The 55,191-nt window shown below is 72.6% G+C and carries 54 protein-coding genes and 2 pseudogenes (2 of these 56 running past the window's edge); 26 read left to right on the plus strand and 30 right to left on the minus strand.

Annotated elements, in window-relative coordinates:
- Together ACPU2J_RS35600 and ACPU2J_RS35605 are read right to left on the minus strand one after the other, a co-directional pair.
- A protein-coding gene (locus tag ACPU2J_RS35600) for a tetratricopeptide repeat protein (RefSeq protein ID WP_420077991.1) crosses the window boundary here: on the minus strand, positions 1-19 show its beginning. It extends 1,901 nt beyond the left edge of the window; the window shows 19 of its 1,920 coding nt (coding positions 1-19); the start codon lies at positions 17-19; its stop codon lies off the left edge, out of view.
- Positions 16-1,737 carry an NB-ARC domain-containing protein gene (locus ACPU2J_RS35605; protein WP_423835090.1) on the minus strand — a complete coding sequence of 574 codons (1,722 nt, stop codon included), beginning with the start codon at positions 1,735-1,737 and terminating at the stop codon, positions 16-18. The genes ACPU2J_RS35600 and ACPU2J_RS35605 overlap by 4 nt, the downstream gene beginning before the upstream one ends.
- A 65-nt stretch (positions 1,738-1,802) precedes the next feature.
- Between ACPU2J_RS35605 and ACPU2J_RS35610 the strand changes: the two genes are divergently transcribed.
- Positions 1,803-2,387 (plus strand): hypothetical protein, encoded by a 585-nt coding sequence (locus tag ACPU2J_RS35610; RefSeq protein ID WP_423835091.1) that lies wholly within the window; start codon positions 1,803-1,805, stop codon positions 2,385-2,387.
- A gap of 134 nt (positions 2,388-2,521) precedes the next feature.
- Here ACPU2J_RS35610 and ACPU2J_RS35615 read toward each other — a convergent pair whose 3' ends face one another.
- Entirely contained in the window at positions 2,522-2,764 is a 243-nt protein-coding gene (locus ACPU2J_RS35615) for a hypothetical protein (RefSeq protein WP_423835092.1), read from the minus strand.
- 323 nt (positions 2,765-3,087) lie between these two features.
- Positions 3,088-3,930, minus strand: coding sequence for an oxidoreductase (locus ACPU2J_RS35620; RefSeq protein WP_420077995.1), 843 nt, complete (start codon positions 3,928-3,930; stop codon positions 3,088-3,090).
- 98 nt (positions 3,931-4,028) lie between these two features.
- On the opposite strand from ACPU2J_RS35620, the gene ACPU2J_RS35625 reads away from it, so the two are divergent.
- Complete coding sequence (locus ACPU2J_RS35625) at positions 4,029-4,454, plus strand: MerR family transcriptional regulator (protein ID WP_420077996.1); 426 nt, start codon at positions 4,029-4,031, stop codon at positions 4,452-4,454.
- Positions 4,455-4,535: 81 nt separating this feature from the next.
- Here ACPU2J_RS35625 and ACPU2J_RS35630 read toward each other — a convergent pair whose 3' ends face one another.
- Positions 4,536-4,841 (minus strand): antibiotic biosynthesis monooxygenase family protein, encoded by a 306-nt coding sequence (locus tag ACPU2J_RS35630; protein WP_420077997.1) that lies wholly within the window; start codon positions 4,839-4,841, stop codon positions 4,536-4,538.
- A gap of 100 nt (positions 4,842-4,941) precedes the next feature.
- On the minus strand, positions 4,942-5,430 hold the full coding sequence (locus ACPU2J_RS35635; RefSeq protein ID WP_361607508.1) for a DedA family protein: 489 nt from the start codon (positions 5,428-5,430) through the stop codon (positions 4,942-4,944).
- Between the two features lie 441 nt (positions 5,431-5,871).
- Between ACPU2J_RS35635 and ACPU2J_RS35640 the strand changes: the two genes are divergently transcribed.
- From ACPU2J_RS35640 to ACPU2J_RS35650, 3 genes are all read left to right on the plus strand, one after another.
- Positions 5,872-6,117, plus strand: a complete 246-nt coding sequence (locus ACPU2J_RS35640) for a hypothetical protein (protein WP_361607505.1) — start codon at positions 5,872-5,874, stop codon at positions 6,115-6,117.
- Between the two features lie 95 nt (positions 6,118-6,212).
- On the plus strand, positions 6,213-7,367 hold the full coding sequence (locus ACPU2J_RS35645; protein WP_423835093.1) for a zeta toxin family protein: 1,155 nt from the start codon (positions 6,213-6,215) through the stop codon (positions 7,365-7,367).
- A 113-nt stretch (positions 7,368-7,480) separates the two neighbouring features.
- Positions 7,481-7,915, plus strand: a complete 435-nt coding sequence (locus ACPU2J_RS35650) for a pyridoxamine 5'-phosphate oxidase family protein (RefSeq protein ID WP_361607499.1) — start codon at positions 7,481-7,483, stop codon at positions 7,913-7,915.
- A 208-nt stretch (positions 7,916-8,123) separates the two neighbouring features.
- Here ACPU2J_RS35650 and ACPU2J_RS35655 read toward each other — a convergent pair whose 3' ends face one another.
- Positions 8,124-9,098 carry a LuxR C-terminal-related transcriptional regulator gene (locus ACPU2J_RS35655; RefSeq protein WP_391348021.1) on the minus strand — a complete coding sequence of 325 codons (975 nt, stop codon included), beginning with the start codon at positions 9,096-9,098 and terminating at the stop codon, positions 8,124-8,126.
- A 259-nt stretch (positions 9,099-9,357) separates the two neighbouring features.
- Between ACPU2J_RS35655 and ACPU2J_RS35660 the strand changes: the two genes are divergently transcribed.
- The 7 genes from ACPU2J_RS35660 (at position 9,358) to ACPU2J_RS35690 (ending at position 16,169) form a co-directional block, all read left to right on the plus strand.
- Positions 9,358-9,621 carry a hypothetical protein gene (locus tag ACPU2J_RS35660; RefSeq protein WP_423835094.1) on the plus strand — a complete coding sequence of 88 codons (264 nt, stop codon included), beginning with the start codon at positions 9,358-9,360 and terminating at the stop codon, positions 9,619-9,621.
- Positions 9,622-9,669: 48 nt separating this feature from the next.
- A complete protein-coding gene (locus ACPU2J_RS35665; RefSeq protein ID WP_420078000.1) occupies positions 9,670-9,963 on the plus strand; it encodes a hypothetical protein in 294 nt (97 codons plus the stop codon).
- Positions 9,964-10,173: 210 nt separating this feature from the next.
- Positions 10,174-11,436, plus strand: a complete 1,263-nt coding sequence (locus tag ACPU2J_RS35670; protein WP_423835095.1) for a hypothetical protein — start codon at positions 10,174-10,176, stop codon at positions 11,434-11,436.
- Positions 11,437-11,471: 35 nt separating this feature from the next.
- Positions 11,472-11,750: a hypothetical protein gene (locus ACPU2J_RS35675; RefSeq protein ID WP_361607256.1), complete on the plus strand. Its 279-nt coding sequence runs from the start codon at positions 11,472-11,474 to the stop codon at positions 11,748-11,750.
- A 101-nt stretch (positions 11,751-11,851) separates the two neighbouring features.
- Positions 11,852-12,997 (plus strand): hypothetical protein, encoded by a 1,146-nt coding sequence (locus tag ACPU2J_RS35680; protein ID WP_420078001.1) that lies wholly within the window; start codon positions 11,852-11,854, stop codon positions 12,995-12,997.
- Positions 12,994-14,349, plus strand: a complete 1,356-nt coding sequence (locus tag ACPU2J_RS35685; RefSeq protein WP_420078002.1) for an MFS transporter — start codon at positions 12,994-12,996, stop codon at positions 14,347-14,349. The genes ACPU2J_RS35680 and ACPU2J_RS35685 overlap by 4 nt, the downstream gene beginning before the upstream one ends.
- A gap of 125 nt (positions 14,350-14,474) precedes the next feature.
- Positions 14,475-16,169: an AMP-binding protein gene (locus ACPU2J_RS35690; protein WP_423835096.1), complete on the plus strand. Its 1,695-nt coding sequence runs from the start codon at positions 14,475-14,477 to the stop codon at positions 16,167-16,169.
- 92 nt (positions 16,170-16,261) lie between these two features.
- Here the strand turns inward: ACPU2J_RS35690 and ACPU2J_RS35695 are convergent, their stop codons facing one another.
- Positions 16,262-16,456 carry a hypothetical protein gene (locus ACPU2J_RS35695; protein ID WP_365498274.1) on the minus strand — a complete coding sequence of 65 codons (195 nt, stop codon included), beginning with the start codon at positions 16,454-16,456 and terminating at the stop codon, positions 16,262-16,264.
- A gap of 170 nt (positions 16,457-16,626) precedes the next feature.
- Here ACPU2J_RS35695 and ACPU2J_RS35700 point away from each other — a divergent pair, with 170 nt between their 5' ends.
- On the plus strand, positions 16,627-17,841 hold the full coding sequence (locus ACPU2J_RS35700; RefSeq protein WP_423835097.1) for an RNA-guided endonuclease InsQ/TnpB family protein: 1,215 nt from the start codon (positions 16,627-16,629) through the stop codon (positions 17,839-17,841).
- A gap of 199 nt (positions 17,842-18,040) precedes the next feature.
- Entirely contained in the window at positions 18,041-19,132 is a 1,092-nt protein-coding gene (locus tag ACPU2J_RS35705; protein WP_420078005.1) for a PP2C family protein-serine/threonine phosphatase, read from the plus strand.
- Positions 19,133-19,253: 121 nt separating this feature from the next.
- Here the strand turns inward: ACPU2J_RS35705 and ACPU2J_RS35710 are convergent, their stop codons facing one another.
- Positions 19,254-20,063, minus strand: coding sequence for a hypothetical protein (locus ACPU2J_RS35710; protein ID WP_420078006.1), 810 nt, complete (start codon positions 20,061-20,063; stop codon positions 19,254-19,256).
- A 398-nt stretch (positions 20,064-20,461) separates the two neighbouring features.
- Positions 20,462-20,650 (minus strand): annotated as a pseudogene (locus ACPU2J_RS35715) (hypothetical protein); the annotation flags it as partial.
- 164 nt (positions 20,651-20,814) lie between these two features.
- On the opposite strand from ACPU2J_RS35715, the gene ACPU2J_RS35720 reads away from it, so the two are divergent.
- The gene (locus ACPU2J_RS35720) at positions 20,815-22,002 is read left to right on the plus strand and encodes a glycoside hydrolase family 64 protein (RefSeq protein ID WP_420078007.1); all 1,188 of its coding nucleotides are present in this window, start codon (positions 20,815-20,817) and stop codon (positions 22,000-22,002) included.
- Between the two features lie 117 nt (positions 22,003-22,119).
- Here the strand turns inward: ACPU2J_RS35720 and ACPU2J_RS35725 are convergent, their stop codons facing one another.
- The 4 genes from ACPU2J_RS35725 to ACPU2J_RS35740 all read right to left on the minus strand — a co-directional run bounded on the left by ACPU2J_RS35725 (position 22,120) and on the right by ACPU2J_RS35740 (position 25,552).
- The gene (locus ACPU2J_RS35725) at positions 22,120-22,602 is read right to left on the minus strand and encodes a hypothetical protein (RefSeq protein ID WP_423835098.1); all 483 of its coding nucleotides are present in this window, start codon (positions 22,600-22,602) and stop codon (positions 22,120-22,122) included.
- Between the two features lie 157 nt (positions 22,603-22,759).
- The gene (locus ACPU2J_RS35730) at positions 22,760-23,905 is read right to left on the minus strand and encodes an RNA polymerase sigma factor (protein WP_420078008.1); all 1,146 of its coding nucleotides are present in this window, start codon (positions 23,903-23,905) and stop codon (positions 22,760-22,762) included.
- 9 nt (positions 23,906-23,914) lie between these two features.
- Positions 23,915-24,322, minus strand: a complete 408-nt coding sequence (locus tag ACPU2J_RS35735; RefSeq protein ID WP_420078009.1) for a YciI family protein — start codon at positions 24,320-24,322, stop codon at positions 23,915-23,917.
- Positions 24,323-24,715: 393 nt separating this feature from the next.
- Complete coding sequence (locus ACPU2J_RS35740) at positions 24,716-25,552, minus strand: polysaccharide deacetylase family protein (RefSeq protein WP_423835099.1); 837 nt, start codon at positions 25,550-25,552, stop codon at positions 24,716-24,718.
- Between the two features lie 356 nt (positions 25,553-25,908).
- Here ACPU2J_RS35740 and ACPU2J_RS35745 point away from each other — a divergent pair, with 356 nt between their 5' ends.
- From ACPU2J_RS35745 to ACPU2J_RS35755, 3 genes are all read left to right on the plus strand, one after another.
- Positions 25,909-26,538, plus strand: a complete 630-nt coding sequence (locus ACPU2J_RS35745; RefSeq protein ID WP_399315247.1) for an RNA polymerase sigma factor — start codon at positions 25,909-25,911, stop codon at positions 26,536-26,538.
- Positions 26,535-27,665 (plus strand): CU044_5270 family protein, encoded by a 1,131-nt coding sequence (locus ACPU2J_RS35750; protein WP_423835100.1) that lies wholly within the window; start codon positions 26,535-26,537, stop codon positions 27,663-27,665. Before ACPU2J_RS35745 ends, ACPU2J_RS35750 begins: the two co-directional genes overlap by 4 nt.
- Before the next feature lie 64 nt (positions 27,666-27,729).
- A complete protein-coding gene (locus ACPU2J_RS35755) occupies positions 27,730-28,551 on the plus strand; it encodes a DUF1963 domain-containing protein (protein ID WP_420078012.1) in 822 nt (273 codons plus the stop codon).
- A 109-nt stretch (positions 28,552-28,660) separates the two neighbouring features.
- On the opposite strand, the gene ACPU2J_RS35760 is transcribed toward ACPU2J_RS35755, so the two are convergent.
- Positions 28,661-29,104: a transglycosylase SLT domain-containing protein gene (locus ACPU2J_RS35760; protein ID WP_361602901.1), complete on the minus strand. Its 444-nt coding sequence runs from the start codon at positions 29,102-29,104 to the stop codon at positions 28,661-28,663.
- A 431-nt stretch (positions 29,105-29,535) separates the two neighbouring features.
- Here ACPU2J_RS35760 and ACPU2J_RS35765 point away from each other — a divergent pair, with 431 nt between their 5' ends.
- On the plus strand, positions 29,536-30,102 hold the full coding sequence (locus ACPU2J_RS35765; RefSeq protein WP_361602898.1) for a DUF4291 domain-containing protein: 567 nt from the start codon (positions 29,536-29,538) through the stop codon (positions 30,100-30,102).
- 33 nt (positions 30,103-30,135) lie between these two features.
- Here the strand turns inward: ACPU2J_RS35765 and ACPU2J_RS35770 are convergent, their stop codons facing one another.
- Complete coding sequence (locus ACPU2J_RS35770) at positions 30,136-30,357, minus strand: hypothetical protein (RefSeq protein ID WP_423835101.1); 222 nt, start codon at positions 30,355-30,357, stop codon at positions 30,136-30,138.
- A 17-nt stretch (positions 30,358-30,374) separates the two neighbouring features.
- A complete protein-coding gene (locus ACPU2J_RS35775) occupies positions 30,375-30,698 on the minus strand; it encodes a hypothetical protein (protein WP_423835102.1) in 324 nt (107 codons plus the stop codon).
- A gap of 250 nt (positions 30,699-30,948) precedes the next feature.
- Here ACPU2J_RS35775 and ACPU2J_RS35780 point away from each other — a divergent pair, with 250 nt between their 5' ends.
- Positions 30,949-31,614: a hypothetical protein gene (locus tag ACPU2J_RS35780; RefSeq protein ID WP_423835104.1), complete on the plus strand. Its 666-nt coding sequence runs from the start codon at positions 30,949-30,951 to the stop codon at positions 31,612-31,614.
- Positions 31,615-31,761: 147 nt separating this feature from the next.
- Positions 31,762-32,723 (plus strand): annotated as a pseudogene (locus ACPU2J_RS35785) (MsnO8 family LLM class oxidoreductase); the annotation flags it as partial.
- 57 nt (positions 32,724-32,780) lie between these two features.
- Here ACPU2J_RS35785 and ACPU2J_RS35790 read toward each other — a convergent pair.
- A complete protein-coding gene (locus ACPU2J_RS35790; protein WP_420078016.1) occupies positions 32,781-34,010 on the minus strand; it encodes an erythromycin esterase family protein in 1,230 nt (409 codons plus the stop codon).
- Positions 34,011-34,068: 58 nt separating this feature from the next.
- On the opposite strand from ACPU2J_RS35790, the gene ACPU2J_RS35795 reads away from it, so the two are divergent.
- Complete coding sequence (locus ACPU2J_RS35795) at positions 34,069-34,821, plus strand: TioE family transcriptional regulator (RefSeq protein ID WP_420078017.1); 753 nt, start codon at positions 34,069-34,071, stop codon at positions 34,819-34,821.
- Between the two features lie 298 nt (positions 34,822-35,119).
- Entirely contained in the window at positions 35,120-35,617 is a 498-nt protein-coding gene (locus tag ACPU2J_RS35800; RefSeq protein ID WP_361602880.1) for a DUF1772 domain-containing protein, read from the plus strand.
- A gap of 64 nt (positions 35,618-35,681) precedes the next feature.
- On the opposite strand, the gene ACPU2J_RS35805 is transcribed toward ACPU2J_RS35800, so the two are convergent.
- The 8 genes from ACPU2J_RS35805 to ACPU2J_RS35840 form a co-directional block, all read right to left on the minus strand.
- Positions 35,682-36,323: a DUF1772 domain-containing protein gene (locus ACPU2J_RS35805; RefSeq protein ID WP_423835105.1), complete on the minus strand. Its 642-nt coding sequence runs from the start codon at positions 36,321-36,323 to the stop codon at positions 35,682-35,684.
- A 152-nt stretch (positions 36,324-36,475) separates the two neighbouring features.
- Positions 36,476-37,867, minus strand: coding sequence for an adenosylhomocysteinase (ahcY, locus tag ACPU2J_RS35810; RefSeq protein ID WP_399315236.1), 1,392 nt, complete (start codon positions 37,865-37,867; stop codon positions 36,476-36,478).
- A gap of 5 nt (positions 37,868-37,872) precedes the next feature.
- The gene (metF, locus tag ACPU2J_RS35815; protein WP_423835106.1) at positions 37,873-38,841 is read right to left on the minus strand and encodes a methylenetetrahydrofolate reductase [NAD(P)H]; all 969 of its coding nucleotides are present in this window, start codon (positions 38,839-38,841) and stop codon (positions 37,873-37,875) included.
- A gap of 55 nt (positions 38,842-38,896) precedes the next feature.
- Complete coding sequence (gene metH / locus ACPU2J_RS35820; RefSeq protein ID WP_423835107.1) at positions 38,897-42,379, minus strand: methionine synthase; 3,483 nt, start codon at positions 42,377-42,379, stop codon at positions 38,897-38,899.
- On the minus strand, positions 42,376-43,356 hold the full coding sequence (locus tag ACPU2J_RS35825; RefSeq protein ID WP_361607983.1) for a carbohydrate kinase family protein: 981 nt from the start codon (positions 43,354-43,356) through the stop codon (positions 42,376-42,378). The genes metH and ACPU2J_RS35825 overlap by 4 nt, the downstream gene beginning before the upstream one ends.
- Positions 43,357-43,617: 261 nt before the next feature.
- Complete coding sequence (metK, locus tag ACPU2J_RS35830) at positions 43,618-44,844, minus strand: methionine adenosyltransferase (RefSeq protein WP_420078021.1); 1,227 nt, start codon at positions 44,842-44,844, stop codon at positions 43,618-43,620.
- 72 nt (positions 44,845-44,916) lie between these two features.
- Positions 44,917-47,697, minus strand: a complete 2,781-nt coding sequence (locus tag ACPU2J_RS35835; RefSeq protein ID WP_423835108.1) for a condensation domain-containing protein — start codon at positions 47,695-47,697, stop codon at positions 44,917-44,919.
- 205 nt (positions 47,698-47,902) lie between these two features.
- Positions 47,903-49,375, minus strand: coding sequence for a multicopper oxidase family protein (locus tag ACPU2J_RS35840; protein WP_423835109.1), 1,473 nt, complete (start codon positions 49,373-49,375; stop codon positions 47,903-47,905).
- Between the two features lie 299 nt (positions 49,376-49,674).
- Between ACPU2J_RS35840 and ACPU2J_RS35845 the strand changes: the two genes are divergently transcribed.
- From ACPU2J_RS35845 to ACPU2J_RS35855, 3 genes are all read left to right on the plus strand, one after another.
- Entirely contained in the window at positions 49,675-51,069 is a 1,395-nt protein-coding gene (locus ACPU2J_RS35845) for a pyridoxal phosphate-dependent decarboxylase family protein (RefSeq protein ID WP_420078024.1), read from the plus strand.
- A gap of 89 nt (positions 51,070-51,158) precedes the next feature.
- Positions 51,159-51,752: a hypothetical protein gene (locus ACPU2J_RS35850; protein ID WP_399315372.1), complete on the plus strand. Its 594-nt coding sequence runs from the start codon at positions 51,159-51,161 to the stop codon at positions 51,750-51,752.
- Entirely contained in the window at positions 51,749-52,384 is a 636-nt protein-coding gene (locus ACPU2J_RS35855) for a DUF6875 domain-containing protein (protein WP_423835110.1), read from the plus strand. Before ACPU2J_RS35850 ends, ACPU2J_RS35855 begins: the two co-directional genes overlap by 4 nt.
- A gap of 69 nt (positions 52,385-52,453) precedes the next feature.
- Here the strand turns inward: ACPU2J_RS35855 and ACPU2J_RS35860 are convergent, their stop codons facing one another.
- The 4 genes in view from ACPU2J_RS35860 to ACPU2J_RS35875 are tightly spaced (each overlapping or abutting the next) and all read right to left on the minus strand, a layout consistent with a single transcriptional unit that may run on beyond the window.
- A complete protein-coding gene (locus tag ACPU2J_RS35860) occupies positions 52,454-53,290 on the minus strand; it encodes an alpha/beta hydrolase (protein ID WP_420078026.1) in 837 nt (278 codons plus the stop codon).
- Positions 53,287-54,009: an indole-3-glycerol-phosphate synthase gene (locus tag ACPU2J_RS35865; RefSeq protein ID WP_361601070.1), complete on the minus strand. Its 723-nt coding sequence runs from the start codon at positions 54,007-54,009 to the stop codon at positions 53,287-53,289. The genes ACPU2J_RS35860 and ACPU2J_RS35865 overlap by 4 nt, the downstream gene beginning before the upstream one ends.
- A complete protein-coding gene (locus ACPU2J_RS35870; protein ID WP_420078027.1) occupies positions 54,006-54,743 on the minus strand; it encodes an N-(5'-phosphoribosyl)anthranilate isomerase in 738 nt (245 codons plus the stop codon). Before ACPU2J_RS35870 ends, ACPU2J_RS35865 begins: the two co-directional genes overlap by 4 nt.
- Positions 54,740-55,191: the end of an acyl-CoA dehydrogenase family protein gene (locus ACPU2J_RS35875; RefSeq protein WP_361601064.1), read on the minus strand. 694 nt of this gene lie beyond the right edge of the window; 452 of the gene's 1,146 nt are visible here — the last part of the coding sequence; its start codon lies off the right edge, out of view; it ends in the stop codon at positions 54,740-54,742. The genes ACPU2J_RS35870 and ACPU2J_RS35875 overlap by 4 nt, the downstream gene beginning before the upstream one ends.

Here is a 55,191-nt window from a genome sequence, read left to right on the forward strand (position 1 = left end):
GCAGTGGGGGTTCGGTCACTTCACGGCCCACAGGGTGCGCGCGTGGGCAGCGAGCAGAGCGTGCATCTGGAACCTGCCTGCTGCGACCGGCTCGAGCAAGCCGCGGGCGACCAGCAGACGGATGCCCGGCCGGGGGTCGTCGACTTGCCAGACCGCGGCCATCGCCTCGTGGGCGAAGGTGGCGGGACGGTGGGCGAACACTCCGAGCGCCGCGAACTGACGTCGGTTCTCGGCGGCCAGGCGGTCGGTGCTCTTGGCGAACAGGGCCGCGATCGTGGGTGTTGTCCCGCTCGCCGTGTCCGCACGGTCTGCCGGGGCCTGGGCCTCCAGGAGTCGTACGCCTTCGTGGAGTTCCTCGAGGAGGTCCGACACGCCCCAGCCGAGGTGGTGCTCGGCCGCGAGCAGCCGTGCGGCGACCTTCAGGGCGAGCGGCAGGCCTTCCAGCTCGGCCACGAGCTCGCGGATCCCGCCCGAGTCATCGGCAACGACCGACGGTGCGAGTCGTTCGATCAGTTCCATGCCGACGGTGTCGGGGAGTTCAGGCAGTACGTAGTTCTCGGCGTCCAGCTGTTGGGCGACTTCGGTCATCCGCGTCGTGACCAGTGCCGCACACCGGGGGCCACCGACGAGGAAGGGGACGGCGTCCTCTGTGGTCCAGGCGTCATCGACGATCAGCAGGGCTCGGGCGTCGCGCAGTCGTCCGGAGAGCAGGCGGCCGGCGTCATCGATGGTGTCGGTGACCTCCAAGGGGCCGAGGCCGAGCCGGCGGAACCAGGAGCCGAGCTGTCCGCGGACGTCGCCGGCTTCGGATAGTCCCGCCCACAGCACCCCGTCGGGGTACCAGCCGTTCACGGTGGCGTCGCGGGCGACAGCGGCGGCAATGGTGGATTTGCCGATACCGGGCCAACCGCGGACTGCGACGACCGGCATGCCGCCCGAGCGTGGCCGGTCGGGGTTGACCCGTGCCCGGAGGTGGGCGATGTCTCCCTCGCGTCCGACGAAGACCTCGGGCAGCGGCGGCACGCCGAAGAGTGTCCCGTCGGCGCCGACGGCCGGTGCGGGTTGTTGCCGGGCACCCAGACTGTCGATCTTCGCGAGGACCAGTCGGTGGAACAGCGGGGATGTCGCCCTCTCCGCCTCGCTCCGGATCTCTTCGCGCAGCAGATTGCCCAGGTGCACGGCGGCGGCCACCACGTCCGTCTCGGCGGTGTTCTCGTCGTAGCCGAGCTCGTTGAGTTCGCGTAACAGTGCTGCGCGGTCGGGTTCTGCTTCCGAGAAGGCGGCGTCGGCCAGGATGACGGCGATCTCGGCCTCCGTGAGCCAGTCGAGCACGCGGTCTTCGGCAATGTCCTGCGGCAGGAAGTCCTTGAGCCGCTGAGCTGCCTTGCGGATGGCTCTGTCCAGCGCCCGTGTTTCGGGTGCGCCCAGCAGGCCGGCGGTGATTTTGGGGGTGAGCGGTTCGAACAGGGATGCCGCTATGCGGCCTGCGAATGCGCTGGCGACAGGTTCGATGGGGATAGGGAGCTCCCAGGATCGGTCCGGTGAATCGGATGGCGTCGCGGGTGGTGCGCAGGGCCAACGTCTCGACCCGTGCCGGTGGTTCCTGCCCGGCGCGGGCTCGGTTGACGCTCGTGTCCCGGGGGACGGCGCTGTCCCCCGGAGCGACAGGCCACCGTTGACGGGGAAGCTCGCCGCCGAGTCGTCCGCGTGCCCGCATGACGGGTCCTGCGGCGACATCAAACGATCATGAAACTGCACTATGTGTTGACTTATCGTGAGATGTCTATTCCGTGGAGTTCTTCGTGAGACGCGCATTCCGCTCACTGCTTGTGTTCGCCACCGTCGCCGCATCCGTCCTGGCCACCGCCGGCACCGGCCAGGCCGCCCCCTCCCCCGGCAGGTCGGACTTCTCCGACACCGCCCCCACCGACCTCCCGTCCGCATCCGGGATGCAGGCCTCCGTAGCCCTGGGGGCGTGCGTCCGCGCCCATGTGGCCGGCTACGGATGGCAGAAGGAATGGGCTTGCAACAACCTTCACCACACCGGGACCGTGGGCCAGAACCGGGCCATCGAGGCCCTGCAGATCTGGATCTCGGGGGCCGGACGCTTCTGCGCGAAAGCGCACACCCGCAACCATGGCTGGGACAAGAACGAAACGTGTGCCAACGGCGAGCAGGTCGCCACCGTGGGCACCACCGGGATGGCCCGCCCCATGCAAGCCGTACGGGTCACGATGCAGAGCAACACCGGTACCGAACGGGCGGACGGCTGGTCGCACATCCAGGAGACCGGCCGGCTCTACCACCCGACGGTGGGTCAGGAAGCCATCCTCGACACGATCGGCCGGGCCCGCAACCTCGAAGCCGTCAGCATCGGCATCTCCTGACCGACGCCTCCCGGCCGGGCGGGCCGCCTCCTCCCGCGCGTCCGGTCGGGGCGGGAGCGTTCGCGACGACGACAGGCCGCACGGGGGGAGGATCTCGTCCCGTACGGCCTGTCGTGACCATGAGCCCTCAGCAGTCAGCAGTCGCCGTGACCTCCGCCCCAGTCGTCATCGTCGTCGTACCAGCCGCCGTGGCCGCCGTGGCCGCCGTGGCCGCCGTAGCCGCCGTCGTCGTGGTCCCAGCCGCCGCCGCTGACGGTCGTCACGGGGTACGTGGGGGCCGCGGAAGCCGTACCGGCGGCTCCCAGTGCCGCGCCTCCTGCCATCAGGACACCGATGGCGGAGACAGCGAACAGTCGCTTCACTCGAAGTGCTCGCATGATCGGATGTACCTTTCTCAGCATTCACGTGACCGCGGCCCTGGTGCAGCGCCCCGATGCCCGCGGCTGGATGTCCGCGGAGGAGCCTGCGGCCGCCTGTGATGTTGAATCCGCGCCTCTGGCCCACACGGCCGATCGGGCCGGGACGTGCGAGGCGCTTTCTCCTCCGGCCTGCGCAGAAACGACCGGAGGGCGCGGTGGAGGCCACCGTTCGACCCCCACGCACTTGTGCTCTAAATCATACCTCTTGCCCTTTTCGTAGCCCAATCAGGCTTTTACGAGTGATGTCGGGCTGTGGTGGCTCCGGGCCGGGCGGGGCGGTGTCAGAGGGCCGTGGAGAGGGACACGTGGCGCCAGGCGTCGAGTTCGCGTCGGACCAGGTCCAGCTTCGCCTCGACGCGCTCGACGGAGTCGGCGCCCAGTTGCAGGCGCAGCGGGGGTGCGGGGACCTCGGTGATGTCGACGACGGCCCGTGCTGCCTTCGCCGGATCGCCCGGCTGGCGGCCGTCGTTGTGGGCCAGGGCCTGGCGTACGGGTCCGGCGCCGGCGGTGTAGTCCGCGATGGAGGCCGGTTCGGTCCGCATGCTGGAGGTGTGGAGGAAGTCGGTGCGGAAGCCGCCCGGCTCGACGATCGTCACCCGGACGCCCAGCGGGGCCAGTTCGCCGTGCAGGGCCTCGGTGATGCCTTCGAGGGCGAACTTCGAGGCGCCGTACAGGCCCACGGCCGGGGCGGTGGCGAAGCCGCCGACGGAGCCGATGTTCAGGACGTGCCCGGAGCGCTGGGCGCGCAGGGTCGGCAGGGTCGCGCGCAGGGTGTTGAGGGCGCCGAAGACGTTGACGTCGAACAGCTCCCGGGCCGCCCGGTCGGAGACCTCCTCGACGGCTCCCACGAGGCCGTGTCCGGCGTTGTTGACGACGACGTCGATGCGGCCGAACGCGGCCAGTCCCTCCCGGACCGCGGCGGCCAGCTGCTGCGGCTCGGTGACGTCCGCGGCGGCCGCCAGCAGCCGGTCGCCGGGCCGGTCGCCAGTCCTGTCCTCCTGGGCGCGCAGCACCGCCGCGGCGTCCCTCGCGGTGGCGATCACCGCGTGGCCGCGGTGCAAGGCCTCGCGGGTGATCGCCGCGCCGAGTCCTCGCGACGCACCCGTGACGAACCAAACGCTCATGATCTCCCCTGGTCCTGCTGCCGGATCGGAACAACGGTCCGACGCTAGAACCTAGAGTCGGGTCTAGATCAAGGGCTGTTCGACGGGGGAATGTGCTGATGGACCTGAGCATCGGCGAGGTGGCCGAGCGCAGCGGGCTGAGTGTGCACGCGCTGCGGTTCTACGAGCGTGAGGGGCTGTTCGCCAATCCGGTGCGGCGGCTGTCCAACGGCCGGCGGGTCTACCACGAGGAGGACCTGGAGTGGCTGGCGGTCTGTACGAAGCTGCGCTCCTCGGGCATGTCGCTGGCGACGATCCGGGAGTACATCGGGCTCGCGCGCCGCGGGCCGGGCAACGAGCACGAGCGGCTGGCGCTGTTGCGGCGGCACGAGGAGGAGGTCGAGGCGCGGATCGGTGAGCTGCGCGAGGCCCTGGACGTGGTGCGGTACAAGGTGCGGGTCTACGCCGAGCATCTCGCGCGGGGTGAGGCCGACGGGCTGTGGAATCCGTCCCGCGACGCCGGGGCCGGTTCCGGGGTGGAGTGACGGTCCCGACCGGCGGGGCTGCCGGGGTACGGGCCGTCCCGGTGCGGGCCGGCCGGCAGCCGTACGGGGGCGGCGGCCGTGCTACGGCTGCGGGCGCAGGGGTGCGGAGGTGAAGTGCCGTACGCGCAGCGGGGCGAGGAGGTAGTCCTCCTCCCCCGGCAGGACCACGGGCCGGGTGCGCCAGTCCTGGCCGGCGTAGGCGGCGAGGTCCGCTTCGCTGCGCCAGCGGCTGACGTACACCAGCGAGTCGGGCGGGGCGATGAGGACCTCGTGGTCGACCAGCCCGGGATGGAGGCCGGGGAACTCGCGCACGGCGGAGACGATCATGTCGTGGAACGCCTCGAAGCGGTCGGGGCGTACGTGTGCCTCACTCACCCTGATGATCACGGTGCCCAGGGTGTCACGCGGGGCGGATGCGGCGCCATGGCCCCGCCGGCGCAGGCCTCCGCCCCGCCGAGACGGCCCGTGCTTTCGCGGCCTGGCCGGCTCAGGCCTCCTCGGGCGCGGCGTCGGCGGAGGGCGGGGCGGCGGCGGTCCTGCGCCTGCGGTAGAGCACCAGCGCGGATGCGGCGAGGAGGAGGGCGGCCACGCCGGCGATGCCGAGGGCGGTGTGCTCGGCGAAGAGCCGTCCCAGCACCTTGAGGACGCCGAGGCCGGCGGTGGCGTAGATCAGCGCCCAGAGCGCTCCGCCGACGAACAGGGCGGGGAGGTAGCGCGGCAGCGGCATGCGCATGCTGCCCGCGAGGAAGTTGGCGGCGGTCTGGAAGCCGACGGTCAGGAAGGAGACGGCCACCACGGGCGCGCCCCACCGCTGGATGGCCCGTTCGGCGCGCTGGAACTTCGCCGAGGAGATCCGCCCGGCGAACCTGCTGCGCCGGGCGCCGGCGCCGGCGAGCCAGCCGACGGCGAAGGTCCCTCCGGCGCGGAGCAGGACGATGACGTACAGGGCGCCGGCCGTGAGCGCGATCTCATCCACGGCGCGCCGTCCCGCTCCAGCGGGCGCGAGCCCGGTCACCGTCGTTCACCGGCGCCCTTTCTCTGCCTGTTCCGTCCCACCATGGGGGGTGCCACCTGCGGCAGTGGAACCCGGACTGCACGCCAGGAAGGCCAGCCTAACCGAACGCATATCCGGTGACGCCGGGCGCCCGACGCATCCGGCCCGCGCCCTGCCGCGCGGGCCCGGCACGGCCCCCGGGCGGGGCCGTGCCCGCCCGGCGAAGCGTACGTGCCGTCACCGTGGTGAACGAAGGGGTCACGCACGGTGTTCCCGGGGCCGGGCGGGCTCCCGCAGGACCGGACCGTACGGGCGAGAGGCCGGGTGGCGGCCGTATCCGGGGCGGTCTGCGGGGTGCGCCGGCGGGCTTGGCATGATCATCCGGGTGACGACGGAGAAGACGGAGAAGAGAGGGCGGCAGTCATGACCGGCAAGCCATCGCTGCGCGAGTACATCGACCGCTACGCGGCCGGTGAGATCCCCCGGGAGGAGGCCCTGGCGGCCATCGCGGGCTGGGACTTCGAGGAGGAGTGGTTCGACCCCTCCCACACGGCCCCCACGCACCAGGACAACACCCTGGCGGTCGTGGACCAGGCCCGCGGGCTCGGGAAGCTCAGCCCCGAGGACGTCGAGGCGATCCGCGAGCACCTCGGGCGCCGCGGGATCTGAGGCCCGCGGGTCGTGGAGGCCCGCGGGTCGTGAAGGGCGGTTTCGGGGCGTGGGCCCGGGACCGGGGAGAGGACGGCCGAGGAGAGGATGCGCGTGTGGCCGTGACGGGCGAGTACGAGCCGCTCTACCGCGAGCTCCAACAGCGGATGGGCCCCGGCGGGGACCTGGCGCTGGGCGGGGAGTTCGACACCAAGAACCGCCATCAGGCCGGCGGTCTGTGGACACCCGGGCGGGCGCTGCTGCACGACGCGCTGATCGACCGGTTCAAGGGCCGCTGCCGGGGCAAGCCGCGCGACGGCCATGCCGTGCTCCTCACCGGCGGGGCGCCGGGGTCCGGCAAGGGCCGGGCGCAGCGCAGCCTGGCGCAGTGGGAGGCGCAGGACTCCGTGCTCGGTGAGGAGCTGCGCGGCGTGCACGGGGTGGACCTGGACGACTACGTCGTGCTGGATCCGGACGAGTTCAAGGTCGCGCTGTTCGAGGAGGGGGGCGGGCCGGTGCTTCCCGCGGCCCTGGAGCGGCTCTCCGACGGCCGGCCGTTGTCGCCGTCGGAGAAGGCCTCGCTGGTGCACCGGGAGTCGGGGCACATCCAGGACGTGGTGGAGCGGTGGGCCCGCGCGGAGGGCTACAACCTGCTGTACGACCAGTCGTTGCGGGCCCTGGGGTGGACGTCGAACCTCCTGGAGGACCTGCGGCGCGAGGGGTACGACAAGCGGGTGCTGCTGTCGGTGGAGGTTCCCGAGGAGCAGTGCCTGGAGCAGAACGCGGACCGCTGGCTGGCGGGGCGGCGGGAGTTCGACGCCGGGCGGGACTGGTACGGCGGGCGGATGGCGCCGGAGGGCTTCATCCGGGGCCTGTACGCGGACAGCGCCACGGGGCGCGGATATTCGGTGGGCCGGGAGAACGCGGAGAAGCTCGCGGAGCGGGGGCTGGCGACCGGGCTGATCACGACGGACCGGGGCGACTTCGGCCCGCGGGGGCGGCCGGAGGCGGACGCGGGGCGGGACGGCGCTCGGCAGCCGGGCGCGGCCGCGGCGCAGGCTCGGGCTGCGGCGGATCCGGCTGCGGCTGCGGCTGCGGGGCTCGGTTTCCGGCAGGGTGACGCCGTGGTGCGGGTCGGCAGGGGTGCCGAGTTCATGCCGGGGGTGGACCTGAGCCGTTCGGCGGTGCCGCTCCCCCGCGGTGCGGGCACGTCGAGGGGTCTGCCGCCCGCCGGTCCCGGCCCGGAGCGGGGTCCCGGTGTCGGCCTGTGAGTGCGGGCCGGTCGGGTGAGTTCGGGCCGGGTGGGGAATGGCCGGGCGGCGGGGCGGGGTTCTCGGGGTGAAGGGGTCCCTTCGAGGGGATCCCCCTGCCGAAGGAGTGTGCCGTGGCCCTGTCCCGTACCGAGCGTGAGCAGTTCCTCGCCGAGCCCCATGTCGCCGCGCTGGCGGTGGACGCGGGGGCGGAGGGCGGAGGGCGTGCGCCGCTGTCGGTTCCGATCTGGTACCAGTACGCGCCCGGCGGCGATCTCTGGATCATGACCGGGCGGGACTCGCGCAAGGCCGAACTGATCCGGGCGGCGGGCCGGTTCACCCTGATGGTGGACCGGCTGGAGCCCACGATCCGGTACGTGTCGGTGGAGGGGCAGGTCGTCTCCACGGTTCCCGCGAAGCGCGAGCAGCTGGTGGAGCTCGCCGGCCGGTACCTGCCGGCGGAGAAGGTGGAGGGCTACGTCGACTTCGCGTGGAAGGAGCACGGGGAGCAGCTGGTGATCCACATGCGTCCGCAGCGGTGGGTGAGTTCGGACCTCGGCAGCGTGTGAGCGGGTCTTCCGGTACGGGGGGGCGGGGGTGGCGGCCGGGCCGTGGCCCGGTGGGCACGGCGCCGAGCGCGGTGCGGACGGCACCGGGCCGTCGTGACCGCGACGATGCCCGGCCCGGCGCCGAACCTGTGTCGGCGTCGCCCGGTCGTCACCACCTGCGCCGTCCGCACAGGGGCCCGCGGGCTGGGCCCTGACCGCCGGCCGCTTCTCAGAGCCAGCCGCGTTTGGTGGCGTTGACGCCGGCCTGGAATCTGCTGGCGGCGTCCAGTCTCTCCATCAGGCTCGACATCATGCGGCTGACGGTGCGGGCCGAGATGCCGAGGTTGCGGGCCGCGGCCTCGTCGGTGTCGCCCGCGGCGACCATGTCCAGCAGGGCCCGTTCGATGGGGGTGCAGCCGTTGTCGTTGGCGGGGGGCTGTTCGCCGAAGGAGGTGCCTGCCGACCAGCACAGCTCGAACAGGGCGCACAGGGCGGTGATGACGCCGGCGCTGCGTACCTCGATGGCGCCCTTGCGGGGGTCCTGCGGGTCCAGGGGCAGGATCGCCGCCCGCCGGTCGACGATGATCATCTGGATGGGCACGGTGGGGACGGTGCGCATCTGGCCGCCGTGTTCGATGAGCCAGCGGGCGTAGGCGAGGGTGTCGGGGTCGTTGCGGAAGCTGTCGCGGCAGACGGCCCGGATGCTCACGCCGCGTTCCAGGGCCGCCTCGTTGAGGGGGGTGGCGGCGTTGCGGGCGTCGGGGCGGTGGGCTCCGCCGGGGTTGAGGGAGAGGCATTCGGTCTCGGTGGTCCGCTGGAGTTCCTCCAGCCGGATGCGGACGGCGTCGAGGCCTTCGAGCCGGGTGGCGCTGTCGGACATGCGGGTGCCGAGGTGTTCGGCGGCGATCGCCGCGATCTCGGCGCGGGTGGTCTCCACCTGGGCCAGGCGGGCGGCGAGGTCGGCTTCGGCGGAGGCCAGCAAGGTGGTGAGGCCGACTTCCGGGCTGACGGGGCGCAGTCTTCCGCCGCGCTGGTCGGAGGGCTTGAGGAGGGCGAGGGCGGCCAGTTCGTCGAAGGCGGCGCGGATCACCTTCTCCTGGAGTCCGGTGTCCTCCATCAGGTCGGTGATGCCGTGGTCGGGGTGGAGCAGGGTGGCCCTGTAGACGGTCTCGGCGTGGGGTGAGAGTCCGAGTAACTGCAGCATGCGTTCTGCCTTCGGTCAGGTCCTGGTCAGGGTGCGGTCAGGATCGCTCATGGATGCAACCTCCCCCATGGCCGGGCGGGGTTCAAGGCCGCAGGGGGTCGAGGTGGCGTCTACCCGCCTGGCGTCTTGACGCCCGCCTGCGGCTAGTGACACCGCCTCGGCTGTGGGACAGGCTTATGCCATCGAACGCAACACCCCACAGAACGGGGTGAACGCGACAAGCAAGGCAGAGAAGCTGATTCTGAAGGGTGGAGCCTCCATGTCCCGGGTCGCCGCAGTCCTGCTCGCATCCGCCGCTCTCGTCGTGGCCGTCGGAACCCCCGCGGCCGTCTCCCAGGAGGCCCCGGCCGCCGGGCGGACGACCGCCGGTGACGGGTTCGGCTGGGGCAAGGGGCAGGTCGTGGCCGACGACGGCTTCGGCTGGGGCAGCGGCTACCACGTCGTGGCCGACGACGGCTTCGGCTGGGGCGGACCGCGCGGCGGCGCCGGTCAGGGCGGCGGCGCCGGCCTGACCGTCGTCTGACGCGGAACCCTTCCGGAGGCCGACGGTGCCGGTTCACACGAGGGCTCCATGTACATGATCACCATGCGGCTGGTCGGTTCCCACGGGACGTCCGCGGCGCCCGCCGACCTCAGGGAACTCCTCACCGCCCACTTCGACCCCGCGGACCGGATCGAGCACCTGTGGACACGGGCCGACGGGGACCGGATCGACCTGGTCCTGTTCCTCCTGGCCGGCTGCGAGGCCGAGGCCCTGCTCACCGCCCGGGCCGCGTGCCTGCGGGCCGTCGCCCACACCCCGCGGCTGGTGGCCTGGCGGCTGTCGGACACCGCGGACGCCGGTGACGGCCGCGAGTACCACTGACGGCCCCCGCCGGCACCGTACGCCCGCCGGCACCGTACGTCCGCCCGTCCGCCCGTCCGCCCGTCCGCCCGTCCGTCCGTCCGTCCGCACCGTACGCCTGTCCGCCTGCCCGGCGGACTTTCCGTGAGCGGCTCCCGCGCCCGCTCTCCCCGCACACCCCCCGGCCCGCGCGTCGGCGACCACCACGAAGGCAAGAGAGAGGAATCCACCATGCTCGAAACCGCTGACGCAGGGCCGCGTACGGCGCTCGACCGCACCACCGCACGCCGCCACATCGGTACCGTCCAGGTGCCCGACGACGTCACCTCGATGGAGTTCCGCCTGCCGGGAGCGCGGCTGGAGACCACGAACGTGACCGAGAGCGACGGCACGAACGGGGTCGTGCGGGTGACCCGTATCTCCGAGGGGCCTGGCATCACCGACTACGTCACCCACGAGAAGGACTTCGCCTACTCCGCCTTCGGCATCCACGTCGGCCAGGACGACCGGCTCACCTTCTTCGGCGAGGGCCAGCGCATCGCCGTGCACCTGATCGACTGCCGTGAGGACTCGCCCCAGCTCGGCGACGAGATCACCATCGAGATGGCCGTCTCGCCCCACCGGGTGCTGATCATCCCCAAGGGCGTCGCCCACACCCTCGACGGGCTGGGCGGGGTGGTGACCCGCGACGAGCCGGTCTGGTACGCCGACCAGAACCCCGACTGGGAACCGGACAACGACCTGGTGTCCTTCCTGCGCTCCTCCCGGCAGGCCCCGGTGGTGCGCACCAACCGTCACGAACTGCCGGTCGCCGCGCACCTGTTGCTCTCGCGGATGTCGCAGCAGACCAACGCCCAGGACCAGGGTGCCTACGCCGCCCGGTACCGCGTCTCCATCGGCGGCAGCACCACCTACGCGACGCTCAGGCCGGCGTGGCGGGCCGCGGAGACGGGTGCGGACGCCCACCCGTGGTCCTCCCGCAACAACTTCGTGCTGACGGGCCCGGAGTCCTTCACCGTCGTGCCCTCCACCGACAGCTGCACCTCCGACGTCCTCGAAGTGGACCTCGACGGCAGCCGCGCGGAAGAGACGGACGGGGCCGACGGCGGCACCGGCCGGTTCGTCCGCCACGAATACTCCCGCCGCCGCCTGACGTGGCTGGCGGGCAGCACGGACGCGCAGATCGAGGTGGTGGCCGCCGACGGCGAGCACTCCGTGATCCGCCTCGGGGACCCCACGATCGGGGTCCGCGTCCCCCCCGGTACCTGGTACCGGTTCACCGGAAGCGGCCGTGTCTGGCTCCGCTCCGAGATGGAGCTCCTGGACCTTCAGCCCTGGGCCCTGGACCACCCTCTCGGCCGCGACGTCACCACCTCGACCCTCTCCGGGGCCGTCACCAGCAGGCCCGAGCAGGACGGCGACCGCTACCTGCCCGGACCGGCTCTCCACGCGCTGGCGCGCATGGAGGCCAAGGCAATATCGCTCACCCGCTGAAATCCGACCGCAGAACCCACCGAAGGGAACTCATCATGTCGATCACCAGTGTCGAGACCGCCGCCTGGAAGACCGAGCTCGCCGCCATGTCCGGTGACGTCACCGACCCCGCCGCCCGCGCCGCGCTGGAGAGCCTGAGCTCCGCGCTGGAGCCGTACTTCGAGACCCCGGAGTACTTCCGCAGCATCCTCGGCAAGATCGCCTCGCGGATGATCGACGCCGACACCGAGGAGCAGATCACCTCGCGTTCCTACGGTGACCTGGCGGAGTTCAAGGCGGCCCTGCCCGAGGGTGTCGTCGTCACCACCGTCTGATCGGCCGGCAGTCGTTGGGGGCGGGTGCACCACTCCGGTGCACCCGCCCCAGGCACTTGCGGCCGCTTCGCAACCCCGCACTGCAGAGAGGAACGCCGTCCATGTCCGCCCTCCCCAAGCCGCACCTGATCATGACCAAGACCCGTACGACGGGTGAGGAATCCGGCCTCCCGGGAGCGCGGCACATCCGGTCCTCCCGCAACGACCGGCCGTACCACTACATGGTGCACAGCCCGCACTTCGCGTACGAGGAGTACGCGGTGCACCTCGGGCAGTACGACCGGCTGTCCTTCTACGGGCCGGCGGGCACCGGGCCCGTCACCGTCCACATGTACGACTGCCGGGTGGGCTCCCCGGAGTACGACCGCAAGCTGGTCATCGACGTCCCGGCGGACGGGTCGTGCGTGCTGGCGGTGCCGCCCGGCTACGCGCACTGGTTCGAACGGCTGGAGAACGTCACCACCCGCAACGACTACTCCCTGCACGCCCCGCAGGACCCCGCCTCGCAGTGGTCCCCGCTCGACGACAACGCCACCTACTCCGTCGCCGAGATGGAGCGGGCGCGCCCGCGGGCCGTCGCCAACACCGTCGAGCTGCCGACGGCCGCCCAGTTCCTGATCTCCAAGGTGGTCTCCCGCAGCTGGCTCGGCGGCGCGACCGAGCAGGGCGTCGTGGCCTCCGCCGAGATCGGCGGGGAGCTGCACCGCTACTTCATCGACCGGGACCTGGCCGGGCAGCAGCCCGCCCTGCCCGGGTCCGAACTGGCCACCGTCAGCGCCGGGGTGGGCTCCTACCAGTCCATCCGCGACGACTCGTACGGCATCGGCTCCAACGTGGAGAACGGGCTCGCCGACACCATGGTCCTGGACCTCCCGGACTCCTGGCCGGCGTATTTCAGCGCCCACCCGCACATGACGCTCAAGCTGTCCCCGCTGCTGTACGACAATCCCGGGATGGAACTGCAACTCATCGACCGCCGCACCGACTCGCCGACCTTCGGGGCCTGCCAGGTCCTGCCCTTCCCGCGGGACCCGCGGGTCGTCCTGACCGTCGAGCCGGGTGTGCTCATGCGGGCCCGCGGCAGCGGGACGCTCCACTACCGGGTGGAGTACGAGGTCCACGACTCGCGCGGCGCCGACCTGCCCGAGCTGTTCGTGCCCGTGCCCGCCGACGGGTTACTTCCGGCCTTCGACGCGCCCGGTTCGGCTCTGGCGGGCAACGTCGTGCGAGAGCTGGCGTACCGGTGAGCGCGACCGAGGAGAAGCCGAGGACCGGCCGCGCCGCGCTGGAGTCCGCGCCGCGGTGGCTGACGCTGCTGCTGGTGGTCTTCGCGGCGCTGGTGCTCTCGCGCTCGATGAGCGAGGGCATCTACGACATCGCGTTCGCCAACCTGGCCCTGGACCTGTCCGGGCTGGTCAGCACGGTGGGCCTGGTGTACTGCGTGGGGTACGGCGTGGAGGTCGTCGCCTCGGTCGCGGCCGGACCGCTGCTGGACCGGGGCAATCCCCGGGCCGTCCTGGTCGTGGCGTACCTCGTCAAGATCGGGGTGTTCGTCCTCATCGGGATCGGCTCCTCGTTCCTGTCGTCGCACCTGTGGGCGATCGTCGTCGCGGCGGCCACGGTGGACCTCGTCCACCACATCGGGGAGATGGCGCTGTTCGTGCTGCTGCCGCGGATCCTCGACGCCAAGACCCTCGTACGGGTCCAGGGCATCGGCGGGACCATCCGCTCGGCCTCCGAGCTGCTCTCCCCCGTCGTCGCGGGCCTGGTCATCGCGCTGATGCCCGGGTCCCGGGCGCTGCTGGTCGCCGCGGGGCTGCAGGTCCTCGCCCTCGCCGTGTTCGCCGCGTTCGTCGCCGTCGTGGCCCGCGGGCCGCGGTCCGCGCAGCCGGCGTCCGGCCCGGACCGGGGCCCGGGCGAGGAGGCTGCCGGGGAGCCGGCGGCGCAGGAGCCGGCCGTGCTGCCGGGGCGCCGGGTGGTGGCCAGGACCCTGGTCACCAGCCCGGCCTGGCGCCGCTTCCTGACCTTCCACGCCCTGACCGTGCTCGCCCTGTCCACCGTCATCCTCTCCCTGCTGTCCCTGATGCGGGAGACGTTCGAGATGTCGCCGGCCCGGGCCGGCTCCTTCCTGGCGTTCTCCACCATCGGGGCCGTCATCGGCGGCCTGGTCGTCGCCAAGGCCGGCCCGGAGGGCATCTACTCCAGCCTGCGGTGGGCCACCGCCCTCGCGGGCGCCGGCACGCTGACGGCGGCGCTGCTCGGCGGGACGCAGTGGATCCTGGCGGCCGCACTGATCCTCTTCGGCCTGGGCTTCACCGTGTACCTCAGGTCCGCGGGCCTGCTGGTCCAGCTCCGGGCGCCCGCCGCGCTGCTGGGCACCTGGCACGGGCTGCTCGACGCCGTGATCCGCATCGTCAGCGCCGGGGCGATCCTGGCCACCGGTTTCCTCTTCGACCGTTTCGGGGGCAGGCCGGTCTACCTCTTCTTCGGTGCGCTCCTGCTGCTGACGGCGGCCCTGTGGTCCACCTTCGGCGCCCGGGACCGCGAGAACCTCGGCACCACCGCCCTGCACCCGGTGCCGGCCCCCGCGGCCTCCTGAGAACCACCCGCCCGGTCCCCCGGTCGCCCGGACCGCCGGGCCCGCGCCCCCGTTCGGTGGCCGGGCCCGGCGGTCCTCACGCGTCCGGGGGTGCCTCTGGTGCGGCGGGCGGCGGGCAGGGGATCATGGGCGGCGCGGGTTGGCCGTCTTCGCCGCAGCGAGTGCAGGAGGTACGTGTGTCCTCAGCTCCGAGTCGTGCGTCGGGGAGTTCCGAGGTCCCCCTGCTCCGCGAGACGATCGGGGACAACCTCGACCGGACCGTGCGGCGTTTCGGCGGCCGGGACGCCCTGGTGGACGTGGCCGCCGGCCGCCGGTGGACGTACGCGCAGCTGGCGGCGGAGGTGGACGCGCTCGCCCTCGGGCTGCTGGGCCTGGGGATCGTGCGGGGCGACCGGGTGGGGATCTGGGCGCCCAACCGCGCCGAGTGGACGCTGGTGCAGTACGCCACCGCGAAGATCGGGGCGATCCTGGTCACCGTCAATCCGGCGTACCGCTCCCACGAGTTGGAGTACGTGCTCGGGCAGTCCGGGATCCGGCTGCTGGTCGCGGCGCCGCGTTTCAGGACCTCCGACTACGCGGCGATGATCGAGGAGGTCCGGCCGCGCTGTCCGGGGCTGGAGTTCACCGTCCTCTTCGACGGCCCGCGGTGGGAGGCGCTGCTGGAACGCGGGCGGTCCGGGGACCGGGCCGTGCTGGCGCGGGCGCAGGCGGCCCTGGACCCGGACGACCCGATCAACATCCAGTACACCTCGGGGACGACGGGTTTCCCCAAGGGGGCCACGCTCTCGCACCACAACATCCTCAACAACGGCTACTTCGTGGGCGAGTCCTGCGGATACGACGAGCGGGACCGGGTGTGCATCCCGGTCCCGTTCTATCACTGCTTCGGGATGGTGATGGGCAATCTGGCCTGCACCAGCCACGGAGCGGCGATGGTGATCCCCGCTCCCGCCTTCGACCCGGTGGCGACGCTGGAGGCGGTGCAGGCGGAGGGCTGTACGTCCCTGTACGGGGTGCCCACGATGTTCATCGCCGAGCTGGCGGCCGCGGGGTTCGAGGGGTACGACCTGTCGAGTCTGCGCACCGGGATCATGGCGGGGTCACCGTGCCCGGTGGAGGTGATGAACGAGGTCATCGAGCGGATGGGGATGGCGGAGGTCTCCATCTGCTACGGCATGACGGAGACCTCGCCGGTGTCCACGCAGACGCGGGCGGACGACCCGGTGGAGCGGCGGGTGTCCACGGTGGGCCGGGTGGGCCCGCACCTGGAGGTCAAGGTGGTGGATCCGCGGTCCGGGCGGACGGTGCCGCGCGGCAGCGCGGGGGAACTGTGCACCCGGGGCTACTCGGTGATGCTGGGTTACTGGGGCGAGCCGGAGAAGACCGCCGAGGCGGTCGACGCGGAGGGCTGGATGCACACCGGCGACCTGGCGGTCATGGACGACGAGGGCTATCTGAGCATCACCGGGCGGATCAAGGACATGGTGATCCGGGGAGGCGAGAACCTCTACCCGCGCGAGATCGAGGAGTTCCTGCACGGCCACCCCGACGTCCTGGACGTCCAGGTCATCGGGGTGCCCGACCCGAAGTACGGGGAGGAGCTGATGGCGTGGGTGCGGATGCGGGAGGGGGCACGGCCACTGACCGCGCAGGCGGTGCGCGCGTACTGCACGGGGCGGCTGGCGCACTTCAAGATCCCGCGCTACGTGCACGTGGTGGAGGAGTTCCCGATGACCGTGACGGGGAAGATCCGCAAGATCGAGATGCGGGCGATGGCGGTGCGCCTGCTGGAGGAGGCCGCCGCGGCCGAGGGCGCCTGAGCCCGGCCGGGTGCGCGGCGGGGCTCCGCGCCGTGCGTGCCGTACCGGGCCGGGCCGTGCCGTGCGTCGCGACGCGGTGGACCGGAGACGGCTCAGAGGGGCAGGGCGAGGCGGGAGCTGATGCGGAAGCGCAGCTCGGCGGCGGCGCGGCGGATGTCCTCGGGCTGTGCGGGGGCGTCGAGCAGGCCGAGGAGCATCACCAGGGCCCTGGCCTCGTCGTGGCTGATCACTTTGAGGCGGGGCTCGGTCACCCCGTCGACGAGTACGTCCAGCAGGTCGTTGTCCATCCTGTCTCCTTCGTGGGTACCCCCACCTTTAGGTGGGGGGTGAAACGAAGCTCCCGCGTAGGGGGGCAAGGGGCGGCGATTCGCCGCCAGGCGAACCGCCCTTGTCAGTGGCCGCCAGTAGGGTGATCACATCAGCCGTGACCTGGGAAAACCGAAGGGGGTGGGCCGCGTTGATCCGTGCGTACAAGTTCCTTATGCGGCCCACCGTGGGCCAGGCTGCCGCGCTCGGCGAGATGCTGCGCGATCACTGCGGCCTCTACAACGGCGCTCTCCAGGAACGCCGTGACGCCTACCGGCACATCTCGAAGACGAGCATCAAGTACGGGCAGCAGTCCGCGCAGCTCAAGGAGATCCGGGCATTCGACCCGGAGCGGCAGGGCCGATGGTCGTTCTCCTCGCAGCAGGCGACGCTTCGCCGGCTGGACAAGGCGTTCGCCGCGTTCTTCCGCCGGATCAAGTCCGGCGACACACCGGGGTACCCGCGTTTCCGTGGCGTCAACTGGTTCGACACGGTCGACTCCCCCAAGGACGGCGACGGCTGCCGCTGGGACTCCACCCCGCACGACCAGCAGACCCGCGTCCGCTTCCAGGGCGTCGGGCACGTCAAGGTCAACCAGCACCGGACCGTGGTCGGCAAGGTCAAGACCGTGTCCGTCAAGCGCCAGGGCCGCAAGTGGTTCGTGGTCCTGACCGCCGAGCAGACTCAGCCCGAGCCGCTCCCGGCGACCGGCTCCGTGGTCGGCATCGACATGGGCATCGTCTCGTTCCTCACCACCTCCAACGGCGAACACGTCGCCAACCCGCGCCACGCCCGCAAGGCCGCCGCGAAGCTCGAAGCCGCACAGCACAAGCTCAGCCGCTTCGGACGCCTCCGCCGGGACAAGCGGACCGCCAACCACCAGCGGGCCGTCCAGCGCGTTGCCGACCTGCACCGCAAGGTCCGCCGTCAGCGGCTCGACCACGCGCGCAAGACCACGCTCGGCCTGGTCCGCGACCACGACCTGATAGCCCACGAAGACCTCAAGATCCGCAACATGCTGCGGTCCCCCGCGCCGAAGCCGAACCCTGAACAGCCGGGCAGCTTCCTGCCCAACGGGGCCGCCGCCAAGGCCGGACTCAACCGTTCTGTCTCGGATGCCGGATGGGGGGTGTTCCCGACGATCCTGCACGCCAAGGCTGAAAGCGCCGGACGAGACGTGATCGCCGTGGACCCCCGCAACACCTCCCGGACCTGCCCCGAATGCGGGCACGTCGCGGCGGAGAACCGGCCCACACAGGAGAAGTTCCACCGCGTTGGCTGCGGCCACCAGGCGCACGCCGACATCGTGGGGGCTTCCAACGTTTTGCGGGCCGGGCTGGCCCGTCGTCAAGCCCAACCAGCTTGACGAGAAGCCCCCTCGTTTACGAGGGGGAGTAGTCACGACCGGAACAACGACCCGGGCGCTCCGGGTGTCACGCCGCCACAATCGTGTACCTGTTCGATTTCATGGGTGGTGGCGGGTGGGCCGGGCGGCGCGGCCGGGGTGGCCTGCGGGGGCGGCCGTCGGGGCGCTATGCCCCGATTGCCCGGATATTCTGAGAGGTGTGATCGACTCTGGACGGCTGCGGCTCCGTCGGCGCTACGGCCCGGGGAGGCTCGTACGGCTGTCGCCGGTCATCCTGACCGTCGTGATCGCCAGTCTGGCCTACGCCACCCCGCCGGAGATGGCCTTCAGCCGCCTGCTGCCCGCGGCACCGGCCCTGGCCGCCGCGATGTGGCCGGTCCTGCCCACCGTCCTGCTGGGGACCGTCTGCCTGTTCCTGATGATCGGCCTGGGCATGGTCTTCCCCGACCTGGGAACGTGGTGGACGGCCGCGGGGATCATCGCGGTCACGGTCGCCGCCGCCTACGGCAGCCACGTCCGGCTCCAGCGGGAGCGCACCCTCTTCCAGGTCCGGCTCGTCGCCGACGCCGCGCAGCAGGTGGTGCTGAGCCCGATGCCGCGGCGCTTCCGGAACATCGAGATCGAGTCGCTGTACCTGGCGGCCGCGGCGGAGGCGCGCATCGGCGGGGACTTCTACGAGGTGGTCGACACCCCGTTCGGGGTCAGGCTGCTCATCGGTGACGTGCGGGGCAAGGGCCTGCCCGCGGTGGGGGCCGCCGCGGCGATCGTCAACGCCTTCCGGGAGGCGGCCTACGGCGAGGAGGACTTGGTCGACGTCGCGCGCAGGCTGGACGCCAGCAGTACGCGCTACAACGCCGCGTTCCCGCCCGAGGGGCCGATGGAGCGCTTCGCCACCGCCCTGCTGGTGGAGATCCCGCGCGAGGGCGGACGGATCGGCATCCTCAACTGCGGGCACCCCCCTCCCCTGCTGGTCAACCGCGGGGAGCTCCGTGTCCTGGAGCCGGGCACCCCCTCGCCGCTGCTGAGCCTCGCCGGGCTGATCGGCGACCACTACAACGTCGACACCTTCGACGTCACGCCCGGTGACCTGCTGCTCCTCTACACCGACGGGATCGCGGAGGCCCGCGCCGTCGACGGGGAGTTCTTCCCGCTGGCGGCGTGGATGCGCCGGCAGCCCTCGACGCCGCCCCGGGAGCTGCTGGCGGCGCTGCACCACGACCTCCTGCGGTACAGCAGGGGGCGTCTGGACGACGACATCGCCGCCCTCGCCGTGCGCCTGCGGGAGTCGTGAGGGGCACCGGTCCGCCGGGCCGGCCGCCGGGGTGCATGGCGTACGGCGCCGCGGGCCGGAGCGCGGCCCCGGCGGTACGGGGTGGGGGCGGGTGCGGGGTGGTGCGGGCGCCGGGGGTGGTTCAGGGCAGGCGGACGGCCTCGATCTCCCGGTCGGCCAGGAGGGATTCCACGAGCGGGGCGGGGCCGGCGACCTTGGTGGCCCACAGGTCGTAGTCCGTGCACACGACCCAGGAGCGGTCGTGGGGCCAGAGGTTGGTCGGGCCGGAGAACTCCGCGTCGGGGTGGTCGTACAGGGCCTTGGCGTCCTGGAGGCGGCCGGTCCGCACGCACAGGTTCTCGAAGTCCTCCGCCCCGCACACCAGCGGGGTGTAGTAGGCGAAGCAGCGGGTGGCGGGGCCCTGGGGGCTGTGCGCGGTGAGGAGGTCGACCAGCCGGTTCCAGTCGGCGCGGTCCAGGCTGCCCTCGGACGGCGCCGTGATGCCGACCGGCCAGCCGCCCGCCGCGGCGGCGAGCGAGGGGAAGGAGCCGTGGCCGGGCGGGCGGCCCCCGGCGGCCACGGGGTCGCCGGTGCGGCGGGCGAGTTCCGCCCAGCGCAGACGGTGCCAGCGGGGCCCGGGGTGCTCGCCGGCGGAACGGGCGAAGGGGTCGGCGGGGTCGGCGAAGACGTCGGCGGGGTCCAGGCCCGGGACGATCTCGCGACCGGTGCCGGTGGTGTTGAGGAAGGCGTGCAGATAGGCCGGGAACGACATGCCGGCGGGTCCGACGTCGTGCTCGTACAGGGAGTGCAGCACCCAGGCCGCGTCGGGCAGGGGCGGCGGCATGAACCCGGTCAGCCCGTCGTCGGCGGCCAGCTCCCGCAGCCAGTCGGTCTCCGAGGACGCGGCGAGCGGCCAGCGGGCGGCGGCCAGGTCGGCGGGTGATGCGTGCATCGGCCCAGGATCCCATCGGCCCCGGCGTCCCCAGCGAGCGGGACGGGTGCCGTGACCGGCAGGGGCGGCCTCTCCCTTCCCCCTCCCCCGGAACCGGGCCCGTGAAAGCATCGAGGACCCCTCGGTGACGATCTGCACGGACCCGCCCCGCCACGGGTTCGCGGCGGACCTGCCCACCGCCGAACACCCCACGGCGTTCCGCGTCCTGGCCCCGGTGTGCGCCGTCGCCGACACCCGTCGGCGCGAGACGTACGGCAACGACGGCTGCGGACACGCACGGCACCGGCTGCCGACGGCACCCCGGCAGTCGTCGGGCAGCCGCAGGGCCGCCGCAGGGTCCGTCCTCCGGATCCGGACGGCCCCGGGGGCCGGCTCCGCCGCGGGCCCGGCGGCGCCCGTCACGCCGAGGGGTCCACGTTCCAGACCGCGGGCAGATCACCGCCGCAGAAGACGCAGGCGAAGTCGTCCTCGCGCACGATGCCGTACTCCTGGCAGGCGGGGCACCGGCGGAAGACGACCTCGTGGGTGAAGCCGGAGGGCCGGCGGATGCCCGCGGCGTCCAGGGCGCGGGCGAGCGCGTCCCAGGATCCGAGGTCTCCGGTCCGGCGGTCCCCCGAACACCGTTCCGCGTCAAGGGCATTGACAGAAGATGAACACAATCGGACGCTGGGAGCGCTCTCAGAGTTCAATACATCGATCCCCTGCCGCGCCGCCTCCCCACGGCGCATCCCCCCACGCAAGGAGGAAGAGAGTGTTCCGCCTGTCGAAAGTGCTCGCCTTCGGGGTCTCGGCGACCGTGGTCGCCGCCGGCCTGATGTTCTTCGGCCCGTCACCGTCCGCGGACGCCGTACCGGCGACCGTCCCGCTCACCATCAAGAACACCTCGGGGCGCAGCGAGCCGGTCTACGTCTACAACCTGGGAACGCTGCTGACGACGGGTCAGCAGGGGTGGGCCGATGCCGAGGGCCGGTTCCATCCCTGGCCCGTGGGCGGCAATCCGCCGACGCCGGCGCCCGACGCGTCGATCGCCGGCCCGGCGAACGGGCAGAGCCGGACGATCCGGATGCCGAAGTTCTCCGGGCGCGTCTACTTCTCCTACGGGCAGAAGCTCGTGTTCAAGGTCAGTACGGGTGGTCTGGTGCAGCCCGCCGTGCAGAACCCTTCCGACCCCAACCGCACCATCTTGTTCAACTGGTCGGAGTACACGCTCAACGACGCCGGTCTGTGGATCAACAGCACCCAGGTCGACATGTTCTCCGTGCCGTACGCGGTGGGGGTCAAGGGGGCGGGCGGCGCGGTCCGCAGCACCGGCCGGCTCAAGTCCGGCGGTTACGGCGCGGTCTTCGCCGGGCTGCGTGCGGCGGGCTGGGGCGGGCTGATCCAGAACCGGCCCGACGGGACCCCGGTGCGCGCGCTCGCGCCCGGTCACGGCATCGAGGCGGGCGGGCTGCCGGCCGGTGTCATGAACGACTACATCGACCGGGTCTGGAACCGCTACCGCTCCTCCACGCTGACCGTGACGCCGTTCGCGCACGAGCCGAACACCAGGTACCACGGCCGGGTCTCGGGTGACGTCATGAACTTCACCAACGCCTCGGGGGCGGTGGTGACGAGCTTCCGGAAGCCGGACTCCGACAGTGTCTTCGGCTGCTACAAGCTGCTGGATGCGCCCAACGACGCCGTCCGCGGGCCGATTTCGCGCACCCTGTGCGCGGGTTTCAACCGCTCGACGCTGCTGACGAATCCGAACCAGCCCGACGCGAACGGCGCCGGCTTCTACCGTGACGCGGTGACCAACCACTACTCGCGGATCGTCCACGAGCAGATGGCCGACGGCAAGGCGTACGGGTTCGCCTTCGACGACGTGGGCGCGCACGAGTCGCTGGTGCACGACGGCAGTCCGCAGGAGGCCTTCATGACGCTGGAGCCGCTCGGCTAGCCGGGCCGACCCCGGGCGTCTCGGCACAGCCCTCGGCCCCTGTCGCGCCCGGTGGGCGTGGCAGGGGCCGAGGGTTCACCTGTTGTACGGGGTGGCGCGGGGGCAGGGGTGCGGAGGTCAGGACGCCTTGGCCGGGGCGTTCGGGACACCGTCGGGGTTGTCCTTCTTCTCGGCGGCCTGGTCCTTGGAGGGGACCTTCTCCGGGGTCTGCGGGGTCTGCGGCTTCTCCGGGGTCTGCGGGGTCTGGGGGGTCTGGGGCTTCTCGGGGGCCGGGGCCGGCTTCTCGGGCTTGTGCTCGCAGTAGACCTTGCCCTGGTAGAACTTGCAGCCCGGCATGTTCTCCACGTCGCGGACCTTGTTCTTCTTGCCGCCGTGCTTCTTCTTGTCGTGCTTCTTGCCCTTGTTGTTGTGGTTGTCCTTCTTCTTGTGGCTGTCCTTCTTGTGGTTGTTCTCGTGACCGCTCTTCGCCTGCGCGGCGTGTCCGGTCGGCGCGGCCGTGGTGGCGGCGAAGGCGCTGGTGGGCAGCAGCACGCCTCCTCCGACGATGGCGGTCGAAACGGCGAACATCGCGAAACGCTGCTTGCGGGTGGTGCGGGCCATGAGAGTCACTCCGTCTGAATAAAAAGGGGGGGTGGGGGTTCCGGCGGCCAGTGAGTTAAATGTCTGTTTTGTCCGCCTGGTAAAAAGATTGGCCTCCGGACTTCACGACGGTGTCCGCCCACTGTCACAGGCGTGTGACAGGGCGCGTCGTTGCAGGTCAGCGGGGTCGGAGTGTGTTCAGACGGGCGGCCTGGCGGGTCAGGTGGTCGCGTTCGGCGAGGTTGGGGGCCTTCGCGGCAGCCTCGGCGTAGAGACGGGCCGCCGTCACCAGGTCCCCGTCGCGTTCGTGGAGGTAGGCCGCCACCGCGGTGTGGCGGGGCAGGGAGGCGTCCAGCGCCGCGAGCGCCGCCAGGCCGGCACGCGGGCCGTCGGCCTCGCCGACGGCCACCGCGCGGTTGAGGCGGACGACCGGGCTGTCGGTCAGCCGCGCGAGCTCGTCGTACCACTCCACGATCTGCACCCAGTCGGTCTCCGCGGCGGTGGGCGCGTCGGCGTGCAGGGCCGCGACGGCGGCCTGGGCCTGGTACTCGCCCAGCCGGCCGCGGGCGAGGGCGGCCTGCAGGATCCCGGTGCCCTCGGTGATCGCATGCCTGTCCCAGCGGCCGCGGTCCTGCTCGGCCAGCGGTACGAGGCTGCCGTCGGCCGCGGTACGGGCGGCCCGCCGGGCGTGGTGGAGCAGCATGAGGGCGAGCAGGCCGGCCGCCTCGGGGTGGTCGATCGCGGCCGCGAGCCGGCGGGTGAGCCGGATGGCCTCGGCGGCGAGGTCGACGTCGCCGGAGTAGCCCTCGTTGAAGACCAGGTAGAGGACGCGCAGCACGGTGGAGACGTCGCCGGGGGTGTCCAGCCGTACGCCGGAGACGGTGCGTTTGGCACGGCTGATGCGCTGCGCCATGGTCGCCTCGGGCACCAGGTAGGCCCGGGCGATCTGGCGGGTGGTGAGTCCGCCGACGGCGCGCAGGGTGAGCGCGACGGCGGAGGACGGGGTCAGGGAGGGGTGGGCGCACAGGAAGTACAGCCGGAGGGTGTCGTCGGCCGCGGGTGCGGGCCCGGGGGCGGGCTCGGCGGCCGCGGCGTCCTCCCGGCGGCGGCGGGCGGCCTCGGACCGGGTCGCGTCGAGGAAGCGGCGCCAGGCGACGGTGATCAGCCAGCCCTTGGGGTCCCGGGGCGGGTCCTCCGGCCAGGCCCTGACCGCCTCGACCAGTGCTTCCTGTACGGCGTCCTCGGCCGCGGCGAAGTCGGCTCCGCGGCGGACGAGGACCCCGAGCACGCTCGGGGTGAGGTCGCGCAGCAGGGTCTCGTCCATGCGGGGGCGCTACTCGGTGACGGTGGGCGGGGCGGAGAGGAAGGGGCGCAGCTCGAGCCATTCGTGGATGGGGCGGCCGCCCGCGCCGGGGGCGGCGGAGAGCTCGCCGGCGAGTTCGACGGCGCGCTGGTAGGTGTCGACGTCGATGACCATCCAGCCGGCGATGAGGTCCTTGGTCTCGGCGAAGGGGCCGTCGGTGACCGGCGGGCGGCCCTCGCCGTCGTAGCGGACGAACGTCCCCTCGGGCGAGAGGGCCTGGCCGTCGACGAACTCGCCGGTCTTCTCCAGCCGGTCCGCGAAGTCCTGCATGTACTGGACGTGGGCGGAGATCTCCTGCGGCGTCCACTGGTCCATGGGGACGTCGTTGACCGCTGCCGGGGCGCCTCGGTAGTGCTTGAGCAGCAGGTACTTGGCCATGGTGGTTCTCCTCGGTGGGCTGCGGCCCATTCTGGCCGCGTGTACCGGGGAGACGGAGCCGATCGGCGGTTCTCGACATCGGCGGGCACGGGTTTTCCGGGTTTTTCGCCCCGGCGGAGGAAGCGGGGGCCCCGGGCGGGGCGAGCGGTGTCCGGCAGCGGGCCGGGGGCTGCCGGCGGCCCCCGCCGGCGTACCCGCTCCGGCGGGGTGTCCGGGGCGGTGACCTGCGCGGACACCGGGCGGGCGGGGCTGCGGCGGGCGGGGTGGGCCCAGCGTCACCGCCCGCCGGGGAGCCCGGCCGGCGGGGCCGAGGGCCGGGCTCCCCGGCGGTGGGGCTCGGTGACGGCAGGGCCCGGTGACGGCGGGGCCGGTGACGCGGTGCGGGGCGTGGGGTCAGTCGGTGTCGCGGGCGGGGAAGGTGAAGGCGTAGCCCTGGGAGGCGTACCACGGCAGGACCTTCTCGAGCGCGGCGACCGTCTCGGAGCGGTCGCCGCCGCCGTCGTGGAAGAGGACGGTGGGGCGGACCAGCGGGTGCTGGACGGTGTCCACGATCGAGGAGACGCCCGGCAGGCTCCAGTCCTTCGGGTCCACGGTCCAGCCCAGCGGCCGCATGCCGTGTTCGGCGGCTATCCGCCTGCTGTCCGGGGTGAACGCACCGCCCGGCGCGCGGTAGTAGTCCACGCGGGCTCCCGGGGCGGCCTTCTCGATCATCTCCTTGCCGCCCACGATCTCCCGCTCCTGGTAGGCGACCGGCTTGTGGTCCATCGTGGTGTCGTGTCCGACGGAGTGGTCGCAGAGCCGGTGGCCCCGGGCGACGACCTCGCGGACCAGGGCGGGGTGCTCCTGCGCGTGGTTGCCGATCATGCAGAAGGTGGCCTTGACGCCGTGGCGGTCGAGGACGTCGAGGACCTTGGGCGTCCAGACGGGGTCGGGGCCGTCGTCGATGGTGATGGCGACCGAGTGCTCCGCGCCCGCGGCCGTCCGGGTGATCGTCATCGGCGGCTTGCCGTGCCGGGCCGGCTGCGTCTTCGCGGGCTGCCCGGCGGCGGCCGCCGCTGCCTGTCCCGCACCCGCACCGGCCGTGCCCGTGCCGGCCGTGCCCGTGGTGCCCGCGGCGCCGTCCGTGGCGGCGTACGAGGGGGTGCCGAGGAGTACGCCGGGCAGGAGGACAGCCGCCGCCAGGGCGGTACGGGCCGCCCGACGACGGGCGCGCGTGCTGGTGATCGCCATGAATGCCGCTCTCGAATCGCAGTGAGGTCCCCCGGCCGACAAGCGTACGTAACGGCATGAACCTCACTCATCGGCCTTTCGGCCCTTTCTGCGCTTTCCGCTTGTTCCGGAAGGGGGGGTTCGGGCTCCGCCCGAACCGGCCGGAGCCCTGTCGCAGCCCGGCCGGAGCGCCTCCCCGGCGTGCCGCCCTCCGCCCGCCTCGGGGCGAAATGTGCGGTTTGACACATCGCGTGGGGCGGCCCGTCCGTGGACGGCGGTCCGCGTCGCGAAGAATGGGGGCGCGCGGCGGCCCGGGTGACGCAGGTCACGGGAACCGGGGTGGGGGTGGCGGACAGCCGACAGGAGTGACGACAGAGATGCGAACCCGGGTGCGGTCCGGGGATCCGGACGCCTATGCGGAGCTGTTCGACAGCTACGCCCGCACCCTGTACAACCACGCCTTCCGGATGACCGGCGACTGGGGCGTGGCGGAGGACGTGATGTCGGCGGCCTTCCTCGAGGCGTGGCGGCTGCGCGGCACGGTCGAGCCCGAGGGCGGGTCGTTGCGGCCCTGGCTGCTGGGGATCGCGACCAATCTGGCCCGCAACCACTGCCGCAGCAACCGGCGTTACCGGGCGGCGGCCGCGGCGGCCGCGGTGGCGGCCGGCTCGGCGGCCGTGCCCGACCACGCCGACGAGGTGGCCGGCCGGCTGGACGACCGGCGGCAGATCGCGGCCACCCTGGCGCAGTTGAGTGCGCTGCGCGGGCCGGAGCGCGAGGTCCTGCTGCTGTGCCTGTGCGAGCGGCTGGAGTACGCCGAGGCCGCGCGGGTGCTCGGGATCCCGGTCGGGACGGTCCGCTCCCGGCTGTCGCGGGCCCGTACGAAGCTGCGCAGGCTCGCCGATGCGGAACTGAAGAAGAACGGGCGGGAACTCGCGGCGCGGTCCCGACAGACACATGACGACCGCGCGAAGCCGGTCCGGTCCGCACAGGAAGGTATCCAGTGAACGCCGACCTTTCCCGTTCCCACCCGGCAGGCCGGGGGGACGATCCGCTCCTGCCGCTCGCCGAACGGGAACTGCCCGCGGACCGCCACCAGTTCCACAAGGAGCGCCTGATGGCCCAGATCCGCCAAGACCTCCGTGCCGACGGGGCCGGGAAGCACGGCACCGCCGCAGCCCCCGCCACCGCCTCGGCTCGCCGTCCCTTCCTGCGCCGTGCCGTCCTCGTGCCCGCCGCGGCCTTCGTGCTGGCCGGGGCGCTCGCCGCCGGCTTCCTCGTCCACGTCGAGGGGGGCGGAGCGGACGGGCCGGGATCCACGATCGCCACGGGTCCGGCCATGACCACCGCGATCGGGGCCGCGAACGCGCAGGGCACACCGCAGCTCCTGGACCGCATCTCCCTCGCCGCCGCCTCCGCCCCCACGGGCGCCGCCGCCGGTACGGGGGTGCGCCCGGACCAGTTCGTCTACATCGGGAGCCGGACGGCCACCACGTACGTGCGGACCGTCGGCAAGAAGAGCACGCTGGTCAGCGAGGAGCTCCACATGCGCCACCAGTGGAACTCCCCCGACGGGCTGAAGGGATGGCTGATCGAGCCGGGCAACACCGGCCCGGAGGGCATCACCCTGGAGGGGAAGGACGAGCGGGGCCGGACCCCGACGCCGCACCTGAACGCGCCCAGCTACGACTACCTCGCCGGGCTGCCCACCGATCCCGACGCGCTGCTGCGGAAGATCTACGAGGAGACCCGGGGGAAGGGCCGCGGCCCCGACCAGGAGGCGTTCACCACGATCGGCGACCTGCTGCGGGCGAGCCTGCCGCCGGCCGAGCTGACCGCGGCGCTCTACCGGGCCGCGGCGCGGATCCCCGGGGTGGTGACCGTCGACGACGCGGTCGACGCGGCGGGCCGCCACGGGCTCGCCGTCGCCCGCCTGGACGAGACCTCCGGCCAGCGCGAGGAGTGGATCTTCGACCGCGGGACGCTGGCGTACCTCGGCGAGCGGACCGTGCAGGTGCAGGGCGTCTCGGGCGAGGAGGGACTGATCAAGCCCGGCACCGTCGTGTCCACCACCGCGGTGATGACGCGGGCGGTCGTCGACCGGGTCAAGGAGATCCCGGCCTCCGCCGGCTGACGCGGGCGGGGGCCGGTACGGGGGCCGGTCCACGGCCGGGCGGCGGCCCGGGCATGATCGGGGCGTGGACGACGGACAGGCCGGTGAGCGGCAGATGCGTGCGCTGCGGGAGATCGCCCGGCGCCACCTCGCGGACGAGGACGCCCGGCGGTGGTGCGCCCTGGTGCGGCCCGTGATCCGGCTGGTGGGCGAGGAGGAGGCGGGGGCCGGGGAGCCGGCCGCGGCCCGGCTGGGCGGGCTGCCCCTGCTGCCGCGGGGTGCGCACTGGCCCGCCGGCCCGCCCGGTGGCGTGCCGCCGGTCCACCTCGCGTCGCTGGACTGCGCGGCCCTGCCCGCCGGATGGCTGGACGTCGCGCTGCCGGCCGACGGCACGCTGCTGTTCTTCGCCCCCGGGACGGACGGGGCGGACGGTCCGGCGCCCGGTCCTGTCGTGTACGTCCCCGCGGGCACGCCCTGCCGGGCCGTCGGCGCTCCGCCGGGGGTCGGGGTGGTCCCCGCGGTGCGGCTGTTCGCCCGGCGGGACGCGAGTGCCCCCTTCCCCGACCACCCGTGCGTGCGGGAGGCGTTCGCGCTGGGCACCTGGGCGGACCCTTACGACCACCCGGTGCACGAGCAGGGCTTCGTCGACGAGCTCGGCGAGCGGGTGCACCGGGTGGAGCACCGGGTGGGCGGGTATCCGGTGAACGCCGGCGCCGTGGGGCACGGGGCCGTCACCGAGCCGGGGCGGGTGATGCTGGCGCAGTTCACGTGCGGGCGGCCCGTGCCGGGGGCGCCGGCCGGCGGGGACGGGGGCGGGGGCGGTGGTGTGCTGGTGTGGACCGTGCGCCGGGAGGATCTCGCGCGAAAGTCCTTCGGGGAGGCCGTCCTGCTGCGGCACCGGTGGTGAGGACTGCGGGCGCCCCTGCCGGGGGCGGATACGCCGGACGCCCGGCCGGGGTGGTCCCGGCCGGGCGTCCTCACGTACTGCTGGTGCTGCTGGTGCTGCCGCTGGTGGCCTAGTACCAGTGGTTGGCCTGCCAGAAGTTCCAGGCGGCCACGGGGCTGCCGTAGCGCTCGTTCATGTAGTCCAGGCCCCACTTGATCTGGGTGGCCGGGTTGGTCTTCCAGTCGGCACCCGCGGAGGCCATCTTCGAGGCCGGCAGGGCCTGGACCAGACCGTAGGCGCCCGAGGAGGCGTTCGTGGCGGTGTGGTTCCAGCCGCTCTCACGGGAAACGATGTTGTTGAACGCCGCGAACTGCGCCGGGTCCTTGATCATCTGCTGGGCGATCGCCTTGGCGCTCGTCGGGGCCGCCTGCGCGGGGACCGTGGCGACCATGGAGCCGGCGACGCCCAGGGCGACGACGGCACCCGCGAGGGTCTTCTTCGAGGCGGCGATGCGGCGGATGACGGAGTAGGACACGGAGATACCTTCCACAGGGGACACGGGCGGTCGCGGCATGCCGAGGACATGCGTGAGCCACTCACACGGTGGAGAGGGGTTCGTCGGCGGCGGGTGGAGCACCCGTGCCGCCCGGCGACACATCCAGTTCTACCGACGGCCCGACCCCCTGGCAACGACCCCGCCTACTAGGCGACCCCGCACATCAGGGCCGCAGGTCCCCCGCCGCGACCCGGGCGGGAACGGCGTACCGGGCCGCCGCGGGGCCTACTAGCCGGGCTCGTATGTGACCTGCGTCCTGTGGGCCGCCTCACCGCCCGACCCCCCTGAACTCACCCTGCGTTATCGGACGCGTACCCAAAGACGACAGGTTTACGGACATTTCGACCCGCGGGATCGAAGGGGACGGCGGGCCGGGGGCCCGCTTCCGCATCCGACACCCCCGGAAAGGGGTCGCGGCGCCGCACGGGCCGGTGGCAGGGTTCGGCCGCATGACACCCCTCTACCAGGTCCGTGCCGACCACGACGCGCACACCGTCGTGGTCTACCAGGCCTATCCGTCCGCCGTCGCGGACGCCGCGCTGGCGGCAGGCCGTTTCGTCGCACCGTTCTCGTTCGGGCGGATGACATGGATCAAGCCCTCGTTCCTGTGGCTGATGCACCGCAGCAACTGGGCCCGCAAGGCGGGCCAGGAGCGGATCCTGGGGGTGCGCATCACCCGGGAGGGCTGGGAGGACGCCCTCGGCCGCGCCACCTTGACGACCGCCGGCCCGGACGCCCTGGCCGGGGCCGACGTGCACGTGCAGTGGGATCCGGAACGGTCGGCCAGGGGCGCGGCGCTGAACCACTACAGCGTGCAGGTCGGCATCGGGCGGCGGGTGATCCGTACGTTCGCCGAGGAGTGGACGGTCGGGCTCACCGACCTCACCCCGCAGGTCCGCAAGGCCGCGGACCTCGTGCAGCGCGGGCGGGCGGCCGAGGCGCGCAGGCTGCTGCCGCCCGAGCGGGTCTATCCCCTGCCCGCGGAGCTCGGGGCGCGGCTGACACCGCGCGCCTGACGCCCGGGGCGCCCGTACTCCTGCCCTGCCCCGCTATCCGGTGGGCCCGGGGGCGGGGGACGGCCCGGGGGCCGCGGCCGTCGCTTCGGCCAGTTCTTTCAGGGTCAGCAGCTGCTTGCGCATCATCACCAGGTCGCCCCAGGCCATGAGCCGCCTGCGCAGCCTTCGGCCCGCTCCCCCGCCGCTGCCCGCGACGACCTTGACGACCAGGCGGGAGCCGGTGCCCCGCGGGCGCACGGTGTAGCTGACGGCCATGGGTCCGTGGCGGGCGGTCAGGGGTGCGGGGACAGGCCGGTGATGTGCGCGCCGGGGGTGAAGTCGGTGATGTCGAAGACGAGGAGGCGCTGTCCGACGGCCAGGTCCGGCAGGTCGGGCAGGAGCACGCGCGGGCTTCGGCGGCCGCGGAAGTCGATCCGGTCGTAGCTGTAGGGGGCGACGGTCAGCTGGCGCAGCCACCGGAAGAGGACACCGGGCGGGGCCGCGACGTCGACCGCCCGGGTCCAGCCCTCGCGGCGGCCCGTGACGAGGCGGTCGCACGGGTAGGACGCGCCGCGTTCGGCGTCCGTGGCGCCCCAGATCCTGCCGCTCAGGTCCATGCCGTGATGCTATCGGCCGCCGCAGGGGGCTGACCGGGCGGCCTCCGGCGGCGGTGGCCGGGGGTGAACGGCGGCCGGGGCGGGCCGGGTTCGGGTGCGCCGCGGTTGCCGGTCCGGGGGCGGTGGGCGCGGCGGGGTGCCTAGACTGCTCGGCGGCCCGGGCGCCGGCCTGTCGCCCTGCCGGCCCGCCGTACCTGGTTCTTCTTGTTCTTCTTGTTCTGATCGTCCGTGTGAAGCCGGAGTGGTGCCCGTGTCGGCAGTCGAGTTCGGATATCCGGTGCTGCCCGGCAGGGCCCTGGACACTCCCGGTGTCGAGGAGGTGCTGCGGCGGCGGGAGCGCGGGCTGCGCCGGGGTGTGGGGGCGGCGGCGGTGCAGGCGGTGCTGCTCGTGGCCGCGGTGGGGGTGTTCGGGCCGTCCTCGCCGGCCGCGGTGGGGGCCGCGGTGGTGCTGGTGCCGCTGCTCGCGGTGACGGTGGGGCTGAGCCTGCTGTGGCGCCGGGCCCGGCGCCGGGAGCGGCGGGTGATGGAGACGTACGGCTGGCAGGTGTGGCCGTGTGCCGGGCAGGACGTACAGGTCGTCGCGGCGGAGGGTCGGCGCGAGGGCGGGCGGCGGTGGTCGGCCGAGGGCCGGGTGGTGCTGCTCGGGCCGGACGGGCGCAGCCACTGTTCCTTCCCTCCGCCCGGGGAGGGCTGGGACGGGCCGCGGGTGCCGGCGCGGCGGGAGGGGCCAAATGACCGGGTGTGGTTCGCCGGGGACACCCGCTTCGGCGGGATGCTCGCCGAGCCCGGGGGGATGCCGTTCCGCTACGTGACGCGGGCCCGCCCGGGCCGCGACGCGGGGTCGGCCGCGCAGGACGGGGCGGCGCGGCGGGCGGGGCTGGTGCCGCGCGGCTGGAGGCCGGGCGGCGGGGTGTAGGGGTTCCGCCGGCGGGGGCGGGCGGGACCGCCGGTCAACGTGCCCGGTGGCGGGCGGAGGTGACGGGCCGCCAGGAGGCGGGCGGGCCTGTGGCGGGAAAGCGATCGTCGGCGGGGCGGGCGGGTGGCGGCTTCCTATGCTGGCGGGATGCTCGAGATACCTCTTTCCGCGCTGGAAGTCGCGATGGTCCAGGCGGGCTCGCGCGCCGTGGACACCCTGCGGGACACGGCGGCCTTCGCCCGGGGGTGGAGCGGCTGGGGTACCGGCGGCTCTGGTACGCCGAGCACCACCACTCCCCCGCGATCGGTGCGTTCCCGCCGGTGGTGCTGACGGCGCACGCCGCCGCCTCGACGTCGGTCATCCGGGTCGGTCCGGGGGGTGTGCTGGCGCCCCACCACGCGCCGCTGACGGTGGCGGAGCAGTACGGGACGCTGGCGGCCCTGCACGAGGACCGTGTCGACCTGGGGATGGGGCGCGGGCCGGGCACGTTCGACGAGGGCGTGGCCCGGGCGTTGCGCCGCGGGGCGGGTCCGGCGACGGACGCGGAGTACCGGCAGGACGTGGCGGCGGTCCTGGAGTTCCTGGTGGAGGAGGTGGCGCTGGGGCCGTTGCCGGAGCCGTGGCTGCTGGCGTCCAGTACCGCGGGGGCGGCGCTGGCTGCGGATCTCGGTCTGCCGGTGGCGGTGGCGCACCACATCCGTCCGGACAACACCGCGGCGGTGGTGGAGCGTTACCGGTCGGGGTTCGTGCCGTCCCGCTGGTGCGAGCGGCCGCGGGTACTGCTGTACGTGGAGACGGTGTGCGCCGAGACGGAGGAGGCGGCCGTGTGGCGGGCGGGGCCGATGAACGTGGTGAAGGCAGGGCTGTTGCAGGGAGTGAGCCGGAGGCCGTTCCCCACGCCCGCGCAGGCGGCCGCGCACGTGTTCACGCCGCACGAGATGCAGGCGCTCGCCGGGTTCCGTGCGCAGCAGGCCGTCGGCTCGCCGGAGACGGTGGTGGGCCGGCTGGCGCGGCTGACCGCGGAGACCGGGGCGGACGAGCCGATGCTGGCGACGCCCGTCCACGATCTCCACGACCGGCTGTCCTCCTACGCGTTGGTGCGGTCGCACTGCGGTCGCACTGCGGGGCGGCAGGGCGGTAGGCGGTGGGGCCGCCGGCGGGGCGCTTCAGGCGGCGGGCGGGGCGGGCCGGCGGGGGACGTCCCTGACGAAGAGCAGGGCGTCGGTGCCGTCGAGGTGGGCCGGGTCGAGGGGGGCGTAGCCGAACCAGGGTGAGGTGCGGGGTGCGGGCGGGTCGGGGGCGAGGTGGGCGGCCAGGGCCCGGGGGTCGATGAGGCTGTGGTCCTGCGGGAGGGTGGAGAGCAGCGCTTCGAGGGTGCCGGCGGGCGGGGTGTCCACCGCCCGGTGGGTGATCGTGCCCAGTGCTGTGGCGGCGAAGGCGTAGTCCTGGCCGAGGTGGGCCGCGGCCAGGGCGCCGGCGCTCCACCAGTGCAGTGGTGCGCCGCCCATCCGTGTCGTGCTCTTCTCCCGCTGGAGGTGGGAGTTGTGGGCGTGGGCGAGGACGGGTCCGCGGGCGGCGAGGGCCAGGAGGTTGTGGGCCATGATCCGGTCGCGTGCGGCCAGCAGCAGGGTCAGGCGCTCGGATGTGGTGGCGGTGGTGTCGGCCATCAGGTGGTGGTAGCGCAGCAGGCCGGTGGCGGTGCGCGCGTACAGGCGGGCGCGGTGCCAGTCCTCGGGTGAGGTTGCGGCGATCAGGTGCGGGGTGTGTTCGTCCAGGAGGGCGGTCAGGTCCTCGGCGAGGGCGCGCAGGCGTGCGGCCCGGGGGGTGCGGCCTGCGGAGGCGGCGGGGTCGTACATCGCGGCGGGGTCGCTCCAGCGGTCGTCGGGGCCGAGGAGGTCGTCGAGTGCCGTGGCGGTGCAGGGCAGCAGGCGGGCGTCGAGGTGGGCGGCGAGGTGGGTGTGGAGTGCGGTGAGGGCCTGGCGGGGGGAGGCGGCGCCGGCGGTTTCCAGCGGGCCGTCGAAGCCGGCGAAGCGGACCTGTTGGGAGGGGGGCCGGTTCTCGTTGTGGGTGCGCATCCAGCGCACGAGGTCGCGGTTGGCTTCGCAGGCCCCCCAGCCGTGGCTGAAGCCGTGGTCCATGGCGGCGTCGAGGGTGCCGGTGGCGGAGGTGACGTAGGCGTCGACGGTCAGGCCGGCGAGGCAGTCGGTTTCGAGGGCGATGGTGCGGTAGCCCTCCTGCTCGACGAGTTGCCGGAAGAGGTCGTTGCGCAGGTGGAGCAGGGCGTCCTCGCCGTGGGTGGGCTCGCCCACGGCGAGGAGGCGGGGGCGGGTGGGAAGCAGTGCCATCAGGGCGGCGGCGTCGACGGGGTGGGCGGTGTCCTTGAGGTCGGTGGCCATGGCTTCAACGCTATCGTTGAAGATTCGGTGGAGACTTTGCCGCGCTATCGTCGCGTTCATGGGGTCGAAGCTTCAAAGTGGTGTGCGGCTCAGGCCGGTGGATCTGGCGCGTGGGCACGGTCTGTCGACGCAGGCGGTCCGCAACTACGAGGAGGCCGGCATCCTTCCGGCGGCCGCGCGCTCCGCGCACGGGTACCGCCGCTACACGGTGCTGCACGCGGCGGCCCTGCGGGCGTTCCTGGCGCTGGTGCCCGGTCACGGCCACGGGGCGGCGGCGGAGATCATGCGGGCGGTGAACCGGGGTGCGGTGGAGGAGGCGTTCGCGCTCATCGACGCCGGGCACGTGCAGCTGCTGGAGGACCGGCGGACGCTGCGGGCCGTGGAGGCGGCCCTGCGGGACCTGGGTGCGGGCCCGGGACCGAATCCGGGTCCGGGGCCGGGGTTCCGGGATGGCGGGCGGGGTGCGGGCGGGGTGTTCATCGGGCCCCTGGCGGGCGGGCTGGGTGTCCGGCCGGCGACGCTGCGCGCGTGGGAGCGGGCCGGGCTGGTGAGCCCGGGGCGTGAGGCGCGCACCGGGTACCGCGTCTACGACGAGGCCGACGTACGGGACGTGCGGCTGGTCCGTCAGCTGCGGCGGGGCGGGTATCCGCTGGCGCAGATCGCCCCGCTGATCGGGCAGGTGCGGGCGGCCGGCGGGCTGGAGCCGCTGGGGGCGGCGCTGGGTGACTGGCACGGCCGGCTGACCGTACGGGGGCGGGCGCTGCTGGCGGGGGCGGCGGAGCTGGAGGCGTACCTGCGCGAGCGCGGGTGACCGGGCGGGCGCGGGGTGAGGCGGGCGCCGGTGAGCGGGCTCCCCCGCAGGGTTCCCCGGAGGCTCCCGCGGCGTTTCCTGCAGCGTTTCCGGCGGGATCGCGGGCGGGGCTCCCGGGGCGCGGGTGGGGCGGGAGCGCTCGAAAGGTGCTCGAAGGACGCTTGAGGAGTGCTTGATCGCTCTGCTCCGTGGGGGGTCTTCGCCCGTATAGTCGCCGTGACTTGACGATTCGATGACCCGTTCCCGAAGAATCGATGACCGATCAGGCTCCGCGGACGGGTGAGCAGGGGGACACACGATGGAGACCGCACGCCTGGCCTCGCTCATCGCCGCCACGGTCACGATGGGGCTGGTGAGCGGGCTGTTCTACGGGTTTTCGGTGGCGGTGATGCCGGGTCTGAAGCGTACGGACGACCGTACGGTCATCGAGGCCATGCAGAACATCAACAAGGCCATTCTCAATGGCTGGTTCGTGCTGGGCTACATCGGGGCGTTCCTGTTCACCGCGCTGGCGCTGGCGCTGCACGTGCCGTCCGACGGCCGGGACGTGCTGCCGCCGCTGATCGCGGCGCTGGTCTGCTACATCGTGTCGATGGGGCTGACGAACAAGGTGAACATCCCGCTGAACAACGCGCTGGAGAAGGCCGGTCCGGTGGCCCGGATCGGTGATGCGGCGGCGGTGCGGCGGGCGTTCGAGGGGCCGTGGACGCGGGCGAACGTGTGGCGGACGCTGCTGTGCACGGCGGCGGTCGGGTTCCTGGGCTGGGCGCTGTACCTGCACGGTCAGGCGGGCTGACCGACGACGCGGAGTCCCCCGGACCGGGCGGCCGGGGGACTCCGCGTCGTCGGTGCGGTGTGGTTCAGCGGGTGGTGCGGCCGTAGAGGACCAGGGCGCGGGAGAGGGCCGTCAGGGCGAGGGTGCACAGCAGGGTGCGGACGATGTTGGTGGCGACCCAGGTGCCCTTGAACTTGTCGACGATGGTGAAGTCGGCGAGTTCGGCGGCGTCTCCGGCGGCGGCGAGTTCGTTGTTGAGGGGGATGTTCACGGAGAAGGTGATCATCAGGACGACGAAGTAGGCGACGGTGGCGACGCCGACCCAGACGGCGACGGTGCGGCGGCCCTTGCGGAACTCGATGACCGCCGATGCGGCGGAGGTGAGCAGGGTGATGACGAACACCATGCCGAAGAGTCCGTTGCCGTCGATGGCCGCGTTGAAGTTCTGCATCGCGGTGACGTAGGTGCGTTCGTCGCCGGCGGCCAGGCCCGGCATGACGGAGACGTCGAAGGCGAAGAAGAGGCCCGCCATGAGGCCCATGAAGACCGTCGAGACCAGGAGCAGGACGGTGGCCGCCTTGCCGCGTTCGGCGGTCGGCTGTGCGTGCGGGGCGCCCTGGGCGTAGGGGCCGGGGTGGGCGGCCTGGGTGTAGGGGCCGGGTGGTGCGTAGGGGCCGGGGCCGCCGGCGGTGTGCTGCTGGGAGCTGCCGGCCGGGTTGGGGTTCATGGGCCATCCTCGTCTGCGGTGGTGGGAGTCGTGCTCGCCCTCGGCACGGGCACCCGATCGTGGCATTGGGCGGGATGCCCGGTCATGGGCTTTCCACCGGCTCTCGAGCGGGGCTCGAGAGCCGGTGGCCGGATCCGTTCGGTGGGGGTCGGTCAGTAGCGGTAGTGGTCGGGCTTGTACGGGCCCTCGACCTTGACGCCGATGTACGCGGCCTGCTCCGGGCGCAGGGTGGTCAGCTTGACACCGAGGGCGTCGAGGTGGAGTCGGGCGACCTTCTCGTCGAGGTGCTTGGGCAGCACGTAGACGTCGGTCGGGTACTCCTCCGGCTTGGTGAACAGCTCGATCTGGGCCAGCGTCTGGTCCGCGAAGGAGTTCGACATCACGAACGACGGGTGACCGGTGGCGTTGCCCAGGTTCAGCAGACGGCCCTCGGACAGCACGATCAGGACCTTGCCGTCGGGGAACGTCCAGGTGTGGACCTGCGGCTTGACCTCGTCCTTGACGATGCCGTCGATCTTGGCCAGACCGGCCATGTCGATCTCGTTGTCGAAGTGACCGATGTTGCCCACGATCGCCTGGTGCTTCATCCTGGCCATGTCCGCGGCCATGATGATGTCCTTGTTGCCGGTCGTGGTGATGAAGATGTCCGCGGTCTCCACCACGTCGTCCAGCGTCGCGACCTGGTAGCCGTCCATCGCCGCCTGCAGCGCGCAGATCGGGTCGATCTCCGTGATGATCACGCGAGCGCCCTGGCCGCGCAGCGACTCCGCGCAGCCCTTGCCGACGTCGCCGTAACCGAAGACGACCGCGACCTTGCCGCCGATCAGGACGTCGGTGGCACGGTTGATGCCGTCGATCAGGGAGTGACGGCAGCCGTACTTGTTGTCGAACTTCGACTTCGTCACCGCGTCGTTCACGTTGATCGCCGGGAACAGCAGCTCACCGGACTGCATCATCTCGTACAGACGGTGCACACCCGTGGTGGTCTCCTCCGTCACACCGCGGATGCCCGCGGCCAGGGCGGACCAGTCGATGTCGGTCCTGGCCAGCAGGTCCAGGACCAGGGCCATTTCCTCGTTGTCGGCGGTGGAGGGGTCGGGGACCCGTCCGGCCTTCTGGTATTCGACGCCCTTGTGGACCAGGAGGGTGGCGTCGCCGCCGTCGTCGAGGATCATGTTGGGGCCGGCGTGGCCGGGCCAGGTCAGGGCCTGCTCGGTGCACCACCAGTACTCCTCGAGCGTCTCGCCCTTCCAGGCGAAGACGGGGATGCCGGCGGCGGCTATCGCGGCGGCGGCGTGGTCCTGGGTGGAGTAGATGTTGCAGGACACCCAGCGGACGTCGGCGCCGAGGGCGACGAGGGTCTCGATGAGGACGGCGGTCTGCACGGTCATGTGCAGGGAGCCGGTGATGCGGGCGCCGGCCAGCGGCTGCGCCTCGGCGTACTCGCGGCGGATCGACATCAGACCGGGCATCTCGTGCTCGGCCAGGGTGATCTCCTTGCGGCCGAAGGCGGCCAGGGAGAGGTCTGCGACCTTGAAGTCCATGGGTTCTACTCCGTGTCGGTGGTGGCGTGATCGGTGGTGAGGTTCAGGTTCTGATGGATCTCTAGAGTCGCGGTGGACTTGTTGAGGGTGATGTAGTGCAGGCCGGGTGCGCCTTCGGCGAGGAGGCGTTCGGACATGGCGGTGGCGTACTCGACGCCGATGCGGTGTCCGTCGGCCGGGTTGTCCTTGGCGGCTTCCAGGCGGTGGGCGAGGTGGTCGGGGAAGCGGGCGTCGCTGAGTTCGGCGAAGCGCCGGATCTGGCGGAAATCGGTCGCCGGCATGATCTCGGGGATGACCGGGGTCAGGCAGCCCACCGCGTGGAGCCGGTCGCGCAGCCGCAGGTAGTCCTCGGCGTGGAAGAACATCTGGGTGATGGCGTAGTCGGCTCCGGCCCGGCATTTGGCGGCGAAGTGGCGGATGTCCTCGGTCCAGGACGGGGAGCGGGGGTGGCGTTCGGGGAACGCGGCCACGCCGACGGTGAAGTCGCCCAGCCGGCGGATGAGGGTGACCAGTTCGTGGGCGTGGGTGAGGCCGTCGGGGTGGGGTGTCCAGCGTCCCTTGGGATCGCCGGGCGGGTCGCCGCGCAGGGCGAGGACGTCGCGGATGCCGGCGTCGGCGTACTGGCCGATGATGTGGCGCAGTTCGGCGACGGAGTGCCCGACGGCGGTCAGGTGGGCGACCGGGCGCAGGGTGGTCTCGGTGGCGATGCGTTTGGTGACCTCGACGGTGCGGGTGCGGGAGGAGCCGCCGGCTCCGTAGGTGACGGAGACGAAGGAGGGGGCGAGGGCTTCGATGCGGCGGATCGCGGCCCACAGGGTGCGCTCCCCCGCGTCGGTCTTCGGGGGGAAGAACTCGAAGGAGAAGGTCGGCCTGCCCTGGGCCAGCAGTTCGCGGACGCCGCGGGGGGTGGGGGCCGGTGTGGGGGTGGCGGGGGTGCGGGGGCGTTCGGCGGTGGCGGCCAGGGCAGCCGGCATGTCGGACTCCTTCCGGCTCGTCGCGGGAGCGGTTGGGGTGGGAGGGGTGAGTGGGTCAGCGGGCGTTGAAGTAGCTGGCTTCGGGGTGGTGCAGGACGATGGCGTCGGTGGACTGCTCGGGGTGGAGCTGGAATTCCTCGGAGAGTTCGACGCCGATCCGCTCGGGCTGGAGGAGGTCGGCGATCTTGGCGCGGTCCTCCAGGTCGGGGCAGGCGGGGTAGCCCAGGGAGTAGCGGCAGCCCTGGTACTCGGTGCGGAACATGCCGTCCATGGTCTGGGGGTCGTGGCCGCCGATGCCGAGGTCGGCGCGGACGCGGGCGTGCCAGTACTCGGCGAGTGCTTCGGCCAACTGGACTGACAGGCCGTGGAGTTCCATGTACTCGCGGTAGGAGTCGGCGGCGAAGAGCCGTGCGGTCTCCTCGCCGATGCGGCTGCCCACGGTGACGACCTGGAGGCCGACGACGTCGGTCTCGCCGGATTCGTCGGGGCGGAAGAAGTCCGCGAGGCACAGGCGGCGGCCGCGGCCCTGGCGGGGAAAGGTGAAGCGGGCGCGTTCGGAGCCGTTCTCGCCGAGGATGATGAGGTCTTCGCCCTTGGAGACGCAGGGGAAGTAGCCGTGGACGACGGCTGCTTCGAGGAGGCCGTCGGTGTGGAGGCGGTCCAGCCAGCCGCGCAGCCGGGGGCGGCCGTCGGTGGCGATGGTGTCGGCGTCCTTCAGCCCCCATTGGCCTTTGAACAGGGCGGTCTCGTCGAGCCAGCTGGCGTAGTCCTTGAGGGGGATGCCCTTGATGACACGGGTGCCCCAGAACGGCGGGGTGGGCACGGGGTTGTCGGCGGCGACGTCGGAGCGGCCCGCGGGGGCGGCCTCGGTGTGCGGCAGCGGGGTGTCGCGGCGGGCGACGCGGCGCTGTTTGAGTGGCGGGAGTTCGGCGCCGGGGACGCCGCGTTTGACGGCGATCAGGGCGTCCATCAGGCGCAGGCCTTCGAACGCGTCGCGGGCGTAGCGGACCTCGCCCTCGTAGATCTCGTGGAGGTCCTGTTCGACGTAGGCGCGGGTGAGGGCGGCGCCGCCGAGGATGACGGGGTAGTCGGCGGCCAGCTTGCGCTGGTTGAGCTCTTCCAGGTTCTCCTTCATGATCACGGTGGACTTCACCAGGAGGCCGGACATGCCGATGACGTCGGCCTTGTGCTCCTGGGCGGCCTCGAGGATCGCGGAGACCGGCTGCTTGATGCCGATGTTGACCACGTTGTAGCCGTTGTTCGACAGGATGATGTCGACGAGGTTCTTGCCGATGTCGTGGACGTCGCCGCGGACCGTGGCCAGCACGATGGTGCCCTTGCCCTCCGCGTCGGACTTCTCCATGTGCGGCTCCAGGTAGGCCACCGCCGTCTTCATGACCTCGGCCGACTGGAGCACGAACGGCAGCTGCATCTGCCCGGACCCGAACAGCTCACCGACGACCTTCATGCCTTCGAGGAGGGTGTCGTTGACGATGTCGAGGGCGGGGCGGGTGGTGAGGGCTTCGTCGAGGTCGGCTTCGAGGCCGTTCTTCTCGCCGTCGATGATCCGCCGCTGGAGGCGTTCGTCCAGGGGCAGGGCGAGGAGTTCCTCGGCGCGGCCGGCCTTGAGGGACTTGGTGTTCACGCCCTCGAAGAGGGCCATCAGCTTCTGCAGCGGGTCGTAGCCCTCGCGGCGCCGGTCGTAGATCAGGTCCAGGGCCGTGTCGACCTGCTCCTGGTCGAAACGCGCGATCGGCAGGATCTTCGACGCGTGCACGATCGCCGAATCCAGACCCGCCTTCACGCACTCGTCCAGGAAGACCGAGTTCAGCAGGACACGGGCCGCCGGATTCAGACCGAAGGAGATGTTCGACAGGCCCAGGGTGGTCTGGACGTCGGGGTGGCGGCGCTTGAGCTCACGGATCGACTCGATCGTCGCGATGCCGTCCCCACGGGACTCCTCCTGACCGGTGCAGATGGTGAAGGTCAGGGTGTCGATGAGGATGTCGGACTCACGGATCCCCCAGTTCGTCGTGAGGTCCTCGATCAGGCGCTGCGCGATGGCGACCTTGTGCTCGACGGTGCGGGCCTGGCCCTCCTCGTCGATGGTCAGCGCGATCAGCGCGGCGCCGTGCTCCTGCGCCAGCCGGGTGACCTTCGCGAAGCGGGACTCGGGCCCGTCGCCGTCCTCGTAGTTCACCGAGTTGATGACCGCACGCCCGCCCAGCTTCTCCAGACCCGCCTGGATGACGGGGACCTCGGTGGAGTCCAGCACGATCGGCAGCGTGGAGGCCGTCGCGAAACGGCCGGCGAGCTCCTCCATGTCGGCGACGCCGTCACGGCCCACATAGTCCACGCACAGGTCGAGCATGTGCGCGCCCTCACGGATCTGGTCCCGGGCCATCTCCACACAGTCGTCCCAGCGCGCCTCCAGCATCGCCTCACGGAACTTCTTCGACCCGTTCGCGTTCGTCCGCTCACCGATCGCCATGTACGAGGTGTCCTGCCGGAACGGCACCGTCTGGTAGAGGGAGGCGGCGCCCGGTTCGGGGCGGGGGTCGCGGGGGCCGGGTGCGCTCCCCCGGACGCGTTCGACGACGTGGCGCAGGTGTTCGGGGGTGGTGCCGCAGCAGCCGCCGACGAGGGAGAGTCCGTAGTCGCGTACGAAGGTTTCCTGGGCGTCGGCCAGCTCCGGGGCGGTCAGCGGGTAGTGGGCGCCGTCCTTGGTCAGGACGGGCAGGCCGGCGTTGGGCATGCAGGAGATCGGGATGCGGGCGTTGCGGGCGAGGTAGCGCAGGTGCTCGCTCATCTCGGCCGGGCCGGTCGCGCAGTTCAGACCGATCATGTCGATGCCCAGCGGTTCCAGGGCGGTGAGGGCGGCGCCGATCTCCGAGCCGAGGAGCATGGTGCCGGTGGTCTCGACCGTGACCGAGCAGATCAGGGGGACGTCGATGCCGAGGGCGTCCATGGCGCGGCGGGCGCCGATGATGGAGGACTTGGTCTGCAGGAGGTCCTGGGTGGTCTCCACCAGCAGGGCGTCGGCTCCGCCGGTGAGGAGTCCTTCGGCGTTGGTCTGGTAGGCGTCGCGGATCTGGCCGTAGGTGATGTGGCCCAGCGTCGGCAGCTTCGTGCCCGGCCCCATGGAGCCCAGCACCCAGCGCTGCTGGCCCGTCGAGGCGGTGAACTCGTCGGCGACCTCGCGGGCGACCCGGGCGCCGGCCTCCGACAGCTCGAAGTTGCGCTCGGCGATGTCGTACTCGGCCAGCGCCGCGTGGTTCGCGCCGAAGGTGTTGGTCTCCACGCAGTCCACACCCACCGAGAAGTACGCCTCGTGGACCGAGCGCACGATGTCGGGGCGGGTGACGTTGAGGACCTCGTTGCAGCCCTCCAGCTGCTGGAAGTCCTCCAGGGTGGGGTCTTGTTCCTGGAGCATCGTTCCCATGGCGCCGTCGGCGACGACCACCCGGGTGGCCAGGGCCTGGCGGAGGGCGGCGGCCCGTTCGCGGGGGTGGGGGGCGGGGGGTGTGTTCGCGGTCATGTCGGCTGTCCCAGCGTCGGTGCCAGCAGTGCGGCCGCCTGCGGCCCGTACACCGTGCGGACGGTGTCGAGGAGCCGTTGGGGGCGGACTTCGTAGGACTGTGAGCCGACCTCGGCCAGGACCAGTGCGGACATCGCGCAGCCGAGCTGGGCGGCGGTCTGCAGGGGCAGTCGGTGGCCGACGGCGGCGAGGAAGCCGGAGCGGAAGGCGTCGCCGACGCCGGTGGGGTCCGCGGCGGTGACGTCGGGGACGGCCGGGACGGTGAGGGTGGGGGTGTCGGCGGCGTCGATGCGGACGCCCTGCGCGCCGAGTGTGGTGATCCAGGTGCCGACGCGGGCGAGGACCTCTTCACGGTTCCAGCCGGTGCGTTCGCGCAGCAGGGCGGATTCGTACTCGTTGGTGAAGAGCCAGCGGGCGCCGGTGACGAGGCTGCGGGTCTCGGCGCCGGTGAGGCGGGCGAGTTGCTGGGAGGGGTCGGCGGCGAAGGGGATGCCCAGTTCGCGGGCCTGCTCGGTGTGGCGGAGCATCGCGCGGGGGTCGTTGGGCGAGACCAGGACCAGGTCGAGGGGGGTGCGGGCGTGCAGGGCGTGGAGGTCGATGCGGGCGGCGTCGGCCATGGCGCCGGCGTAGAAGGAGGCGATCTGGTTGGAGTCCTGGTCGGTCATGCACATGAAGCGGGCGGTCTGGTGGTCGGCGGAGACGTGCACCGGGCCGGTGTCGACGCCGTGTTCCTTGAGCCAGACCTCGTACTCGGCGAAGTCGGGGCCGACGGCGCCGACGAGGAGGGGGTCCATGCGGAGCCCTCCGAGGCCGTAGGCGATGTTGGCGGCCACTCCCCCGCGTCGTACTTCGAGGGTGTCGACGAGGAAGGACAGCGAGATGGTGTGCAGCTGGTCGGGGATCAGCTGGTCGACGAACCGGCCCGGGAAGGCCATGAGGTGATCTGTGGCGATGGATCCGGTCACCGCGATACGCACGTGGACTCCTGTGGGATGGTCGGTCCGGTCTCTGCGGGGTGGGGCGGAGCGGGTGGGGTGGAGCAGGGGGTGGGCGGCCGGGTGCTCGGGCGGCCCGCGGGGCTGTCCTGCGGATCGGGCCGGACCCGGGGGGCGGGGCCCGGTGCGTGCGCTCGCGAGGCGGCGGGGCGGCCGGCGCGGGGCGTCGGCGGCCGAGAGGACGTGGCGGGCGCGTGCACCGGGACCCCTCGGGCCCGGCCCGATCGGGAGGGCAGGCGGGCGCTAGGCGCGGGAGGCAGCGGCCTTGAGGCGGTCGGCGCGGTCGGTGCGCTCCCAGGTGAAGTCGGGCAGCTCACGGCCGAAGTGGCCGTAGGCGGCGGTCTGGGCGTAGATGGGGCGCAGCAGGTCCAGGTCGCGGATGATGGCGGCCGGGCGGAGGTCGAAGACCTCGTTGATGGCGTCCTCGATCCTGGCGATGTCGGTGGTCTCGGTGCCGAAGGTCTCGACGAAGAGGCCGACGGGCTCGGCCTTGCCGATGGCGTAGGCGACCTGGACCTCGCAGCGTGAGGCGAGGCCGGCGGCGACGACGTTCTTGGCGACCCAGCGCATGGCGTAGGCGGCGGAGCGGTCGACCTTGGAGGGGTCCTTGCCGGAGAAGGCGCCGCCGCCGTGGCGGGCCATGCCGCCGTAGGTGTCGATGATGATCTTGCGGCCGGTGAGGCCGGCGTCGCCCATCGGGCCGCCGATCTCGAAGCGGCCGGTCGGGTTCACCAGGAGGCGGTAGCCCTCGGTCTCCAGCTTGATGCCGTCGTCGGCGAGCCGGGCGAGGACGTGGTCGACGACGTGCTCCTTGATGTCGGGGGCCAGGAGGGCTTCGAGGTCGATGTCGGAGGCGTGCTGGGAGGAGACGACGACGGTGTCGAGGCGGACGGCCTTGTCGCCGTCGTACTCGATGGTGACCTGGGTCTTTCCGTCGGGGCGCAGGTACGGGAGGGTGCCGTTCTTGCGGACCTCGGACAGGCGGCGGGAGAGCCGGTGGGCGATGTGGATGGGCAGGGGCATCAGCTCGGGGGTCTCGTCGCTGGCGTAGCCGAACATCAGGCCCTGGTCGCCGGCGCCCTGCTTGTCGAGGTCGTCGCCGTCCTCGCCGGTGGCGGCGCCTTCGACGCGCTGCTCGTAGGCGGTGTCGACGCCCTGGGCGATGTCCGGGGACTGTGCGCCGATGGAGACGGACACGCCGCAGGAGGCTCCGTCGAAGCCCTTGGCGGAGGAGTCGTAGCCGATGTCGAGGATCTTCTCGCGGACGAGCTGGGCTATCGGGGCGTAGGCCTGGGTCGTCACTTCGCCCGCGATGTGGACGAGGCCGGTGGTGATCAGGGTTTCGACGGCGACGCGGGAGGTGGGGTCCTGGGCGAGCAGGGCGTCGAGGATCGTGTCGCTGATCTGGTCGGCGATCTTGTCCGGGTGTCCCTCGGTCACGGACTCCGAGGTGAACAGACGACGGGACATGTCACTCCTGGTGGTGTGGGACGAAGGTGTCGGTTGGGACGGGTGGGATGGGTGGTCGGTTCGGGGGGCGGGTCAGGGCCGGGTGGTGGTGGCCGCGGCGGTCTGCAGGGTGCGGGCGAGGGCCCGGACGGGGTCGGGGCCGCCGCGCGGTGCGGTGGTCAGGGTGCCGCCGATCGCGACGAGGGGCGGGTGCCAGCCGTGTGCGGCGATGCGTTCGGCGACCTCGCAGGCCAGGGAGCCCGCGCCGGAGAACCCGCCCAGCAGGAGCGGTTCGCCGCGGGCGAGGGCGGGGCGCAGGGCGGCCAGTACGGTCCGGGCGTCGGCGGGCGGTGCCACGGTGGTCAGGGCCTGCGGGCCGGGGTAGGCCGCGGCGAGGGCGTCGTAGCAGGTGGGCGGGGCGTCGGGCGGGGGGACCAGGCAGATGGTGCCGGTGCCGGTACGGGCCGCCGCGCGCAGGATCCGTAAGGTGCGGGCGGATGCGGATGCGGATGCGGATGCGGATGCGGGTGTGGGGGCGAGGGTGCGGGGCTGCGGCACGGCGTCGAGGAGGGCCACGGCCTGGGCGACGGTGGCGGTGGGGCCGGCGGTGTCGGGCAGGGCGCGCAGCAGCAGGGCGGTCTGGGCGAGGGTTTCGGCGGCGTCGGTGTCGGTGATGCGGGAGCGGTCGTGCACGGAGGTGAGGACGAGGCCGCCTTCGGTGTCGTGGTGTGCGGTGAGGGTGTAGAGCAGGGCGGTGTGCGCGGCGACGGCTTCGGCGGGGTCGATGCGGATGCCTTCGGCGGCGAGCTCGGCGTGGACGGGGTCGTCGGCGGAGCCGGGGGGTGCCGTTGCCTCGAAGGTGACGAGGGTGTCGCGGCCGGGTCCCTGGCGGGTTCCCTGGCCGGGGGCACGGCTGTGACCCGGGTGCGGGCCGGGGCCGGGGCCCGGGCGGGAGGCCGGACCGGCGCCCGCGGCGACGGACGGGCGCCGACCGGCCGAGGGCGAAGGCCTCTTGGCGGGGCCGTCGGTGGGAACGGGGCCAGGCCGGGCGGCGGCGCAGGCGGCGGCCGCAGCGGCAGACGGCTCGTCGGCGGCGGCTTCCGGGCTCGCGGCGGCGTCGACATCGGGTGAGGGCCGGCCCGTTGCGGACTGCGGCGCGTCGGCGGGGCCTTCGCCCGGGGGCGCGTCGGCGCACCTCACCCGACTCGCCTCGAAAGAAGCCGCGTTGGCGGGAGCTGCGCCCGGGCCGGTGGCGGGATGAGAATCGGCGTCGGTGCCCGCAGCGGCGGACGCAGGCCTGCCGGCCTCGGAGGACGGCTCGTCGGCGGGGGCGGTGCCCGGGGCCGCGGCGGGATGCGAATCGGCGTCGGTGCCCGCAGTGGTGGGCGGGGGGCAGCCGGCTTCTGCGGACGGCTCGTTGACGCTCGCGTCGGGTGAGGTCCGGCCCGTGGCGGACTGCGGCGCGTCGGCGCACGTCGCCCGACTCGGTTCGGCGGGCGGGGCCGGATGGGGGCGGGGTGGGTGTTGGGTCGGGGGGAGCCATTCGTAGGCGGAGGCCTGGAGGGTCTGGTCCGTGAGGGTGGCCAGGACGTCGGCCAGTGGGGTGGTGGGGGTGATGGGGGTGTGGAGGGGGACGGCGTTGCGCAGGGGGCCGGGGAGGCGTTCGGCGCCGGGCAGGGGGATGCCGCGGCCGGAGACGGTGGCGGTGAAGGCGACCGCGGGTGCGTGGGGGGTGGCGCGGTGGAGCTGGAGGGCCCAGACGGCGTGGAGGGCGGTGCTCTCGGCCGCGCCCCGGGACGCGGCCCAGGTGCGCAGGCGCATTGCCTCGTAGGGGGTGAGGCGGTGGCGGTTGCGGCCGTGGCCGCGTGGCGGGTGGGCGGCGTCCGGGGCGGGGTGGGGCGGGTGGGGTGGACCGGGCAGGCCGGCGGCGTCTGCGGGGGGCGTGGTGCGGGCCCAGTACGCGCGGGCGGCTGCGGTCTCCTGGCGGGCGATCCAGCGCAGGTGGTCGCGGATGTCGGGGCGGCGTTCGCTGCCGGCGGGCCGTCCGTCGGCGAGGTAGGCGCGGTGCAGGGTGCGGCGGAGCAGGCGTGCGCTCCAGTCGTCGAGGAGTGCCTGGTGGTAGGTGAGCAGCACGCGGTGGGCGTGGTCGGGTTCTTCCAGCAGGGCGATGCGCAGGGCGGCGCCGGGGTGGCGCAGGTCGAACTCCCGCATCCGTTCGGCGAGGAGGAGGGTGTGCCAGTCGGCGCTGCCGCGGGGGTGGCGTTGCAGGTGCGGGGTGGCGTGGGGGTGGACGGTGAGGTGTGGTGCGCTGCCGGGTGTGGTGGGGGCGGTCAGTGCGGTGCGCAGTACGGCTTCGCTGTCGTGGAGGGTCTGCCAGGCGGCGGTGAGGCGGCGGGTGTCCAGGGGGCCGTTCCAGCGCCAGTGGAGTTGTCCGATGTGCAGGGCGGCGCCGGGGTGGGTCATGGCGTCGAGGAGCAGGTCGTGCTGGAGGGGGGTGAGCGGTGGTGGGTCATCCGGTTCCGGTGCGGTGGGTGCGGCGGTCCCGGTGGGTGCGGTGGTCCCGGTGGCTGTGGGGGGTGTGTCGGTGGGGGTGGTGTGCGGGTGGGGCCGGGGGTGCGGGGTGCGGGTGGTGTGGTGTTCCCGGTCCCCCGCCGTGGCGCCGGTGAGCAGGTCGGACAGGCGTCCGGCGGGGAACGGCGGCGGGGGCAGGGTGAGGGTGTGGTGGTGGGCGGTGTGCCGGTGCAGTGTGGGTGTGCAGGGGGGCAGCAGGGCGAGGGCGGCGGTGAGGGCGGCAGGGGTGAGTCTGCCGTGGAGGTCGAGGGAGGTGGGAGGGCCGGGTGTGAGGACCACGGTCATGGCCATGGTGTCGGTCACCGGTTTCCCTCCTCTTCCCTTTCGCTTTCGGACGCATGAGGGGACTCGTGGGGGACACGGCCGGACATGGTCTGTTGTCGAGGATTCTTCCGCCGGGTCCTCGGCCCGTCCTTGAGCGCGCATCGAGCGGTGGCGACCCGGGTGGGGCCGGTCCGGGCCGGTCGTGGGCGGGCCGCGCCCGGCTGGGGTGGTGCTGCGGTGGGGGTCATCTGATGCGGAGGTTGGCCATCATGCCCATCGCGGAGTGGTCCAGGAGGTGGCAGTGGTAGACGTAGGTGCCGCGGTAGGTGTCGAAGGTGGCGTGGAGTCCGACCGTTTCGCCGGGGAAGAGGCGGACGGTGTCCTTCAGGCCGGCTTCGGCGGGTGAGACGGGGGCGCCGTTGCGTTCCAGTACCCGGAACTGGACCAGGTGCATGTGGAAGTTGTGCGGGACGAGCTTGTTGGTGTTGGTGACGGTCCAGATCTCCGAGGTGCCGTGGGTGATGGTCTGGTCGATGCGCTGGGGGTCCCAGACCTGGCCGTCCATGAACCCCCGCGGTTCCTGGCGGCCGTCCTCGTCCATGCTGAGGACGACGGTGCGTTCGACGGTGGCCTTCGCCATGGGTGGCAGGGTGCGCAGGACGTCGGGTATGCGGCTGGGGTCGGGGGCGGTGCGCACGACGTCGAAGCGCAGGACCTTGCCGACCTGGTCGGGGGTGCCGGGGCCGAGGGTGTTCTCCAGGACGATCTTGGTGCCGACGGGGTAGCGGGAGAAGTCGATGACGACGTCGGCGCGTTCGGCCGGGGACAGGCCGATGGTGTCGGTGGTGAAGGGGCGTTCGAGCAGTCCGCCGTCGGTGCCGATCTGGGTGATGCGGCCGCCGTCGGACAGGCGCAGCTGGAAGAAGCGCATGTTGGAGGAGTTCAGGAGGCGGAAGCGGTATTTGCGGGCGGCGACTTCGAAGTAGGGGGTGGGGCGGCCGTTGGCGAGGATGGTGGTGCGGCCGAAGACGTCGTCCATGACGTAGACGAGCTGTCCGGTGTCGTCGAAGCGGGCGTCGCGCAGGGCGATGGGGACCTCGTACTGGCCGGCGGGCAGGGGCAGTGAGCGTTCGTTGTCGTCGCTGAGGAGGTAGGTGCCGGACAGGCCGCGGAAGACGTGTTCCGATTCCATGTGGTGGGCGTGGTCGTGGAACCACAGTCCGGCGGCGGGCTGCTGGTTGGGGTAGCTGTAGATGCGGGAGGCGCCGGGGGCGACGGTGTCCATGGGGCCGCCGTCGTTGTCCGGGGAGACGTTGCCTCCGTGCAGGTGGACGGCGACGGGCATGGTGAGCTGGTTGCGGTGGCGGATGACGACCTTGCGTCCGCTGCGGGCGCGCAGGACGGGTCCGGGGAAGTGGCCGTCGTAGGTGAGGACCTTGGTCTGTGCGCCGGGGATGATCTCGCGTGCCGTCTCCTTGATGGTGACGGTGTAGGTGTCCTGGCCGCCGAGGGTGGAGATCGGGGAGAGCACCGCCGGGAGCGGCATCCGTACGGTGAAGGGCGGCGGGAGGGTGACCTTCGGGGCGCCCGCGGCGGGGGTGTTGGCGGTGGCCCGTGCGGGGTTGGCGGTGAGCAGCGGGGTGAGTCCGCCGGCGGTGAGCAGGCCGGCGCCGGTGGCGGCGAGGGCGCCGCCCAGGACGCTGCGTCTGGTGACCATGGTGGTGTCCTCCTGGGAAGGGGGTGGGTGGTGGCGCGGGGCCGCGCCGGGGCGGGCGTGTCGGTGCCGCGGGCTGCCGGAGCGCCGGTGGTCGTCTCAGCCGGTGTCCCCGCGCAGGTGGCGCGCCGCGAGTGGACCAGACGCGGCTTGCGCGGGGCTCGAGTGCGGATGGTGTGCGCGGGTGCGGCGTTGCGCGGGCCTTGCGGGGGCTGGGCGAGGCTCCTCGTGCGTACGTACGACCGCGTACGCGCGACCGTGCCGTCCCGTTGTGGGGGCGGCCTGCTGGGGGGAGGCTCCCCGTGGACCTGCGGGATCTGCACGACTTACGTCAGTGGCTGCCGCGTGCGCTGGCGGTGGCGGAGCGGTGGGGCGGGCAGTTCGGCCCGTACGAGAGCCATCCGGCGCACCGGGTGGACGGTGCCGCGTTCGGGGAGGCCTTCGAGGCGCTGGCGAAGCGGATGGACGACAACTATCCGTTCTTCCATCCGCGGTATGCCGGGCAGATGGTCAAGCCGCCGCATCCGGCGGCCGTGACGGGCTATCTGACGGCGATGCTGTTCAATCCGAACAACCATGCGGCCGAGGGTGGGCCGGCGACCACGGAGATGGAGCGTGAGGCGGTCGCGGCGCTGGCGGGGATGTTCGGGTTCGAGGCGCATGTCGGGCATCTGACGACGAGCGGGACGATGGCGAACCTGGAGGCGCTGTACGTGGCCCGGCAGGTGCATCCGGACCGTGGGGTCGCCTACAGCGCGGAGGCCCATTACACCCATGAGCGGATGTGCCGTGTCCTGGGCATGGAGGGGCACCGGGTGCCCGTCGACGGGTGCGGCCGGATGGACGTGGACGCGCTGGAGGGTGTGCTGCGCGGCGGGCGGGTCGGCACGGTGGTGGTGACCACCGGTACCACCGGGCTGGGGGCGGTCGACCCGGTGCACGAGGTGGTGGCGCTGGCGCGCCGGTACGGGGTGCGGGTGCACGTGGACGCGGCGTACGGCGGTTTCTACGCGATCCTGGGCCGGGCCGGTGAGGGCGGGGTGGATCCGGCTCCGTGGCGGGCGATCGCCGCGTGCGACTCGGTGGTGGTGGATCCGCACAAGCAGGGGCTGCAGCCGTACGGGTGCGGGGCGGTGCTCTTCCCCGATCCGCGGGCGGGGCGGCACTTCGCGCACGATTCGCCGTACACCTATTTCACCGATGCGGAGCTGCATCTGGGCGAGATCAGCCTGGAGTGCTCGCGGGCGGGTGCGGCGGCGGCCGCGCTGTGGCTGACGTTGCAGGTGCTGCCGCTGACCGTGGAGGGGTTCGGGAGGATCCTGGCGGCGAACCGGCGGGCGGCGCTGCGGTGGGCGAACCTGCTGTCCGCGTCGGAGGAGCTGGAGCTGTACCAGCGGCCGGAGCTGGACATCGTGACGTACTTCCCGGTGACCGCGGCCGGTTCGCTGTCGTCGGTGGACGCGGCGTCGGGGCGGCTGCTGCGCGAGGGCATGACGGCGCAGGCGGATCCGGTGTTCGTGAGTGTGCTGCGTGCGGACGCGGAGGCGTTCGTGCGGCGTCATCCGCGGGTGGTGCGGGACGCGGAGGCGGCGCGGGTGGTCCGCAGCGTTCTGATCAAGCCGGAGTTCGAGTCGTTCCTGCCGGTTCTGCACGCCCGGGTGGAGGAGCTCGCGGCGCACGGCCGTGCGTCCCGGTGACGACGCCCTCCTCTCCCCCGCCCCGGTTCCCCCGCTCCCTTGTCTCTCCCCCGTCTTCCTTCTCTTCGCTTTCCGACCGGAGGTCTGTCTTGTCCGCACCTTCTTCCCCGAGCCGGCTGGGTCCCTCGGCTGTGGGCCCGCTGTCCGAGCTCCTCGCCTCGTGCTTCCACCAGGACGCCCTGACGCGCTGGATGATCCCCGACGACCGGCGGCGGGCCGAGCTGCTGCCCGGCTTCTTCCGGGTGTTCGTGGAGCTGTCCGCCGCCCATGAGGGGGTGCTGACCGCGGGTGACGGCGAGGCGGTGCTGCTGTTCCTGCCGGCCGGTGCCGTGGTGGACGAGGAGGCCCTGGACGGGGCCCTGTCCGCCGCGCTGGGCGGGTACGCGGAGGCGATGCGCACCATCGCCTCCCTGCAGGCGCAGGGTCACCCCGCCGGCCGGCCGCACTACTACGTCTCCTTCGGGGCGGTGCGTCCCGGCCGTCAGAAGGGCGGGCTGATGTCCGCCCTGCTGGAGCGGATGCTGCGGCGGGCGGACGCCGAGGGGGTGGGCACCTACGTGGAGGCCAGCTCTCCCGGTGGTGAGGCCGCCAGCCGCCGGGTCGGCTTCGAGCGCCTGGGCCCCGATCTGGTCCTGCCCGGTGACGGGCCCGTCCTGCGACCCATGTGGAGGGACCCCCGATGAGGGGCGACGATCTGATCCAGTCGTGGACCGCCGGCGAGATAGCCCGCGGGGAGGCACCGCCGCATGCTCTCGGCCCGTTGCTGAAGATCCTGGCGTGGAGCCGGGAGTTCCTGGTGAGCAGTCACCCGGAGCTGGGCCGCAGCGGTCCGGTGTGCCCGTACACGCAGCCTTCGCTGCGCAAGGAGCTGTTCCATCTGGCGCTGCCGTCGGCGGACTGCGAGGACCTGGCGTCGGCGGTGGACTCGCTGCGGACCCGTCACGCGGTGCTGTCGCAGCCGCTGTCGGTGGAGGACCGGGAGCTGTTGACGATCCTGCTGGTGCTGCCGGGCTTCGATCCGACGGACTCGGTGGAGCTGGACGAGCTGCAGCGCAAGGCGAAGGACGAGTTCGTGGCGGAGGGGCTGATGATCGGTCAGTTCCATCCGGTGTGCGAGGAGCCGGGCCTGTACAACGAGGCGTTCCGTCCGCTGCGTGCGCCGTTGCCGCTGCTGGCGGTGCGCAAGCTGCTGGTGTTCGATCTGCCGTTCCTGGTGAGTGACGACGCGCACATGGAGCACTATCTGCAGCGGTTCGCGCCGGGGTTGCCGGCGCGGGTGCGTGATCAGCTGGTGAGCCGGGTGGTTGCGCTCTGACCGTGGTGGGTGTGCGGCTCCGCGCCGGTGGCCTTGGCCGCCGGCGCGGAGCCGTTTTCGGTGTGCGGGTCAGGGGGTGAGGCAGTCCTCGAGGAAGGCGAGGACGCGGTGGTGGTAGGTGGGGGCGGTGTGGCCGAGGCTGATGTTGTGGCCGGAGGCGGGCAGGTGGTCGACGCTGACGCGGGGTGCGGCGGTCAGGCGGGCGGTCATCGCGTCGAGGGTGGCGGGTGCCAGGTGCCACCAGGCTTCGTGTTCGGCGAAGGTGAGGCGGACGGGTATGCGGACGCGGGGGGCGAGTTCCTCGTACTGGGCGGGCCAGCGCAGGGTTTCGGCGGATTCGCGGGGCGGGGTGGGGGCCAGGAGGGTGCGGCTGGCCCGGAAGGTGCCTGGCGGGTAGAGGTGGAGGGGGCCCCAGTTGAGGCGGGTGGCTCCGGCGCCGAGGGTGGAGGGGAAGTGCAGGGCTTCGGGGTCGTAGGTGTGGCCGACTCCGGAGGCGTCCAGGCCCAGGAGGGGGGTGGCGCCGTCGGTGGCGGCGGTGTGGAGGGCGACCTTGCCTCCGTCGGAGTGGCCCAGGAGGAGGACTCCGGCGCCGATGTCGTGCTGGGCGGCGTGTTCCTTCAGGGCGGCGTGGAGGGTTTCGGCCTGGTCGGGCAGGCTCTGGCCGTCGGGCAGCTGGTGGGCGGAGTGGCCGTAGCCGGGGCGGTCGACGGCGAGGACGGCGTGGCCCGCGGCGGTGGCCAGGGGGATGAAGGCGTTCCAGTAGGCGGCGCGCATGCCGCGGCCGTGGATGGCCAGGACGGTGGAGCGGGGGGTGGTGCGGTGGTCGGGGAGGGCCAGCAGGGCGGACAGTTCGATGCCGGCGGCGTTGAGGGTGTAGGGGCGGATGGTCGGGGTGGGTGTGGTCATCGCAGGGCCAGCCCTTTCCGTGCGCCGGCCATGGTGTCCACCCAGGCCTCGGGTGAGCCGGTGCGCAGCAGTGAGGTGCCGACGAGGAGGCCGCCGAATCCGGCGTCGAGGAGTCCGGCGGCGGTGGTGGGGCTGTCGATGCCGCTGGCGCTGACGGGGCAGGCTGCGCCTGCGGCGCGGACGGCGGGCAGGAGGTCCAGGGAGCGTCCGAGGTCGCCGGCGTCGCGTTCGCGGGTCTTGATGTCCTTGTTGTTGACGGCGATGACGCATTCCTGGGGGTGGTGGACGGCTTCGAGTTCGGCTTCGCGGGTGATCTCGACGAAGGGGGTGAGGCCGGCCAGGAGGCATTCGGTGACCAGGGTGCGCATGCTGGTTGCGGGGAGCAGGGCCGCGGTGAGCAGGACGGCGGAGGCTCCGAGTTCCTTGGCGGTGCGGACCTGGTCCTTGCGGGTGATGAAGTCCTTCTGGAGGAGGGGCAGGGGGGTCAGGGCGGCGACGTCGCGCAGGAGGGCGGGTGAGCCGCCGAACCAGCGGCCGGTGACGACGGAGATGCAGGGTGCGCCGGCTCTTTCGTAGGCGCCGACGATGGCGGCCGGGGTGCGGCCGCCGAGCATGTCGTAGCCGTGGGCGTCGCGTCGTTTGACTTCCATGACCACGGGGGTCGGGGAGGCCTGGAGGGCCTCGAGAAAAGGGAAGCCGGTCCGGTGGTTCGCGGTCATCGTGAGAGCTCCAGCTGGGGGTGGTCGGTGGTGGGGGCGGTGGTGCGCCAGGCTCGGGCCAGGGCGGCGATCTGCGGGACGGCGAAGGCTCCGGTGTGCGGGGAGCGGGCTGCGGTGTCGACGTCGATGCCGCGGAATCCGGGGTGGGTCACGATGTCGTGGTAGGCGGGGCGGGCTGTGGGGGTGAGGCCTCCGGCGAGGAGGAAGGGGCGGGTCAGGCGGGGCAGCAGGGGGGTGATGCGGTCGGGGTCGAGGGCGGCGCCGGTGCTGCCGATGCGGCCGTCGCCGGTGGCGGTGTCGAGGAGGAACAGGTCGGTGCCGGCGCGGTCGTAGGCGCCGATGAGGGGGCGTTCGACGCAGTGGCCGTCGGGCTGGACGTGGAGGACCTTGACGATGCCGGTGTCGGCGGGGAGGGCCTCGCGCAGGGCGCGGACGGCGGCGGGTGGCTGGTAGGCGTGGAGTTGGACCCAGCCGACGCCGGTGCGGGTGACGAGGTCGGTGAGGTGGTGGGGGTCGGCGAGGAAGGTGACCAGGACCGGCAGGAGGCCGGTGGAGCGGGCCGCCGCCGCGAGGGCGGCGAGCCCGTCCTGGTCCAGTTCGCTGGGGCCGCCGGGGACGCCGTGCCAGAGGCCGACGCAGTCGGCCCCGGCGGCCGCTGCTGCTTCGATGTCGTGCGTGGTGGTGGCCCCGCAGACCTTGAGCAGCGTCGGGGACGGGCGGGGGGTGGTGCTCACTTGCCCAGTCCCAGGGTGGAGGCGATGCGGTTGTACTGGATTTCGTTGGTGCCGGAGTAGATGGTGCCTCCGACGGCGTTGCGGACGTCCTGTTCCAGGCCGAGTTCGGCCATGTAGCCGTGGCCGCCGAAGATCTGCACGGCGGTGAGGCTGGTGGCGAGGTTGCTCTCGCTGGTGACGAGTTTGGAGATGGCGAGGTCGGTGGTGATGTTCTCGCCGGCCTGGAGCTTTTCAGCGGTGTCGTAGAGCCACTTGCGGGCGGTCTCCAGCTGGATCTTGGTGTCGACGATCTTGTTGGCGATCGTCTGGTACGAACCGATCGCCTTCCCGAAGGACTTGCGGGTCTTGGCGTAGTCGACGCATCGGTCCAGCCGGTGCTGCATCTCTCCGACGTTGACGATGAAGGAGAAGAGGATTTCGCGTTTCATGACGTGGTCGAGGACGAGGA

Origin of the sequence: Streptomyces manipurensis (genome assembly GCF_049570255.1) — a bacterium.
GTDB classification, from domain to species: domain Bacteria; phylum Actinomycetota; class Actinomycetes; order Streptomycetales; family Streptomycetaceae; genus Streptomyces; species Streptomyces manipurensis.

Bases quoted from the DNA above. Each gene is read 5' to 3' on its own strand.
- ACPU2J_RS35690 (WP_423835096.1), top strand. From the start codon at position 14,475: ATGGGCGGCGCGGGTTGGCCGTCTTCGCCGCAGCGAGTGCAGGAGGTA.
- ACPU2J_RS35675 (WP_361607256.1), top strand. From the start codon at position 11,472: ATGTCGATCACCAGTGTCGAGACCGCCGCCTGGAAGACCGAGCTCGCC.
- ACPU2J_RS35775 (WP_423835102.1), bottom strand. From the start codon at position 30,698: ATGGACCTGAGCGGCAGGATCTGGGGCGCCACGGACGCCGAACGCGGC.
- ACPU2J_RS35790 (WP_420078016.1), bottom strand. From the start codon at position 34,010: ATGGCCACCGACCTCAAGGACACCGCCCACCCCGTCGACGCCGCCGCC.
- ACPU2J_RS35860 (WP_420078026.1), bottom strand. From the start codon at position 53,290: ATGACCACACCCACCCCGACCATCCGCCCCTACACCCTCAACGCCGCC.
- ACPU2J_RS35625 (WP_420077996.1), top strand. From the start codon at position 4,029: ATGGACCTGAGCATCGGCGAGGTGGCCGAGCGCAGCGGGCTGAGTGTG.
- metH (WP_423835107.1), bottom strand. From the start codon at position 42,379: ATGACCGCGAACACACCCCCCGCCCCCCACCCCCGCGAACGGGCCGCC.
- ACPU2J_RS35735 (WP_420078009.1), bottom strand. From the start codon at position 24,322: ATGGCCAAGTACCTGCTGCTCAAGCACTACCGAGGCGCCCCGGCAGCG.
- ACPU2J_RS35760 (WP_361602901.1), bottom strand. From the start codon at position 29,104: ATGCCGCGACCGCCCGTGTCCCCTGTGGAAGGTATCTCCGTGTCCTAC.
- ACPU2J_RS35655 (WP_391348021.1), bottom strand. From the start codon at position 9,098: ATGCTGCAGTTACTCGGACTCTCACCCCACGCCGAGACCGTCTACAGG.
- ACPU2J_RS35660 (WP_423835094.1), top strand. From the start codon at position 9,358: ATGTCCCGGGTCGCCGCAGTCCTGCTCGCATCCGCCGCTCTCGTCGTG.
- metK (WP_420078021.1), bottom strand. From the start codon at position 44,844: ATGTCCCGTCGTCTGTTCACCTCGGAGTCCGTGACCGAGGGACACCCG.
- ACPU2J_RS35620 (WP_420077995.1), bottom strand. From the start codon at position 3,930: ATGAGCGTTTGGTTCGTCACGGGTGCGTCGCGAGGACTCGGCGCGGCG.
- ACPU2J_RS35800 (WP_361602880.1), top strand. From the start codon at position 35,120: ATGGAGACCGCACGCCTGGCCTCGCTCATCGCCGCCACGGTCACGATG.
- ACPU2J_RS35665 (WP_420078000.1), top strand. From the start codon at position 9,670: ATGTACATGATCACCATGCGGCTGGTCGGTTCCCACGGGACGTCCGCG.
- ACPU2J_RS35710 (WP_420078006.1), bottom strand. From the start codon at position 20,063: ATGCACGCATCACCCGCCGACCTGGCCGCCGCCCGCTGGCCGCTCGCC.
- ACPU2J_RS35695 (WP_365498274.1), bottom strand. From the start codon at position 16,456: ATGGACAACGACCTGCTGGACGTACTCGTCGACGGGGTGACCGAGCCC.
- ACPU2J_RS35740 (WP_423835099.1), bottom strand. From the start codon at position 25,552: ATGGCGATCACCAGCACGCGCGCCCGTCGTCGGGCGGCCCGTACCGCC.
- ACPU2J_RS35855 (WP_423835110.1), top strand. From the start codon at position 51,749: ATGAGGGGCGACGATCTGATCCAGTCGTGGACCGCCGGCGAGATAGCC.
- ACPU2J_RS35640 (WP_361607505.1), top strand. From the start codon at position 5,872: ATGACCGGCAAGCCATCGCTGCGCGAGTACATCGACCGCTACGCGGCC.
- ACPU2J_RS35730 (WP_420078008.1), bottom strand. From the start codon at position 23,905: ATGGACGAGACCCTGCTGCGCGACCTCACCCCGAGCGTGCTCGGGGTC.
- ACPU2J_RS35615 (WP_423835092.1), bottom strand. From the start codon at position 2,764: ATGCGAGCACTTCGAGTGAAGCGACTGTTCGCTGTCTCCGCCATCGGT.
- ACPU2J_RS35745 (WP_399315247.1), top strand. From the start codon at position 25,909: ATGCGAACCCGGGTGCGGTCCGGGGATCCGGACGCCTATGCGGAGCTG.
- ACPU2J_RS35865 (WP_361601070.1), bottom strand. From the start codon at position 54,009: ATGACCGCGAACCACCGGACCGGCTTCCCTTTTCTCGAGGCCCTCCAG.
- ahcY (WP_399315236.1), bottom strand. From the start codon at position 37,867: ATGGACTTCAAGGTCGCAGACCTCTCCCTGGCCGCCTTCGGCCGCAAG.
- metF (WP_423835106.1), bottom strand. From the start codon at position 38,841: ATGCCGGCTGCCCTGGCCGCCACCGCCGAACGCCCCCGCACCCCCGCC.
- ACPU2J_RS35770 (WP_423835101.1), bottom strand. From the start codon at position 30,357: ATGGCCGTCAGCTACACCGTGCGCCCGCGGGGCACCGGCTCCCGCCTG.
- ACPU2J_RS35605 (WP_423835090.1), bottom strand. From the start codon at position 1,737: ATGTCGCCGCAGGACCCGTCATGCGGGCACGCGGACGACTCGGCGGCG.
- ACPU2J_RS35840 (WP_423835109.1), bottom strand. From the start codon at position 49,375: ATGGTCACCAGACGCAGCGTCCTGGGCGGCGCCCTCGCCGCCACCGGC.
- ACPU2J_RS35805 (WP_423835105.1), bottom strand. From the start codon at position 36,323: ATGAACCCCAACCCGGCCGGCAGCTCCCAGCAGCACACCGCCGGCGGC.
- ACPU2J_RS35795 (WP_420078017.1), top strand. From the start codon at position 34,069: ATGGGGTCGAAGCTTCAAAGTGGTGTGCGGCTCAGGCCGGTGGATCTG.
- ACPU2J_RS35680 (WP_420078001.1), top strand. From the start codon at position 11,852: ATGTCCGCCCTCCCCAAGCCGCACCTGATCATGACCAAGACCCGTACG.
- ACPU2J_RS35670 (WP_423835095.1), top strand. From the start codon at position 10,174: ATGCTCGAAACCGCTGACGCAGGGCCGCGTACGGCGCTCGACCGCACC.
- ACPU2J_RS35725 (WP_423835098.1), bottom strand. From the start codon at position 22,602: ATGGCCCGCACCACCCGCAAGCAGCGTTTCGCGATGTTCGCCGTTTCG.
- ACPU2J_RS35765 (WP_361602898.1), top strand. From the start codon at position 29,536: ATGACACCCCTCTACCAGGTCCGTGCCGACCACGACGCGCACACCGTC.